The following is a 57,671-nucleotide window of genomic DNA, read 5'->3' on the forward strand; positions in this document are numbered from 1 at the left end:
AACCTATGCGCGACTGGCAAATCCAAATATTCAATGGGAAACTTCTTCTCAAACGGATTTGGGAATTGATTTTGCTCTTTTCAAAGGAGCATTGACCGGGTCGGTTGATTATTTTAGTAAAACATCAGGAAAAATTCTTTTGGAAGTAATTCCGGCAGACCCTGTTCAACCAGCTGGTACCTTCTGGACGAATGTCGATAATATGAAAATTGTCAATCAGGGGACAGAAATTGACCTGGCTTACCGTAAAAATCTAGGCAACGGAATTCGTTTTGGTCTGGGAGGAAACATTACTTTTATCAAAAACAAGGTTAAAAATTCTCCATACTCGGTAATTCCATCAGGTGCTGCCCAAGGTTCAGGTCTTACTTCTGCCACGATCAATGGTTACATCAGCGGAGAGCCAATTGGTACGTTTTACCTGAAAGAATTTATCGGCTTTGACGATAAAGGGATAAACAAGTTCAGAGACGTTGACGGCGACGGAATTATCACCGACAAAGATCGTGTTGCTGCCGGATCGGCTCTTCCAACGAAAATGTACAATTTCAGTGGAAACATTGGTTTCAAAGGATTTGACCTTGTGGCAAACTTTAACGGAGTTTCTGGTAACAAACTTTATGACAATACTGCAAACTCCAATTTTTATAAACTGAGATTGTCGAAAGGTCTTAACGTTACGCCGGAAGCAATCTCCAGACCAGAGGAATCGACAACCAACTCCGCACCGGTATCCACTCGTTTCCTTAAAAATGGTTCTTTTTTACGCCTGAACAACCTTGCGCTAGGGTACAACGTGAACACGACCGCTTTGGGAATAAATAACTGGATTCAGTCGATCCGTATTTCAGTAACAGGCCAGAATTTATTTGTCGCTACAAAATACAACGGTTACGACCCAGAAGTGAACAACGACAGATCGATCAACGGTATCACGTCATACGGAATTGATTATCTGAGCTATCCAAAAGCAAAATCGATAATCTTTGGTTTAAATATTGGTTTTTAATCTTACGACAATGAATAAGAAATTCCCTATACTGTTGACGGTTGCCGGTATGCTGATGTTTAACAGCGCCTGTACCGATTTGAAAGAAGAAGTGCTTGATGAAACACTCGGTTCGACATTGACCGATGAGCAGACAGCAAATGGGCTTATTGCTCCGGTTTATGCGCTTTTACCTGAATTGCATAAGCATACGAATTATTTTGCTTTACAGGAAATATCTACGGATGAAGCAATTTTGCCTTATCGTGGAGGTACAGACTGGGGTGATAATGGTATTTATCTGGCACTTCATGCACATAATTCGACTAGCACTGACCCTAACATAAAAAATACCTGGGACCAGCTCGTGCAGAGTATATCACGATCGATTACGGCAATAACAACTTTATCGACCGCGAAAGACGCTAACTCGGCCTTATATCTTGCTGAAGCGCGGGGTATGCGGGCATATTATTCGATGATGATGCTTGATCTATTCGGTATCGTATTCATTAAGGAAGACGCAGGAACAACTTCGACAATCGTTCGTGGCGCGGAAGCGGTTGCTTACATCGAGAAAGAGTTTCTTGCTGTTGAGCCGTTACTTCAAAACAAGGCAGCGGTTGGTCCCGGGCGTTTGACAAAAGGTGCAGTTTGGGGACTTTTGGCCAGACTATATCTGAACTCGGCGGTGTATAAGAATATTTATGCGCCTCAGTTTACATTCGCCAGCACTGATATGGATAAGGTGATCGAATATACAGACAAGATCATTAACTCGGGAGAATATAAATTATCAGCAGATTATTTCTCGATTTTCGGGAATACAAACCATGATAATACTGAGTTGATTTTTGCTGTTGACCAGCGTCCTGATTTGAATGGCCACAACAGACTCGCTTATTTTTCTTTGGCTGGTGATCAGTTTCCGCTTGCTGCTTTTCCGGCTGCAAATGGTACGGATGGTCCGGCGATCACATCTGATTTTTATCAGACTTGGGTTCAGGCGTATGGTTCCGAGGATCCAAAACGCGATCCGCGTTTTTACCAGGAAAACTTATCCAGATATAGCAATCCTGCGGATAGCTGTATAGCTGATGCGAGTTATAAAATTAACCGTGGAATTTTGCGGGGCCAGCAGTACGGAGCGATCCGTGTGAACGGTGTGTTTCTAAGATGTCCGGATGGAAAGTTGAAAGTAGGAAGGCTGACGAATTTAAGCCGTAACCGTGGTGACCTGCCAGTTAATTTTACAGAGAAAATTGACTTTACAACGGCCGGAAGCGGTTATAGTGCCGGATACCGCGTGGAGAAATATGAATTCAGCCGTGTATCAGATACAGGACGAAACAAAGGAGAAGCAGATATTTCAATTCTGCGTCTGGCAGATATTTATTTGATGCGTGCGGAAGCGAAGTTGCGCAAAAGCGCATCAGATGCAACGGCACTTACAGATGTGAACACGGTAAGAGCTGCGAGAACTTCTACTACGCCGCCACCGGCATTAACTTCTCTGACGCTTGATCTTTTGTATCGTGAAAGAGGATTTGAACTATACTGGGAAATGGTGCGCCGGACAGATATGATCCGTTTTGGGAAATACGAAGGAACCTGGACTGAAAAGACAAATACTGACGTTCACAAACGTATTTACCCTATACCTCAAACTGCTATTGACGGAGCTTCAAACTTGCCAGGGTATATGCAGCAGAATACGGGGTACTGATATAGAATGTTAGAATGATAGAATGGGTGAGTGAGTTTTACTCGTTCGAATGATGAGGGGTTTTGCAGGATTTTTTCTGCAAAACCCCTTTTTGTTTATCTCGATCTTATAATACTCCAGATTTTCATCAACCCGTTATATTTTCCTAGTAGTGGATCCTGATCGGGAAAGGGGACTTTTGAAATGTTTTCATCAGCCGTCGCTCGTTCGTTTGCTTTGCCTTTCATGAGATCATACTCCATACCGTTGGGGTAGGCACCTACAATTGCGAAGTCTTTTGAGGATTCAATACTTTTATGTCCAACACCTGCCGGAATTACAATGATATCGCCGACTTTAACACGAAGTTTTTCTCCGTTCTCACCACACAGATGAAGCAACGCAGTTCCAGAATAAACACCTAAAACTTCGTGTGTAATACTGTGGTAGTAATGATAGGGAAACACGCCATTACGCCAGGAATTTTTCCAATTGTTGGACTCGAACTTCTGTTCAAGCCACTTAGCGCCAGCGTTCCCGCTTTTAGAAAATGCCGCTTTGTAAATGATAAGCGGATATTGGCTATTGGGAATATTCCCGTCATCGTCAAAAAAATATGTGTCAGTTACGTTTTCCATTCTACCAGAATATTTTATCTAAATTATTTTTTTAACGGGCCTTTGCTCACTTCTTTGCCGTCTTTCCAAACAGATTCAATATTTCGGGTATTTCTGATTTCCTTTTCAGGACTTGCCGTCAACACAATAAAGTCTGCGGCTTTGCCCTTTTCCAGGGTGCCATATCGTTTGTCAATCTTCAAAACAGTTGCCGCGTTTTTGGTTGCAGCCTTAATGGCTTGCAAAGGAGTTAGTCCTGCCTGAACCAATAGTTCCAGTTCCAAATGCTCCGAAAATCCCTGCGCACGAATCGGAAATGCACCTGAATCGGTGCCGAGCGCAACTAAAATTCCTGCATCATGAATTTTTTTTACGTTCGTAAGTGCAATCTTGAAACCCTTCATATTTCTTTCAAAATCAGGCGAATTTTTAACCTGATTCTGATATTTCTCCGAAACGATCATCTCGTAGACTCCTGGTTCGAGCGACGCTTTAAAAAAAGGCTCTTCCACCCAGTCAGGTTTTCTGGAATAGATATAGGCGAATTCGTCAAGAGAAAGTGTCGGAATATAGGCGACGCCATGATCTTTCATTTTTTTCAAAAGATCATCATCGATTTCTTTGTCGCGAATACTGTGCGCCATAATATCCAGACCGGATTCTGTTAGTGAACGCGCGTCTTCTAAATTATACAAATGACTGGCTACCGGTATTCCCTTTTTATGCGCTTCTGCAATGATTGCTTTGTAAATCTCCGGCTTGAATTTCTCAGCTTTTCCACCGTGATCATCAACCCACATTTTAACGACGGTTGGTTTTACCTTGGCAAGATCAGCCAACAAGCCTGGTACCTGATCGGCCGCAGTTGGGCGAAGCAGCAGGTTCATCCAGGAAGCAGGTGAACTTTCAGGTGTATTAAATCCATAACCGGCAGAATATAACCTGGCACCTGGAAGAAGTCCGGCTTGCGTGGAATCGATAAATCCATTAAAAATTAACGGACGGTCGGTTCCCATGGTTAGTATCGTGTTTACGCCATAGTCCTGATACCTTTTCAAGTGTCTTAGAATATTTTCTCTGGTATAATTTTCGGCAGTTGATGTGTTTCCTTTTAACGTCCCGATATGCGTATGTGCACTGATGATCGCTGGAATTATTGTTTTTCCTTTCAAGTCGATCTGCGTTGCAGCTGGTTCTATCAGTCCACGCATAATGGATTCAAGAATTCCATTTTTGATTAATATATTAACATCAGAATTTGAAGGCGAACCGGTTCCATCAATGAGATTTACATTTTTTAAGAGAATCAAATCATTTTGCTGCGCTTGGGACCTAACTGTTAATAACAACAGCACGGTAAAAATGAAGTATTGAAAATGTTGTTTCATCGTGTTTTCAGTTTATAAATTCTGCATTATAATTATACCAAAGCTGAGAAATAAGTTGCTAATCAGTAAGGATTTTGTCACTTTTTTATATAGATTTTAGATTGAAAAGATTGCATTATTTTGCCTCAATTCTGAGTCAAATTGCCATATTTGTTATACTCTTAAATCTCGGGTAATTCAAGCAACATCGTGGCTCCCTGTTTATATAAAAGCTACAATACGCCCGAAATACGGCTCCATAGGTACCTCCTCATTTTGTGATAATCAATCATTCATTGGCAAAAATCAGATATCTTGAAGATGGATTTTTTGATTACATGCTTTGTTATAAACCATGACCAGATGTTTTATAACAAAACGCACCTTCGAAATTTCTCAGGCGACTCCTACGGAGTCTGAAACGCGGCGGGGAGCGACTTTGGGCTATAAACAGGGTGCTCCTATTGGAGCGGTGATGACCGGGTAACCACTGATTGCACCCTTAGCATCTTTGATGAAAAACGTTGGGCTATAAAAAGGATGTGCCTATTGGAGCGGTGATAACCAGACTAGTGTTTTGAATATGATTTTTGCTTTTATATTAAATTCATTTTAAACACTGAAAGATTTAATGAATATGATTAAATCATTTACTCTTGGTGCAAAATTAATAGACATATCCATCAGGGTATGTCGTTAAGCAAAGGAAAACCCTGAGCCGGCAAGTAGATGCTGATTCAGGGTTTTCCTTTTTTTAATTAATTTTTTTATTTAAAAAATAAGGACGCATTTTCCTTATCAATTTTAATCTGTTCGATCAAAGCATCGAGTCCGCTGAATTTTTGTTCAGGGCGTAGATAATGAAGCAATTCAACAGTCAGATCTTCGCCGTAGATTTCTTTGTCAAAGTCAAAAATGTTGGCCTCAATCGTTCTGAATGTTCCATCAACGGTCGGTCTGACACCAATATTCAGCATTCCTTTATACACAATGCCATCGTAAATGGCATTGATCACATATACGCCATTGGCAGGAATTAATTTGTAAGATTCGTTTAAATGGATGTTTGCAGTAGGAAAACCTATTGTTCTGCCAAGTTGTTTGCCTTTTACCACAACACCGGTAATAGCGTAGGGGCGACCCAACAGATGTTGTGCTTCATCTACATTTCCGGATAATAGGGATTGACGTATTCGCGAAGAACTGATGGCCAGGTCTTCTATATCCTGACGAAGAATTTCTTCCACCTCAAATCCGTAACTGGATGCATTTTTTTGTAAAAATTCGAAACTTCCCTCACGGTTTCTGCCAAAACGATGATCATACCCAATGACAAGTTTTTTTGTGCCAATTTTTTCAACCAGTATCTGGCGGATAAATTCGTCAGAAGAAAGTTCTGAAAAAGCCCTTGTAAATGGGATAATCGCCAGATGTTGAACACCCATCTCTGCGAAGAGCGCGATCTTTTCGTCAATTGTTGAAAGCAACTGTAAATCCTGGCTGTCTTCTGAAACCACCATTCGTGGATGAGGCCAAAAGGTAAGTACAACAGATTCGCCGCCAGACTGGATACTTATTTCTTTTAATCTGGCAAGTATTTTTTTATGGCCTATATGCAAGCCATCAAAAGTGCCACTGGTTACGACTGCGCATTCCAATCTATGAAAGGAATCAAGGCTGTGGTATATGTTCATTCGTCAACTGGTAACTTCAATTCAACACGTTTCTGGTAAATGAAATCGGTCAGGTTTTTGGCATCTTTCAATTCAAAATTACCAATTCTGGTACGACACAACACACTCAGATACGCGCCACTTCCTGCCGCAACACCAAAATCTCTTACAATACTACGGATGTAGGTTCCTTTGGAGCAAATGATCCTGAAATCAATGGCCGGAAAATTGGTGCTGTCAATTTCAAATAGTGAGATCTCCACACTGCGTTTTTTTATTTCGGCAGTTTCGCCACGACGCGCTTTTTTGTAAAGTCTTTCACCATCAACTTTTACAGCAGAATAAATTGGCGGGATCTGTTCGATTTGTCCGAGAAAGGTCTTTCTGGCAGTTTCCAGTATTTCCGAATTGATATGCCCGATGGGAAACTCTGCGTCAAATTCAGTTTCCAGATCAACAGAAGGTGTTGTTTTACCTAATACGAAAGTGCCGGTATATTCCTTTTCCTGCGCCTGATAGGTATCAATAATCTTTGTTTTCTTTCCCGTACATAAAATGAGCAAGCCGGTCGCCAGAGGATCCAGCGTGCCGGCATGACCGATTTTATTATATTTACAAGCTCTTTTTATCTTATTGACAACATCGAAGGATGTCCATTTGAGCGGTTTGTCAATCAACAGAACTTCCCCTTCTTCTGGTATGGTAGTATCGTTATTCAAGTTATTTTATCTAAATTAAATTCTCCCCGGTCTGCCCCGCTGGTTTTATACGATGTCCAGTTTATAACCTGATGCTAAAAGTCCTAAAAGAATAAGCCCCAAAATAATCCGGTAATACCCGAAAACCTTGAAACCATATTTTGTCAGAAAGTTAATAAAAAATTTGATAGCCAACATTGCAACAACGAATGCGACTAAATTGCCTATCAGCAAGGTTTTAATGTCAGATGCCTGAATAGTATCGTATGTTTTCAAAAGTTTGTAACCACCAGCCGCAGCCATTGTCGGTACCGCCAGGAAGAATGAGAATTCAGCAGCCTGTTTGCGGGAAAGTCCTTGCAACATGCCTCCGATGATCGTTGATGCTGAGCGGGAAACCCCCGGAATCATAGCGATACACTGGAAAAATCCGATTTTTAAAGCATCAAAGTATGATATTTCTCTTTCGCGTGTGTTGTCATTATTAATCCGGTCGATGAACAATAAGATAATACCACCAACCAAAAGTGAAATCGCAACAACGATTACGTTTTCAAGCATCGAATCGATAAGGTCGTTCAGCAGAAAACCTAGAACCGCAGCCGGTAGAAATGCGACAAAAAGCTTAAAGTAAAAATCTGTGGATTGGAAAAAACGTTTCCAGTATAATACAACAACGGAGAGAATAGCTCCAAATTGAATATTGACGGTAAACATTTTGGTGAATTCCAGGTGGCTGATCCCCATGAACGAGGATGCGATGATCATGTGTCCGGTGGAAGAAACGGGTAGGAATTCTGTAATTCCTTCAATGATGGCTAAAATAATTGCTTGCCAGATGGTCATGAATTAGCGGGTTTACGTAAAATAGCCCAAAACTCAATGATGAAACCCAGGATGACGATCACTGGTCCAACGGTTAATCCAAGCATACCGAAACCAAATTCCTCAGTATCAAGGCTCATAATTAAAAATCCGCCAAGAATTACGGCTAATCCGATCAGCATCATTTTGTAGTTTGATGCACCAAATGGAAGACTGCTTTTTGTGTTGCTCATAACTTTATGTTGTGGTAGTCAAAAATATTTATTTCGATCAATACAGGTCGTCCAAAGCCATACGCAGATAACGCGCAAGCGACTGGTATGTACTTGCAATGCCTATCAAAATGCCAAGCGCAAGAACGACGGCCACCAGGATTACAATTTTGTCATATTCCTGCAACATCGCCAAACCTTCGACATTTCTCACAGCTACCTGCTGCAAAGCGATCAGCAAAGCTCCTGCCAAAACGCCGCCGATAGTTCCCTGCATAGCCCCGCGGAGAATGTAGGGACGCTGAATAAATCCATTCGTAGCGCCAACGAGCTGCATACTCCTGATCAGGAAACGTTGCGAATAAATGGCAAGTTTGATCGTGTTATTGACAAGAAGCACGATTATGATCAGCATGATCAAGGCAAAACTGGCGAGCACAATATAAATTTTGGTAACATTACGATTGATATTATCAGCAAGGTCTTCCTGGTAAACCACTTCGTAAACACCTTTTATTTTTTCTATATCCTTTTTGATCAGCTGCAATTTAGATTCTTCAAAATAATCTTCTCCGATTTTTACCCGATAGCTGTCACGCAACGGATTTTCCCCTAAAAATGCTGTGAAATCTTCCTTGGTCCCTTCAATGAATTCTTTGGCGGCCTCCTCTTTCGACACAAAGCTGATCGGATCTGGCGTTTCTACGGTGGCTGATACATAAGGTTTCGACTTCAGCACAGTCAATATAGAATCTTGCCCGGCTTTGGTTTCAGCTTTGTCAATAAATACCCTCACTTCAATATTTTGACGGATGATAGAAACCAGCTTTTTAGACTGAATGACGAGAAGTCCGCAAAAACCTATCAGGAATAATGCAGCCGTCAGACTCATAACAATCATTGCATTGGGGTAACTTCCAATTTTTTTCTTTTTAGGCATAAAAAGGGATATTGTACAATCCGGTTCTACTCAAACTTTCGAATGAAGTAATGTTGGCAAAAATACTGATTAATATAAGAATGATACCTTCCAAGGCTCATTCTTAACTATTTTTAACGAATGGGAACTGCTGGGAATCAATTTCTGCGCCCCATTTCATCACGGATTTTCGCCGCTTTTTCGTAATCCTCTTTTGTGAGCGCATCGTCAAGCATCCGTTGAAGTTCATCGAAAGAAAGATCTCTCAACTGATCTGTCAAACTTCCGCGGGACTGCAAAGTTTCTTTTACTGTATCTTCTTCATCCTCATCTTCGTCCTCAGAAATTGAGCTCGAGATAATTCCGGCTTCTGAAAGAATTGCCTCATAAGTATATATAGGTATATCAAAACGTAAACCAATGGCGATGGCGTCAGAAGGACGGGCGTCAATTTCAACCTCTCTCAAACTATCCTTACAAACGATTTTGGCGTAAAAAATACCTTCCTTCAAATCGGAGATGACAATCTCTTTCAGGGTGTAGTTCATCCCTTCCGCAAATGATTTGAACAAATCATGGGTCATTGGACGGTTCGGAACAATGTTCTCGATCTGCACGGCAATTGCTTGTGCTTCGAACACGCCGATGATGATTGGAAGGCGACGGTTTCCTAATTCTTCACCCAAAACAAGAGCGAAGGAACCGGCCTGAGATTGGCTAGGGGAAAGCCCTAATATTTCTAACTTAATTTTTTTCACGTTTGGACTTTATTGGACTAACGCAACGTTTTTGCAAACAGTTCTGGTGATTTTGCGCAATGTGTACTATGATTCTCAAAACTTCATGCCAGGTTATGTCGAATGTCTTTTACGTCCGGGTTTTATGAAAGAGCACTGTAAATCAGATAGCTATCCCAATAAAATTACGGCTTATTTTACATTTCCCACAATGTGCCATCGTTTTAGTACGCAAAAATAAAAAACCCGCCCTGCATAAAAAAATGCGAGGCGGGGTATATGGCAAAACTATTCGTCATTTGAGGTCTTGAACTGCCTTTGTGAGCTTGGGTAACACGTCAAAAATATCGCCAACGATCCCATAATCCGCCGCCTTGAAAAATGGTGCTTCCGGATCTTTATTGATAACGACAATATATTTTGATCCATTAACCCCGGCCAGATGTTGGATCGCTCCGGAAATTCCACAGGCGATATACAGGTTTGGCGCAACTTTGATACCAGTTTGCCCGATGTGCTCATGATGAGGGCGCCAGTCAAGGTCTGAAACTGGCTTAGAGCAACCAGTCGCGGCGCCAAGTGACTTAGCGAAATCAAGCAATGGTTGCCAGTTTTCAGGGCCTTTCATACCGCGACCGCCCGAAACAATGATATCAGCTTCTGTTAATGAAAGTTCAGAATTTGACTTTTCAATTTGTCCGACAGAAGCCTGGAAATCTGAATCACGGAGTACCGGTGTGAAATTCTCAACAGTTGCGTTGCCTGAAACTTCCGTGGCTTCCATCGCGTTTTTTTTGACGACCAGAATTTTAATATCGGATTTTATCTCGACCATTGAAAAGGCCTTTCCTGTGTAAATACTTCTTTTTACACTAAATCCTCCATTGATGACGGGCAGATCGGTAACGCCAGATACGATTCCCGCTTTCAATTTTGCGGATGCACGGGCTGCAACTGCGTCTCCTAATCCTGACTTGGAAATAATAATGACCTTGCTATTTTCTTTTTCAACGGCCTGGGCCAAAACATCGGCATAGGCAAGGCTATTTTCATGAGACAACTTTTCGTCAGAAGCATGTAATACTTTTGTCGCACCGAAATTTCCGGTTCGTTCCAAATCAGTGGAATCAGCTTTTCCTAATGCCAAAACGGTAGCTGTTGTTCCCGTCAATCTGGCAACTTCTGCGCCATAGGCTACGGCTTCCAGTGAAGTTTTTTTCACCGAGCCATTATCCAGTTCAATAAATATGAGTACTGACATCTTGATCAAATTTTAGAATTATGACGGAGCGTAAATTTCTCTGTCAAAAAATTTTTTTGTTAAAGAACTTTCGCTTCTGTTCTCAGGAGTTTTATCAGCGTTTCCGCCTCTGCCGCCGGGATCATTTTACAGGCGCCCTTGGGAGCAGGAAGTGAAAACTTTTCAGGCGTTGTCATTTCTTCTACTGAAATTGGTTCCGCTACGATAAGCGGTTTTGTTCTGGCTGTCATAATTCCGCGCATATTCGGAATTTTCCATTCTGAAATGGGTTCCTGACATCCGAGAACGAGTGGTAACGAGGCGGTCAGTGTTTCTTTTCCGCCATCGATTTCTCTCGCAATCGTTGCATTTGTCCCGTCAATTTCGAGTTTCATGACGGGCGAATAGGAGGGGATACCAAGCATTTCTCCCACCAAACCATGCACAACGCCACTGTTAAAATCAATGGATTCGCGACCCATCAAAATAAGGTCATATTTATTTTCTGAGGCAATATGGGCAATTTGTACGGCCGTGTAATAGGAATCAACCGGGTCTGTATTGACACGAATTGCGTCATCTGCGCCGATTGCGAGCGCTTTACGTATTTGCGGATCTGCATCTGCCTCTCCGACATGAAGTACGGTTACCGAGGCGCCAAGCTGTTCTTTAAGTTCGACTGCACGTGCAAGTGCATAATCGTCATACGGGCCGATTATATATTGTACACCGGCTTTATTAAGTTTGGTGTCATTATCTGTAAATGTTATTTTGGCCGTCGTATCCGGTACATTGGTAATACATACGAGTATTTTCATGGTATGGCAAGAAGTTGATTATGTGTAACTTTTAATTTCGATCAGTAATGATACCTAAAATGCGGTACATCAATTGTTCGTTATAATTTTTTAAAGAATAAATTTATAGTGGCGAATATACAGAAAAACTTAAATAGTATGCAAGCATAACATTATTAAAAATGAAAAACTCATTGCTGGAAAATCTGATTATTTTTTATGAAAAGGATCCGAACGATCCTTTTAATATATATGCGCTGGCCCTGGAATATCAGAAGACGGATGTTTCTGAGGCGGAAGTGTATTTTAATATACTTCTTGACGAGCATCCTTCTTACCTGGCAACTTATTACAGCGCCGCGGCCTTTTTTGCAGCACTGGAAAAAAATGAAAAAGCAGAGCTTATTTATCAGAAAGGCATCGATCTGGCGTTAAATATAAAGAACACAAAGACGCATCAGGAGTTGCTTAGAGCCTATCGCTCATTCCTTGATGAGCTGGAAGAATAGTCGCGATTGGCCAGATTTTATTTTGTAGTCTGGCAAAAAAGTAGTAGTTTTCCCAATTGGTAAGAAATGCGGCTTGTTTGGCGACTGTTTCAGGTTACGACGCTTTCACTCTTCTCAGGTTTTAGTTTTAATATTTTATGTTGAGTTTCCTCGTCGGTCGGGGAGAAAATCATTCATTGTTATTTATGGAAAAGGAATCATTTATTCCCATTGTTGTAAAATGGGCACAAGCTCATGGATTCAAGGAAATTCAGGCCAATATGGAAGGCTTTGAAACACCTAAATCTTATGAAAGAGCTGCTGATAATGAGAAATTTACGCCGGACGTTACGGGTGTGAATATGTTTAACAGACATTATCTGGAAGTGTCCATGAAAACAGACCAACTTCGTGGAAGCGTTTCCAAATGGAAGCTTTTGAGCGAATTGGCAGGAATGAAAGGTGCTAAATTGTATTTGATGGCGCCACGTGGTCACGTCCGTTTTACACGTGAAATTATCACACAATATAACATTCCGGCAGAAGTTATCAAGATTGACTAATTGCCGTCAGGAAATTTAAAATCCGGCTTGATGTTCAGAATAAACATCAAGCCGGATTTTTTGTATAAATTATACTGTCGGGTACTTCCATTCACCCCTGTAGTCTCTTCTCAGTAATTTATTTGCATCATCGTCGCCGGGAATAATTTCTTTTTCTCCATCCCAGATAATACTTCTTCCTAATTTGTAAGATAACATACCAAGTAATGCCAGGTTTGTCGAACGCTGTCCAACTTCAATTTCACAAACCGGAGGCGTATTTGTTTTAATAGACGACAAAAAATTTACCCATAATTGCTGAATATTCTGGTCGTCAGGTTTGTTCAGCTGCGCATCCTGGTGTATGGTCGGTTTATTTGGATTGGATGGATAAAATGTCCAGCCATCAAGCCAACCCATGTGGAATGTTCCTTCGGTACCATAAAAATATACACCAACTGCCTGCTGCGGATGGGTCTTTTCTGCGTTGTTTGCTGCAAAATTCCGGTGCTCCCATTCCAGTGTAAAGCCATCAAAATCATATACGGCAACCTGATGATCTGGTGCATCCGTATTGTCCTGGCGGATAGCACGTCCTCCGGTTGAATAAACTTTTTTAGGATATTTTTGCTCCGACCACCAAAGTACCTGATCCAGCCAGTGGATTCCCCAGTCGCCAAGGGTACCGTTCGCAAAGTTCAGATAATTACGAAATCCCTTCGGATGTATCGTTTTATTGTAAGGAACAAGCTCGGCCGGACCGCAATACATATCCCAATCCAATCCTTTAGGTATTTCCGAATCCGGCGTTTTCTGACCAGGACCGCCACCATAATGTACAAATGCCCGTGCCATACCGATCTTCCCTGCTTTCCCCGACTTTAGAAAATCCATTCCGGAAATATTATGAGGAGAAATTCGGCGGTGCGTGCCCACCTGTACGATCCGGCCATGTTTCCTGGTTGCATTTACCATTGCCCGTCCTTCCTGAATGGTATGGCAAATCGGTTTTTCAACATAAACATGGGCGCCCGATTCTATCGCAGCGATGCAACACAGTGCGTGCCAGTGATCCGGCGTGGCGACAATCACGATTTCAGGTTTTTCTTTTTGCAGCATTTCCCTGAAATCCTTGTATAGTTTTGGTTTATCCGGTGTCAGTTTAGAAATTTCGCCGGACGTCACTTTCAGCTGATTTTCATCCACGTCACACAGTGCCACTACTTTGGATTCTCCGGCTTGTATCGCACAGCGGAGGATATTGGTTCCCCACCATCCGGAGCCGATCAAGGCAGTTTTATATTGCGTTGTTCTTTTGAGAGAGGTCAATAGTGGCAGAGAGGAAAATGCCGCTCCGGCTATTACAGATTGTTCGATAAATTTTCTACGATCCATAGGGAATGGGTGAATGATAGAATGAGTGAATGAAAGAATGGGGTGGACGGTTTAATGTTTTGAGTGCATTATTTTTCTGGTTTGAGTTTGCTGACCAGCCAGTTGTTCATCATTTCACGTTCTTCGGGATAAGTCCAATGGCCCGTTTCGAGATACAATTTTAATTCTTTTGGAGCTGTGGTGACGTTGTATGCAGCGTACATCGAAGTTGGCGGGCAGGTTTCGTCGTTATAGCCCCACATATAATATCCCGGAACTTTCACACGTCTGGCGAAATTGACCACGTCGTAGTAACCGATGGTTGCCAGTTTTTCTTTGGTGTTGTTAAATCTCAGATTTGTCTTATCAAAATAGTGAGGCCATCCGCCAGCTCTCCCATTCAAATAACCTGTCACGTCGCTTAATGCCGGATAAAATGCTCCAAGCCATTTAACGCGCGGATCAATTCCGGCCGTGATTATTGATAAGGCACCGCCCTGGCTTCCGCCTGTTACAGCCAGATTGGTGCCGTCGTACTGCGGAAGACTGGTCAGGAAATCATTTGCCCTGATACATCCCAGATAAACCTTTTTGTAATAAAACCGGTCCTTATCATCCAGATTATAGGCCGGATAGCCGTTTAGCGCACCTTGTCCCAAATCGATGTAAACAGATGGTTCCATAATTACGGACACCCCATGAATTCCGATTTCGAATGTAATAATATCTTTTTCTGCCATTGCAACGTCTCCATAATATGGACGAACGCCGGCACCTGGAACTTTTAACAAGGCCGGATATTTACCTTCTTTTTTAGGAATTGTTAAAATACCGTACAAACGAGCATTGGGTCTGAAATTTTGAAGATTTACGTGATACACATTTACCTTTTCCGTACAGCGTTCAGGTAATAATGTCATTTTTGCATCCATTGGAACGGCAGCCAGTTCTTTTTTTGCTGCATCCCAAAAAGCGTCAAAATCGGTTGGATTAGTTACCGTTGGCTGAATTTTTTCGGGCTCGAATCCAGCTGTGGCCAGTCCCTTATATTCTCCACCATCGACATTCGTAAATGCGATACATCTTAGGAAACCTGGTGTTTTCAAAGTGCCTGCATCTACGGTAAGCGTTCCGTTTGCCGCTGTTTTACTCTCCTTGATCACTGGTTCCATTTTTTCCAATCCGATCTCATAACGTACGGGAGCATTTTTGACAAGATTTCCGTTTTGGAAAACAGAGATTGTGAATTTTACTTTATCACCCGTTTTGTAAGTCCAGTCTTCCCGATCTGGTGCGACCAATATCTTAATGGCGCGCTCAATTGGTTGTGCAAAGGTTTGTCCCAGAGAAAGCCAGAAGAAACAAATCAATAGATAAAAGCGGCTGTCGGCAACCCGAAATTTTATAGTGTTTCGCATAAAAAATATTGAAAATTATGTACCATTGGTATAGAAAGAGCTAACACGACGGTTTCTTTGATTTCAATCCAATTTTTTTTGCAATCTTTATCTTACAAGAAAAAATCGATCATTAATCAGCAATTTTAGTATAAGTTGATCCGCATAAATAAATTTATTAGTGAGACAGGATTCTGCTCGCGCCGTGAGGCAGACAAGCTTGTAGAGCAAGGGCGTGTTGTTTTAAATGGGAAACAAGCCGTATTGGGTGATAAGGCAACTGACGGCGACCAGGTGTTGATAGATGGGAAACCGCTAAAAATTAAAAAAGCAGGCGTTTATATCGCTTTTAATAAACCGGTTGGCATAACCTGTACCACTGAGCGACAGATAAATGGGAATATTATCGACTATATCAGACATCCAGAACGTATATTTCCTATCGGGCGACTGGATAAGCCTTCGGAAGGCTTGATTTTTCTTACGAGTGATGGAGACATTGTTAATAAAATTCTACGTGCGGGAAATAACCATGAAAAGGAATATGTGGTTACGGTAGACAAACCAATTAAACCGGATTTTGTTCAAAGAATGAGTGATGGCGTTCCCATCCTTGATACTGTAACCAAAAAGTGTTTTGTCCGAAAGGATAGTACTTATGTGTTTACCATTATTTTAACACAAGGTTTAAATAGACAGATACGTCGAATGTGTGAATATCTTGGTTACAATGTTACAAAACTAAAACGGGTGCGGATCATGAATGTAACGCTGGAAAACCTTCCTGTTGGAAAATGGCGGGATTTGACGGTTGAGGAGTTAAGACAAATAAATGAATCGGTGCAAAATTCTGTTAAAACGGAGGATGGGTCTTATTTGGAAGATGAGGAATAAAAAGTCCTGTTATAAGATTTTTCCGGTGCGCTGCACCTGTTTCTGATTACTGCTATCATTCCTTCTACAATTATTTCGGCGCTCTGCCCCTGTTGCTGACGGTGTTGAATGATAAGTTGTGGAGAATTGGACACTTTTATGCAAGAAGGATATACAATGTCAGAGAGGTGCAGAGCACCGAAATATTTTTAGTGACATGAAGTCTACGAATCTCAAAAAGTGCAGCGTACCGCCCTATTTAAACCTCAAATTGGTGATTTTTATATTAATTACGCTGTAAACGTAGCATGATTTATCGCTGATATCATAATCAAAATATATTCGGAATGACGGGAAAAAGAGCTAATTCGTGTTTTTACCAGGACAATAGTTTTCTGTTAGAATAAGACTGGACAAGGAATAATCCCATTCCGACCATTATAGAAACATCAGCCATATTGAAAATTCCTGTTTGAAAGATACCGAGATTTATATGCAAAAAGTCCGTCACCGAACCGTGAACGACCCTGTCATAAATATTTCCGATACCACCACCAATGGCGAAACTTAAAGCCAGCATGCTCATTTTAGAGATATTTTTTCTCATGAACATATAGTAGACGCCAAACGCAAGAGCCAGCATTGGGATGCCTGCAAGTAGAATAAATTTCAACGTTTCAGGAAGTGCGCTCCCAATACTTAGCATTGCCCCCTCATTTTCCACGCGGGTCAGCGTCAGATAATCACTGATCAAACTAATATTTTCATAATAGCCGACTTTTTGCCGAACGATATTTTTAGAAATCTGGTCGCAGCCGATGTTAGCAACAAGAACTGCTAAAATGGAAATATTAGTAATTAATTTCTTCGTATTCATTTCGGGACTGATGACTTGCTACTATTTCAAATGCGTTTTCAGAAAAGCAGCGATTTTTGTTCTGTTAGATTCAACGTCAAACATTTCGCCATAGTGTGGCGCATTAGGAACAACAATTAATTCCGTTTTTACATTCACGTGGCGCAGGTAGGAATTCAACAACACCGATTGTGTGTACGGCACCGACTCATCTTTTTCGCCATGAAAAATTAAAAACGGCGGATCATTTGCGTCGACATAGGTAGTCGGACTCGCGAGCGTCGCGAGGTCCGGCCTTTCAAGCACGGTCCCTCCCAGGAGAGAAGTCAGGGCATCAGTAGGATCATTAATTTCCACTTTTGGTATCAGCGCCAGAAAATTCGAAGGTCCGTAAAAGTCGATTACGGCCTTAATTTTGAACGGAATGCTTTTTCCGTTTGCTGAAAATTGTTTGATATTGTTGTTATTCGACAAGGCTAAAAGTGAAGCCAAATGTCCGCCGGCGGAAAAACCGATGACTGCAATTTTGCTTTTATCAATGTGATACTTCTGGGCATTGGCATGAAGCCAGCTTATTGCCTGGTTGCAGTCCTGAACCTGAGCCGGGAAAATAGCGTCCGTGCTGTAACGATAATCAATGCTGGCAAAGGCATAACCTTGTTCAATAAAAGAACTGACGGTTTTTTTCATATACCCCATATCAGCAAATTTATCATTCAATTTCCAGGCTCCGCCATGGATCCAGACAATCAACGGAACGTTACCTTTAACGTTTTCAGGTAAATAAATATCCAGTTTATGACGTTTTAATGTGTCGCCGGCATAAGCCAGGTCGTTGTGCATCACAGTTCCGGCAGGGAAAATATTTTTAATCTTTTCCGGGATCTGGGCACCTGCATATCCGGTGATCATTAAAATCAGGATTATGATTCTGGCTGTTTTTATCATGTTAGATTAGAATATTTTGTAACAGTTTGCTTAGCGATTTATTTAAATTAATTCTGCGTCAGATAGAATCTCATTATAATCTGCCCAACGTTTAATAATCGCTTTAATATATCGTTTCAGATAAATTTCATTCAGAAAAACGTTCGCCCAATTATCAAAGCGTTGGCACTGAATACCGAGATAGAAGAAGTAAATTGATGTGCTGAGAAAAGGCAGGATTCGTTTTTCCTCATCGCTGATCTGTATTATCGATTCATATCCTTTCAGGAAACTTTCAAGTTTTAACTTATATTCTGATTCATCTCTTTCAAGATTGTAAAGTTGCATCACATAATACCCAATATCCAGAACCAACGGGCCATTTCCACAAAAATCGAAATCGAAAATAGTTACGTCCTGTTGGTCAGTAAAATGCATGTTGTCGAACCAAATATCCAGATGGACCGCTCCGTTACGAACTTTTGAAAAATCAGTTTCAATAAAAAATTGTTTTAACCTTTCTTTCAAATCTGCCATGTATATCATTTCGGGATGCTTAGGGTCTAGATATAATTTTAACCTTTCAAACGACTGTGTGAGCAGAATATCATAGGTATAGTCCACACGATCTAGCTTGAAATTTTCAGTGAGCCGATGAATCTGCGCCATAGACTGCCCGACGGCGAAATGTATTTCCGGTGAATAATTTATAAGTTTAGCTCCTTTGGCATGTGAAAATAGTACACCAAAACGCGTTCCTTCGGGTGCATTCAATTCTTTTATAAATTCGCCGTCGGCATCCGCAATCGGGTAGGATATGCGAACGTCATTTTCTTTGAGAAGATTAACGAGGCGAATTTCTTCCAGAATTTCAGCTTTCGTCCGCCAGTGAAAGGAATATATTCGAAAGACAAATTTTTCGGTATCCGTTGTAATCAGATACGTATGACTTATTCCTGTTTTTAATAATTTACAAGTAACAGGACTTGCGAGTTGATATTCTTTTTGTACAAAATCGGCCAGATGAATCGTTGATAGGGTGGAATTGGTAACTGGAAATGGAGTCATGATTTTAGTTTTGCGGATCGATAATGATGTGGTGCAGCCTAATTTTATTCAGATAATATAAAACCCAGATAAACTCAAAATCCTGTTTTCGATTTTCTATTTTGTCAGTGCTTTAATTGGTGTTAATTCAACCTTTTTAAACTCAACTTCTGCACCTTCTGCCTGAAATGCAATCTGTCCTTTTTGTGCTGTGGCGTTATATCCATAATTTACAAAGTCGCCGTTCAGCCAGACCTTAATAGAATTTTTTACACATTCAATGGTCATATTGTTCCACTCGCCAAGTGGTTTTTCAGAGCCCTCGGTCAGGTTTGGTATCCGACGAAGTTTGTCACCATTTACGCCCCAATTTGCTTTTGGGCCACGACGTTTTTCCATATCCGGCGTTGTTATGTCTTCCTGAATACACCAGAAATCACCTGCATTTTGATGCATCATCTGCACTTCTATTGATTTTGGAAACATATCGTAAAGCGCTCTTGGCGTTGAAACGAAAACCAGCGCGCCGCAATTCCCAGGTTTTCCAGCAAACCGATATTGGAAAGTCAACCGGAAATTTTCGTATTGCGCATCTGTGATCAAATGGCCACCCGGCGCACCAAGGCTGACCAATAGCCCATTTCTAATAATAAACGGGGTCTTCAATTTGGGATCTTTGTCCATATCCGGTACGTCAATGTGCCAGCCATTGAGATCTTTGCCGTTGAAAAGGCTTTTCGTTTTTTGAGCGAACGTGTCAAAAGGAGCCGCCAGGAAAAGGCAACTGATGATCAGGAAATGTTTTTTCATCTGAATTCTTGTTATCAATGCCAACGATTTTCTTCGATGTCACTTTTAATTATTATATTGATTGAAACTTTGGCACCAACCAGCTGATAAATACTTGCTCCGTATTCACGCGCATACTTATTCTCAACTTTACCAGTCAGCGAGATGTTTTCGAACAGTGGCTGTTCTTTTTTTCGTTCTTTATCGTCATCATCCGCATTCTGTACAAGGATAACATTCGTAATTTCTTCATCAAGCGGTACCCAATTAATATAATCAGCATTCATCGTAACAGCCTGAATACCATATTTTGAATAATAATTGATCGCACCGGCTTGTCCGTAATTGTCGCAAAGCACCAGTGTATGTGATTTGTCATCCAGTTTTTCGTAAGTCGCATCCACTTTCTCGGCTAATTCTTTCCATCCCAGCATGTCCGCAAAATCCTGTGGCAGCGCGTGGTCTTTTCCATCTTCCCACCGCAATAATCCAAGATCTTTATAACGTTGTGAGTTTTCGGACATCTCTTCCGGACTGATGGTCGGAAAGCCAACTCTGAAAAGGATTATAGACGAAAGCAAAATTATCGCCACAGTTACCGGACGAAGCCATTTAATTTTATAAGTTAATAATTTCCCGATGTAGACTGATCCGAAAGACAGAAAGATAGGATATAGTCCGATTGCATAATAACCTTTGGCTTTCAGGAAAATAAATAGTCCCATCGTAAATACAAATGCCCAAAAGAATACCTGATATTTTCTGAATTGCGGATATCGGAAAAATGATAAAAAGGCAGCGATCAGAACGAAAATTGAACCCATGAAAAACAATATCTGCTCTTTCAAAAAGTCACTGATTTTCACATTCACAAGCTGTGTTTTTGAGAGTAATTTCATGTGGTGAACAACAGGGAAATCGTTTTGGTACTGCCAAATCAGATTGGGCAAAACAATCAGGAATGCTGCCGCACCAGCGAAGTATAAATGTTTGTTTGTGAAAATTTTTTTATTCGTAATCAATAAAGCAGGAATAAGCCCGATGATCTGGAAAAGTATGTTGTACTTATTAAGAAACCCAAAACCGAGAACGATTCCCGTTGCGTAGAGCCAGGCATTGTTCTCTGATTTAATATATCTTAAAAGTGTATAATAAAGCAAGGTCCAGAAAAAGACGTCAACCGAGTTTGGTTGATACAACATGTTGATCCTGAGCAGTACAGAAAAAGTAATCGCTGTTGCTCCGAGAATTAAGGAAAACAAATCACCATCCAGGATCTCAATGGCTTTCCAGACGATCAGTAAAGTGAGTGCTCCGTAAAGAGCTGGAAAAAATTTCACCCAAAATTCTGAATTCCCCAAAGCCATTATCAGCCACGAATGCCACGAAGTAAAAGGAGGAACCGACAGATAGCCCCATGCAAGATGTTTTCCCTGGTCGAGATGCAGGTATTCATCCCGGTGCAAATCATATTCAGGACCGATAATTGCATATTGAATGGCAAATTTCAACACGATAAAAAATAGAAGTATATATGTTTTTTTCAAGGATAAGGAGTTTTAGGCATTAATTTATTTGAATTGCCGTGACGATAAATTTATATTTTATAATAATGACATAAACTTAACCGGGAGTTAACATCATTCCTATATCTTTGGTAAGAGTGGTATATAGTAAGTAAAAATAGTTGAGTAAATATGTTTTGGTACGAAGAGGAAGTTTTAAGGGTTGAAAAAGTTTTATCGAATTTAGAATATTTGCCTGAAACTGTCTTTTATGGCAGCTCTACTTTTACATTGTGGGAAAATTTATATGCTGATTTTGAAGATTTAAAGCCGGTTAACCTTGGTTTTGGAGGATCAACGCTCGCTGCGTGTGCCTGGTTTTTTGATCGTATTTTCGATCCCTTGACATCCATAAAATCAATACTTATTTATGCCGGTGACAATGATCTTGGCGATGGCAGACAGCCGGAAGAAGTTTGCCTTTTTTATCGTCAGCTCGTTTTCAATATCAGAGAAAAGTTTGGAGATATTCCATGCACGTTCATTTCGATAAAACCGAGCCTGCAACGCTGGAACATTATTGAGCAGATCAAATCAGCAAATGCGCTGATTAAAGCGGTGACGGAGGAAAACGAATTTCAACATTATATTGATATTTTTCCGGAAACCCTGAATGCAGAAGGATATCCTAAGAAGGTGCTTTTTGAGGATGATGGATTGCATTTAAGCAAAGAAGGATATGAGGTTTGGAAGGAAGTGATCAACAAAAATATTAGCCGGATTAAATAAATATTAACCAACAATTTTTGGGGCATAATGGAAAGAGCGTACCATAAGTGGTTCAGCAAGATGCTTGAAAGGGATATGGAGCTTTTGGTTTTTGGCCATATTGGAGAGCCGGTAATTTTTTTTCCGACCAGAGGAGCAAGGTTTTATGACTTTGAAAATTGGAGAGTGATTGAGGCTATGCGCGAAAAAATCGAGGCTGGCAAAGTGCAGATCTTTTGTGTGGATAGCATTGATAACGAGAGTTTTTATTCCGATGCAGAGCCGGAACACCGTATTTTACGTCACGGTCAATATGAAAAATATATCCTTAAAGAAGTTATCCCTTTTATCAGAAAACAAAATAAAGACAAGCGGTTGGTTTCTGCGGGATGTAGTTTAGGGGGATATCATGCCGTAAATATTGCGTTTCGCCACCCAACGCTTTTCACAAAAGTTGTCGGGATGAGCGCACGTTATGATCTGACTATATCCCTACCGTTTTTTGACGACTTGTTTGACGGCTATTTCAATGACACAATTTATTATAACATGCCGACCCGTTTCATCGCTATGTTATCAGATAAACGGATCGTCAGACAAATAAAGAAAATGGAGATTATTCTGGTGATTGGCCTGGACGATCAATTTCTGGAAAATAACCGTGAATTGAGCAATGCTTTAAAGAACCTGAAAATCCCGCATCAGTTTTACGAATGGAATGAAGAGGCGCACCGACCGAGATACTGGCGACAAATGGTGAAGCTTTATTTATAATTTTAATAAATCTGATATTTTACAGAATTTAAAACAGTTTTAGCCTATCGGTAAATTTTCCTCGTTCTACTGTTCTTGTTTCAAACTTCTTTTTTTCGATCTTCGGGTTATTCTTACAATTAAATAAGCCTGAAAAATGATCCGGTACCTAAGTTCTGCCTTTCTCTTTTTTACAATTTTCACTGTTTCTGCTCAAAAAATAAAGTACGACGTATCGTTTCCAAATATTGTCCATCACGAAGCATTGATTGAGGTTTCTGTTTCCGGTGTTTCTCAAAAACAATTGACCTTCCGCATGAGCAGGTCTTCACCCGGACGTTATGCCACGCATGAATTTGGGAAAAATATTTATGATGTCGCTGCCTCTGATCAGTCTGGAAAAGTTTTACCGGTAACGCGCATGGACGGCGATGTATACCAGGTTGTTACCTCGGATGGTTATGCCAAAGTACGCTACACATTGTATGCCAATCATCCGGACGGAACATACGCCGGTATCGATCAAAATAGCATCCAGTTAAATAATCCTGCGACTTTTATGTGGGTGAAAGAGTTACAAAATGCGCCGATTGAAGTGAATTTTAAACTACCAGACGGAAAAGACTGGACGATTGCCACGCAGTTAAAACCTACTGAAAAAACGAACACTTTCACCGCGCCGGATCTACAATATTTTATGGATTCTCCCATCAAAATTGGAAAATTATTTGTAAAAAAATGGTCGCTGAAAAATCCGGATAACAAAAATCTTGATTTCAGAATTGCGCTGGAAATCGATTCTGATGATGCCGGAGCAACTACATTTGCTGATAAAATTAAAAAGATCACAGAAGAAAGCGGGGCGGTTTTCGGTGAATTTCCTTCATTCGATTACGGTCAGTACACATTTCTGGCGAGTATCAACCCGTATGTCAAAGGTGATGGAATGGAACATCGCAACAGTACGATGATTGCTCTGCCTGTAAAATTTGACGGTTCGGATAACCTGTTGGGCGTTTTTGCACATGAATTTTTTCATGCCTGGAATGTTGAGCGCATCCGCCCAAAAAGTTTGGAACCGTTTAACTATGAGAAGAGTAATATGAGCCGTGAGCTTTGGTTTGCCGAAGGTTTCACCCAATATTATGGCGAACTGCTTTTGAAACGAGCTGGTTTTAGAAATCTGGATGATATGGCGGGAACGTTCAGTGCCTTGGCTAATACCAAGGAAAATACTCCGGGCGCAAAAAGACTTTCGCCAGCCGACGCAAGTTGCATGGCAGTTTTTGTTGATGCAGGTGTCGCCGTTGACAAGACCAATTACCCAAACACGTATATTTCCTATTACCCTTACGGAGCGTCGATTGCAATGGCGCTGGACCTGGAATTGCTGAGCCGAGACTTATCGTTGGATCAGTACATGAAAGCAGTATGGCTGAAATTTGGAAAAACTGAAAAGCCTTACGTAGTCCCGGATTTGCAGGAAGTTTTGGAAACAGTGACAGGAGACAAAGTTTTTGCGGCTGACTTTTTTAGAAAATATGTATTAGGACATGAGTCTTTTGATTATGCGCCATTGTTCAAAAAAGGCGGTATGACTCTAAAAAAGGAATTTGAGGGACAAGCCTGGATTGGAAATACCCGCTTCAAGGAGAAGTCGGAATTGGTAATCGCTGCGAACACCATCGTCAACACGCCCCTGTATGATGCGGGCGTTGACATCGACGACCAGATTTTAAAGTTGGATGGGAAATATGTAAAATCGGATGACGACATTAAAACAATCTTGTCTTCACACCGGCCTGGGGACGAAATCAGTATAGAATTTGTTCACCGCGATGCAACGAAGATGGGCATGTTGAAATTGATCGAAAATCCCAGACTTGTGGTTCTGCCAAATGAAAAACTAAATCTGCCTGTGATGGAAGAAATGTTTTCTTTTCGAAAAAAATGGCTGGATCGTGAAAGTGAAAAATTAACTTTTCACTTTCACGATCCCACTGGTATATAATAATATTGCAGCATCCAGAATATCATGAATAACTGCAAGCGGAAGATCCTCAGTCGGATCAAACTTTATAATTTTCATTCTGGATCGATCATCCTGGACAAGTCCAGGGTAATCGATCCTTTTTCCTTCCACAATCCCCAAATAGGGAAAGTTGGTTTTCTTATCAATCCACAGGTAACAAAACATTTTTCCCTTAAAGCAGAAAAACGGCATCCTGTATTTCCACGCTTCGGTGATATTCGAATTCCTATCCAGAATAATCTGCCGCAGCGCAGAAAGGCAGCTTTTTACAGGTTCGTCCTTTTGCAGGAAATAATTATCCGTCTCTTTCATTTATTTTACAATTTCCTTCACGTCCAGTTGCTGAACAAGTGCAGGATTTTCCGGCGTGAGTGTAAAGAATATTTCCACAGTTCCTTTTTCTCCGTCTATATTAAACTTACCGCGCAGTTGATTTTCCGGAATGAGCTCACCTACTTTTTTGATCTTACCAATTTTTGCAAAAATTTCCTGGCTGGTTCTTCGTCTGATTGCAATTGATTTGTCAGGGAAAAAGTTAACAGCAAAAATCTTCGAATTTTCAGCACCCGACCAATCCGGCAAAAGCTTGACCAGTTCATCTTTTCGTTGTTTCAAAATAGGGGAGACGGGCAACTGGCGCGGTTTTAGGCCTGCAATAGAAATCAACGTGTCCATGACCGCGAAGTTTACCGTATTCATGCCTGCATAAGTGAGGTTCCCATTCGCGATGATGCCGATACCATACTCAGGCATAATCCACCACTGGCTCCCAAAACCAGGCAAACCGCCAGTATGACCCGCAAATAATTTGTTGTCACAATCTCTGCTGATTCTCAGACCGTAACCATAACTGCTCACCATGGCGCAGGTACGACCATCCGGGTATTTGAACTTTGTATTTAAATTGTTAAATGCCCAAGGCTGCTGCATCTCACGGACGGAACTGCGGTTTACCGGTCCGGTTTCTTTATCATTTTTCGGCGGCCAGGCAGTTAGATGAAACGCCATGTATTTTCCAAAATCTTCAATGGAAGTGATAATTCCTCCCATGGCACCATACGTTCCGTCATGCAGTAATTCTTCCTCTTTCCATTTCTCATCTTCCCAGCGGTATCCATGCGCCAGCAAATCTGACGGAGCTTTGGTATATTCCCAAACTGTGCTGTTCATGCCGAGCGGTTTGAAAATATTGTCGGTAATGTATTGCTGATAAGAAATGCCGGTAATATTCCCAATAATTTTCCCAAGCATCGCGAAGCCGAGATTGCTGTATTCATACTGGACACCGGGAACATTAGAGTTCGAAAGATGTTCCTTGATCAGTTGCAGCAACGCTTCATCTTTTGTGTCCAGCTGCCGATCGCCCCAGGGATTATCCTCCGGAAATCCTGCTGTATGCGTCATAAGATTCCTGATCGTGATCGGAGGAGAATCTGCTGTTAACAAAGGCATTGACTTTAATTCCGGAATGTACAGGTAAGCCGGATCGTCCAGGCGAAGCTTTCCTTCATCCCGCAATTTAAGAATTGCCATCGTTGTGACACTTTTGCTCATCGAAGCAATGCGGAAAAGCGATTTGTCTGATGTTTTTATTTTTTTATCAAGGTCGGTATAACCATATCCGTCAGCGTAGATAATCTGGTCATCAACAACCAAACCAAAGGCTAATCCCGGGAAATTGTTCTTCCGGGCGTAATCCTTATACATTTTTTCTACAACCGGAATCGCCGCTTTAATTTTTTCGAGACGGTTTTTGTCATCAAAAACGGGTGGCTCGTACGTTTGAGAATGGGTTGATGTTGCATTTTTTTGCTTGACCTGCGCCTGTTGGGCGTGGGCGCCATACAAAATAAGGAAGGTCAAAGGGAGCGTAAACCTTTTCATGGTGTAGTAATTGAGGATAAAATTATTAGTGAAGGTAACAGAATCCACAATCTATGCTATCCGTTACCTCACAAAATTTCCTCAATTTGCAGCTACATCATCCTTTTGAAGCGACATGAAAATCTGATTGCCTTCCGGATCAAGACTGATCTCGTAAGTGTATTTTCCATTTTCCAAACGATTCAGACCGGCATAATCGATTGGTTCAATGATATAAGGTTCTCCATTGATCTGTAATTTTACAAAGCTGTATGGATAAGCAAAATTAAATGTTTTGTATTCAGACAATTGACTGTCAGGCAGGTTGCCAAAATTGTTTATTCCTCCGCTTGTATTCACTTCGATGTTCTGAAATGGGAGCAAACTGGCATTTTTAATTCTGATCTGCACCTCATTATTTGCTTCCACGTCGCTGTCCATGGCCTTCTCCCGCGAACAGCTGAAATGTAGGAAAGCCATTAAGGCAATCATGCAAAATAATAGTTTCTTCATAACGATCGGTTGGTTTACATTTCCTTTAAAAATATCATACCCGATATCCCTGGCACGCCGACATTTTCATAATTTCTGGTTTATGATAACGTATCAAAATGCTTTTTTGTTTTTGAAAACTTGTATTAATTCCGGACAAAATGAGATATTTTACCCTAACATTTTGGTTTAAAACATTTTAGATTTTTAGTTTAAAAACAAAGTCACCATAGCCGGATTCGATTTCAACACGCTGTAAAATTCCTGATTGATATGTGTATGTCATAACATCCCCATCAGGAAGCGTAGTTTTGTAAACAGATGCTGCGATTTGTTTAAATTTCAAAAACGTTAAAAAAGTCTCAGAGTAAATCTCTGTTTTTTGAATAGGTTCATTAAAGTATAACCAAGTTACCGTTGCCGGAATGTTGCTCTTCAACTTAACAACATCGTCTTTATCTTTTTTTAACTCGTAATGGGTTTGATTGAAATGTGTAGTACTTGTCAATTTTTTCTTTTTATTCACAAACCTCTGTACCTGAGCCTCTTTCAGCTGAGAGTTTGAAAATAAATTTGTGATATTCGACTGAATATGAAATGATAGAAGCATCTGAATATTCATTTCACTGTTTGTTGAATACATCTGTCCCTGCGGGTGGTTCTGGGATGTTGCCTTCAACGAGCCCACCTCTTTTCCGCGCCAAATCACAGAATAATTTCTATGCTGTTGTGCATAACCGTTCGATACAGCAAGGAAAAGTAAAACGACGCAAGCTAGTTTAATCGCGTTTTGAATATATGTTTGATTCTTTTTTCGCTTCATAACGCTGGAAATTGGATACTAAGGTTTTATAACGACGTTGCGTCACTGGAATACATAGCCGTTGCAATTAGTATGCCAATATAAATTGGTATTGCTGGGTAATAACAAAATTAAAGATCTGTTTTCTAAATTAATAAAGTTTTGAGCAAACGGAAAAGCAGAAATTCGAAGATGAAAAAAATTGATATTAACGAAAAAGAGGAGATTGATCCTAAAACCAAACTCCTCTTTTTTTAGATAACGTCTTGTGGTTTACTACAAGCGTTTTCCTTGAATTCTGAAAGCGTTGAGAATGGCTAGTAGTGCAACGCCCACATCCGCGAAAACAGCTTCCCATAGGGTCGCAATTCCACCGGCACCTAGCGCCATTACAAGAATTTTGACGCCCATGGCAAGTGTGATATTTTGATAAACAACCGATTTTGTAATTTTCCCAACTTTAATTGCCCAAACGATTTTGGAAGGCTGGTCGTTTTGAATCACAATATCGGCAGTTTCAATTGCAGCATCGGAGCCTAGGCCGCCCATCGCAATTCCCACATCTGCGAGGGCTATAACGGGCGCGTCATTTACACCATCACCTACGAAAGCTATTCTTTTTCCCTGATCCTTCAATTCCTGAACGATCCTGACTTTATCTTCCGGCAGCAAATCGCCGTAACTTGTTTCTATCGCCAGCTGTTTCGCAATGCTGGAAGTTACCGCTTGCTTGTCCCCGGAAAGCATAATCGTTTTAATACCAAGCGCTTTCAGTTCTTTTATTGCCTGTGCAGAATCATCTTTTATTTCGTCAGCAATTGTCAGATATCCTGCATAAGCATTGTCAACAGCTACAAGAACAACCGTTTCTGCAATACTTCCAAGTTCAGCAGGAAAACTGACTGAAAACTTCTGCATCAGCTTTGCGTTTCCGCAAAGCACAACATTGTCTTCAATTTTACCTTTAAGTCCAAGTCCGACAAATTCCTCCACATCAATCGCTTTTGCGAGGGTCATATTTCCGGCATATTGTACAACTGCTTTGGCAACCGGGTGAGTAGAATACTGTTCCAGAGACGCTGCAAAGTTTAGAAATTTCTCACGTTCCATGACGGTTTCAACTTTCTGTACTTTGAAAACTCCTTTCGTAAGTGTTCCTGTTTTATCTGAAACCAGCGTGTCAATTCCGGTAACAACATCCAGAAAATTTGACCCCTTAACAAGGATACCATTTCTGGAAGCTAAGCCAATTCCACCAAAATAACCAAGCGGAATAGATATGGTCAAAGCACAGGGACAGGCAATTACAAGAAAAACCATCCCGCGGTATAACCACTGCTGGAACTCATAATTCTGTACAAAAAAATACGGAACGAGAATGATCAGTAAGGCAAGACCAAATACAATGGGCGTATAAATTTTGGCTAATTTACTGACCAGCAATTGTGTAGGCGCCTTTCTTGCCGTCGCATCCTGAACCATTTCAAGTATACGCGAAAGTTTTGAATCTTTGAATAAGGCGTTGACTTCTATCTCAACTGCCTTTTCAGCATTAATCATACCAGCAAAAACACTCTCGCCTTTTGTTTTTGTGCTTGGCTTTGACTCACCAGTCAAAGCGGCTGTATTAAAAACGCCAGAACCAGAAATCAGAATTCCGTCTAACGCTACTTTTTCACCTGCTTTCACCAGAATCTTTTCTCCCGGTTTGACTTCAAGCGGAGACATTACCAGATTCTGTTCGTTTCTGATAACAGTTACAGCATCCGGGCGAATGTCAAGAAGTGCCTTGATCGAACGTTTGGATTTGCTTACGGCAAGGTCCTGAATTAATTCTCCAATTTCGTAAAATATCATTACCGCAACGCCTTCGCTAAATTCGCCAATATAAAAGGCTCCAAATGTTGCGATGGTCATCAGGGAAAACTCGTTGAAAAAATCTCCGCGTCCAACTTTTTTGAACGCCCTGATCACCGTTTTGTATCCTGCCAGCAAGTAGGCCGACAGCATCAACCCGATTTCGAAGTATCTGTTGACTTCAATATTGAAAATAAAGGTAGCAACCAGGAAAGCAGCCAGTATGGCTAAGCTAAGCCAAAGTGTCCATCTGCTGAGCAAAAGGCTTGCGTTTTCATCTCCTCCGTGATCATGGTCATGGTCACCGTGATCGTGATCACTATGGTCGTGCGGTTGATGCGTATGGCCTGATGTCTTTTCTGCACCGCAGCAGTCATCTTCAATGTGTACATGTTTTGTGCTGGTTTCCTCTTTCATGTAATAGAATTAAAAACTGAGTATGCAGCCAGCTCAGTTTGGTTATGTATCAAATAACGTTGTTATCAAACTTAGCACAAAGATAGCCAGATATAGCGTGCAACAGGGTTACATGTGCTGTAAATCAGATAGTTGCACTATTGTTGCATGCTTTTTTAATCTATCAATATTATGTAAAAAATTAATTTAGAGGAACTTATCTTTACTCGCTGTAAACTTTGATGTTAGATTTTTTTTCTATTTTTGTTGTATTTTCAAAATCGGCTCAAAGACTCCACGAGTTTGCCAAGTTTTTTCAGACTTTTATCAATCGAATCATTGTATGGCGCGCCAAAACTTATTCGAATATAATTTGTGAACCGTGCATCAGTACTAAATATCTGCCCCGGTGCGATGCTGATATTTTCTTTTAAAGCTTTTTCAAATAGTTCAAATGCGTTCACCTGCTCGTTCATTTCAATCCATAAAACATATCCTCCCTGCGGACGGCTGACTTTTGTGTCTTTTGGAAAATAATCAGAGATTGCTTGGGTATAACGCAAACATTGGGTGTGAAGCGATTTTCTCATTTTTCGCATGTGCAGATCATACCGACCGGTTTCAAAAAATAGCCCTACGGCTGCCTGTGTTGGCGTTGCAGACGAGACAGTACTGTTGAGTTTTATGCTGATTATTTTATCCATAAACTTTCCCGGGATGCACCAGCCGACACGATAACCTGGTGCGAGGGTTTTTGAAATCGACGAGCATAACATCACCATTCCTTCCTTATCATAACTTTTGCAGGTTTTCGGGCGGGTTTTTCCAAAATACATTTCGCCATAAATATCATCTTCAATTAACGGGATCTTATGTTTCGCCAGAAGTTCTACCAACTGTTTTTTTCGATGGTCAGGCATCAGGCCGCCCGAAGGATTCCCAAAGTTGGGGACAAAAAGACAAGCTTTCACAGTATTGCTTTGCAAAGCGGTTTCAAGGTATTCAATATTTACACCGGTTTCGGCATCAGTCGGAATTTCTAAAACCTTCAACCCCAGACTGATCATCACATTAAATATTCCAAAATAGGTCGGGCTTTCCATAGCAACCGTATCGCCGGGCTGTGTCACAGCTTTCAGACAAAACCCAAGTGCTTCCATGCAGCCCTGGGAAGTCACGATATCGTCCGGCCGGATATTTCCGTTCCAGTTGAAGGCATGTTTCGCGATCTGTTTTCTCAGTGTTAGATTTCCCTGGACGTCTTCATAAGCGGTACAGCTATGTGGACTCCGGCGGATTGCTTCCATCATCGCCTTGTTCAGCTTTGCTTCCGGAATCAGCTCACTTGAAGGCGTAGCTGTTGCCAGCTTCACGATCCCATCTTTACTGATCGTTTTGTATACAATTCTCAACATTTCTTCAACATTCACTTTCACCAAACCCGAAGCAGGTTTTGGCGATTCCGGTGTTTTTAAATACTGCGAAGGGCTGAAACGTACAAAATATCCGGACTTGGGACGGGCCTCGATAAAACCTTTATTTTCCAACTCAATATAGGCTTTATAGGCAGTGCTGATACTAATGCCCTGTTCTTTGCTCAGTGCACGAAGCGACATTAATTTATCACCCGTTTTGAGTATGTTATTTTCTATTTGATTTTCAAAACGTTCCGCAACCGCTGAGTAAAGAAAATCTTCTTTGACGATCGTATCCTGCATATTTGTCTTACACTTTCCATAACAGACTGGTTTATCTGTTATGCTGCTAATTTAAAAAAGTGAATCTGTTTTCAGAAATTAAAATGTGGAATTTTTGCAAAATCATTTATCGACTATATTGACTTTTTAAAAATGAAGCCCAACTTTAAGGCTTACGCCGCCCTCGTATTGGTTTGCTTTTTCTGGGGAACAACTTATCTCGTAGCCAGAATTGGTGTAGCAGGTTTCCCTGCATTTATGTTCATGGGTATCCGTAACACAATCGCGGGATGTTTATTACTGGCATTTTTATTTATTTCCGGAAATGAAAAACAATGGGACTGGCGCAATGCCCGATTGCAGATAATTCCGGGATTGTGCATGATCACATTCGGGACAGGAATTGTGGGTTGGGCGGTTAAATATATTCCCAGCAGTCTTGCTGCATTGATCTGTTCACTGATTCCGATTTTTACAATCATTCTCAATCTCACACTGACGAAGAATGAAAAAGTGAACTGGCAGATTCTGGCAGGTATGTTGCTCGGCTTCATCGGCGTGGTCCTGACTTTTGGTGATAACCTTGAATTTGTTCACGACAAAAACGGACTCAAAGGCATACTCGTGGCACTTTTTTCTTGTATTTCCTGGTGTTTCGGCGGGTTGTATACTCAGAAATATAAATCAGATTCCAGTTCATTTTTTAACGCAGGCGTTCAAATGCTAACAGGCGGTATCGGCTTATTTACTTTGAGCGGATTAAATGAGGACTGGAACCATATCCCGGTTATGAACAATACATCTCTGCTGGCTTTGCTTTATCTGATCTGTTTTGGATCGATCCTGGCTTTTGGAGCGTATCTGTATGCAATGTCCAAACTTCCGGCGGGTCTTGTTTCTGTGTATGCTTATGTCAATCCGCTCGTTGCAATTTTACTAGGTTTTATGATTTTGCAGGAAAAGCTGACTTGGTATACTGTTGTCGCTTTTGCAATTACTATGAGCGGTGTATTTCTCGTAAAATCAGGTTATGGCCTTCAACAACGTAAATTTTAAATAATTATAAAATGGAATTACAAGAATATATAATCCTCTACGAACGCGATCTGAACAGGTTGAAGAAAGAAATATCCGCTTATGCCACGCAAGAATCACTTTGGTTGAAATTACCCGGGACGATTAATTCTGGTGGTCATATCTGTCAGCATATTATTGGGAATTTAAGAACTTACATAGGATTGCAGATAGGTCAGTTTCCTTACACCAGAGATCGGGAAGCTGAATTTGGCTTGCGCCTTTTTACAAAGGAACAGCTGTTGTTGGAAATCAATTTCCTGCTTGAAATTATTCCGGAATCAATTCTTAAAATGAATGAAAAAACGATGGCGGACGAGTATCCGCATGATGTTGTCGAGATCCATAACCAGCAAAGTTATTCTTTCATATTAACGCATTTGTATCAGCACCTGGCCTGGCACACCGGACAAATCAATTACCATAGAAGAATCGTTGATCATGAAATATAAGTTGAACTGGTAAGCATCAGTAACTGGAAAATTTCCCTAGGTCGTCTGTTGGAATGTCAAGAAAATTAAATTTCGAAGTAAAAAGGGTTGAAATGAATAACGTAATTAAAAGCGATCTGGAAAATTATTCACTGATCCTGGATGAAATAAAAAAATACAGCACGGAATATCTGGCTACAATTGACAAAGTTAAGACCTCGCAGAGAGATCAAAATGTGGATCTTGAACCACTCGGAAAAGCGGGTTTAGGTACATCAAAGACACTTGAATATTTTAACGAAAAGTTTCGAAAACTGATCGTTTCGAGCGCCGGTCCGCGTTACTGGGGATATGTGGTAGGAGGGGTTACCCCGGCCGCGCTGGCTGGCGATTGGCTGACATCTGTTTTTGATCAAAATACACAGGCGATGCAGGGGCATGGCGACATTTCAGCAATTTTGGAAAAACAAACCATTCGCCTGATCACGGAATTGTTTGAGCTTCCGGATACGTTCAACGGCGGTTTCGTTTCCGGTGCGACGATGTCGAATTTTACCGGACTCGCAGTGGGCAGACAATGGGCCGGTGCGCAAATTGGAAGAGATATTGCCAGGGAAGGTATGAATAATGAAATCGTTGTCTTAGCGGCAACGCCGCATTCTTCGGTAATTAAGTCGCTGTCGATGCTGGGTTTCGGTAGTAATAATGTTATCACGGTTCAAACACTTCCTGAGCGTGAAGCCATGGATTTGAATATTCTTGAACAGAAATTAATGGAATTCAAAGGAAGGCCAATTATTATCAATTGCAGTGCCGGAACAGTTAATACAGTTGATTTTGACGACCTGAACGCAATTGTAAATCTTAAAGAAAAATATAAGTTCTGGATGCATGTGGACGCAGCTTTTGGTGGTTTTGCAGCATGTTCAGCCGATCATAAACATTTGATAAAAGGTTGGGAGCACGCAGATAGTATCACCATCGATTGCCACAAATGGATGAATGTGCCTTATGATAGTGCCGTTTTTCTCACACGAAAGGAGCATTCTAAATTGCAAGTGCAGACTTTCCAGAATTCTAACGCCCCTTATCTGGGAGATCCGTTGGAAAATTTTTCGTATCTGAATTTTCTGCCGGAAAATTCACGCAGATTTAGAGCGCTGCCGGCGTGGTTTAGCCTGGTTGCGTATGGTAAGGAAGGTTTTAGTTCAATTGTTGAAAATAGTATCGACTGTGCCAATTTTTTTGGTGCTTGTCTCGCTGCCCATGAATCGTTCGAATTGACGGCACCTGTCCGCTTAAATGTGGTGTGTTTTAGATTGAAGGAACAGGAGAAAACACCACGGTTTTTGGATGTTCTGAACAAAACGGGGAAAGTATTTATGACGCAAACCGTTTTGTGTAACGAATTATGTATCAGAGCTGCGTTTGTTAATTACCTGACAACGAGGGAAGATGTAAGTTCCGTTTTTGAAGAAATGAAAATGGTTTTAGAAATTTTGTAACCGATTGTTATTTTTTTGTAAAAATAATGATGCCCGTCGCAACGCTTTTCTGTATTTTAGTGTCTGTATTTTTAGACCCCTAAAAAGCGATATACATGCTGAGACGCTCTGCTTTATTTCTTATTATTCTGAGTTTGCAAATGGTCAATTGCAGACAGGCAAAGTCTTTTGTGAGTATAAGTAAGCTTCCGAATTACGACAGTCAAGCAACAGATCACATGCTCTTTCTGGATTTTCTGATCACACAGGCAGGTGAAAAAGAACCGGTTAGGGCAAATCTTGTCAACGCAATCGCTGGCAACGGTAAAATGAAGGATCTGGGATCGGCCAGGATTCAGCAGAATCAAATTAAAGCAGTTCATAATTTTAGTGATAAAAGACAGCCAATAGAAATATTTTACGAACATCCTTTATTTCGTTCGGTTGAAGTATTTAGTAAAGAGGGAACTTTGAGCCAGCATGCCCAAACAGCGAGGGAAGGAACTTTGTCGTTTCGCATTCAGGACGACCCGGCGAGGGAGAAAATTGACTTATATAGTGTAACTCCAAACGGAGAAATAAAAATATATAGTCTTCTGGTAAAGAAATGAGACTACATCTTGCCTTACTCGCTTTTCTGATCTTTTTCAGCTTTAATTCAAGCGCTCAGAAATTTTCTGTCGATACAATTTATCAAGCTGGCCGGATTGATAATAGGGTCAATATCGTCATTCTGGGGGATGGATTTACGCAGGAAGAGCTGCCGAGATTTGCTTCTGAGGCAAAAAAGTTTGCTGATTTTTTTCTGAGCTATTCACCGTACGATCGGTACAAGAATTATTTCAACATTTTTTCAATTGGCACACCGTCCAAAGATAGCGGTATCACAAACCCCGGCTCTGCAATTGATGCTTATACGGATCAGCCGGTTGAAAAAAAGGATACCTATTTCGGTTCCTCATTTGGACAGCGGATTCACCGTCTTGTTACTATTTCTAATTATTCGGCCATGTCAAAAGTTCTGGCGACCAATTTTCCATCCTACGATCTTGTCGTGATTCTTGCGAATTCGCCCTGGTACGGTGGCTCTGGTGGTTCATTCGCTGTGCATACACTCGACAGCCAGGCCAATAAAATTGGTGTTCACGAAATAGGGCATACACTTACACATTTGAACGATGAGTATTGGGCAGGTTCGGGCTATGGCTGGGAAGCTTCAAACATGACCGAAAATAATGATCCTGCCTCGATCAAGTGGCGAAACTGGCTCGGCGCAAATAATGTAGGAGTTTTCAGACATGGCGAGGGCGAGGCATCACATTGGTATAAACCTACCTCAGCCAATTGTCTGATGGAATTATTGAATAAAGAGTTTTGTAACGTTTGCCGGGAAGCCACCGTTGAGAGAATTTTGGACTTAGTTGATCCGGTTGAAACGTTTTCTCCTGCTAACAGCGCACCTGTCGTGATAAATCAGCAGGGGCAGTCCTTTGCCCTGGATCTGTTAAAGCCAAATCCTAACTCGTTAGCTATCACCTGGGCGCTGGACGGGCGCGTGCTCAGAACCAAAGCAGAAAAGATAACAGTTTCCTATAACTTTTTGAGGAATCGTATCACGACGCTTACCGCAACAATTTTTGACTCAACCTTTACCAGTAAACAGGATGAGCGCCAGTTTAAGCGGTCGAAAATTGTCAGCTGGAAAATTGAAAAGAAAGAGGCACCGCTGAGATTTCGCATTTTAGCTTCGAAGGATTCTGTTTGTGCCGGGCAGGCTTCTTTTCTCACGGCACTCGGTTGTCCTGGTAACATCGTTTGGTCCACCGGGGAGCGGACTGAAATGATCTCGGTTCGCCCGTCGGGTACCACTTCCTACAACGCGACTTGCCAGGATGCGGCCTTAGTTTCTTACGAGGCTTTTATAAAAATAAACGTAAATCCAAATCCGGTGGTAGTCGCTTCAAACAGCGGGCCATACTTCCAGGGAGCGACGATCCGTTTGACATCCTCCGAGAATGACAGCTATAAATGGACCGGGCCCAACGATTTTAAGTCAGACCAACAAAATCCGTTGATTGCAAATGCCAAGATTACTGATTCCGGATTGTATGAGGTAGAAGTAATAAGCAAAAACGGGTGCTCGGCAAAATCGCAGACAAAAGTTCTGGTCGATCCGGTGCTGGCTGTTGATGATGATATGAGAAATGGGGTTCAGGTTTTTCCTAATCCGACAAAAGAAATGGTTTATATCAAAGTGAGGCTTGAAGGTTTGTCAGCATTTACGCTTTTTGATATGAGCGGTCGGGAGATTCTTCAAAAGTTTTTCCGACAGACAACAGAAATCAATCTTAAGAATCTGGGAGCGGGTAATTATGTTTACCGCCTTTCAAACGGCAATAACAAGACTTCCGGCAAACTATTGCTGGAGTAACTTCCAGCAATAGTTTGCCAAATCTTAATTAACCAAAGACTTCGGCTTTCTGCCAACTTTTGTTTTATTCCGGATTTTTTCTGGGCGTGGACGAATCTCCGCTGAGTCGAAATAGCGTGTCAGTGCTTCAAGAATAATGTCTTTCTGAGTAAGTCCCTCCCAGTAGCCATAGTCCTTCATTTTTTCAAGGAGCACATAGTCGCAGTCAAATGTAACTTTTGTAGGAGCAGAATTCTCAGTTGTTGATGAATTTACTTCAAAATCGTCGTTGATGTCAGAGACAATGGGTAGAGGTGCGAAATCAAATTTCTTGTCCTTTGCCATATTTTAATTGTTTATACGTTCCAGAATTTCCTTCGTTAGCTTGTAATAATCTTCCGCTCCGTTGCTATTTGGGGCATAATCGAAGATATTAGTTCCGCCTGCCTGCGCTTCAGACAAAGCAATATTATCACGAATATAGCTATTCATAAATACGTCACCAAGTTGCTCTTTGGTTGCGCTGATAAGTTCGTGACTTATTTTCTTTCTGATTTTAGGATTATACCGTGTTGCGAAGACGCCACCCAGGTTGGTTGTCGGGCTTATTTTTTTGATTTCTGCGGAATAAACCAGGAAGTTGCGCAGACCTTCATAACTCAAAAATTCAGCTTGCAGCGGTACATAATATTGGTGACAGGAAACAAGCGCCATTCTTGTATTTCCGTTCAGCGCTGGAGGACAGTCGATGATTACAAAGTCATAACGATCTTTGATCTTTTCCAGCGCGATTTTCAGGTTGAAAGGAAAAATAGGAGCCGATTTGATCGTATCTTCTTTATGGCTCATTTCTGCCGAACCAGGCAAAATATCAACATCGCCGACGCGTTTTACAATCTCGTCAAATTCAAATTCTCCGGTAATGAAAGAACCACTGTCTTTCTTCAAACCGCTATGAACAATTCCAAAACTTTTTGTCAAACTGGCCTGAGCATCCAGGTCAATTACCAGCACACGTGCATTAGCAAACTTAGCAAGACCCGCTGCAATACTCTGTGCGGAAGTTGTCTTTCCAACACCACCTTTGTTGTTAACAATACTGATGATCTTCATTTAAAAGTATTATATGTATAAAAAGTTAAGATTTGATTCAAAGTTTCGTTTGTAAATAAAGGTAAAATATAGGTAGAACTAATGATATCAAATAGAAAGTTTTTAAAGAAATAATATTTTAATAAGTAATATAAGTATAGAAAGTATTAAAAGTAAAATTTGAATAAGATTGATAGTCAAATAGTTAGGTTTGTTTCCCCAAGCTGAATTCTCAAAAAAAACAAAAATTTTTACTCGTGAGGTTATTGCTTACTAATCACCTGGCGACAATACTAATTCCCCACCAGTGAATAAGGCAAAATGGCAAAAGTAAAAGAGCCAGGAGAAATGGAAGAATATGATTAATTAGACTCGCAAACACACATACCTGCGGGGAGCTCTTTGTTTAAACTTAGGCTGAATTGTTAAACCTTCTCTCGCTCTAATTGCACTATTAGAATAATTGGAAAGGCGGTTCCTGATAAAGCTTAACGTTGTTGTATAGCGTTTTTGGAATGTAAATGATTTCTATCAATCAATCAATTCTTCGCAATAGAATCCCTGGTTGATCAGGATAGCGATGACATGTTCTGTATGCGGTACGCTCGATTCAATTCGAAGAACATTATCGATGTCCGTAAGGTCCACATTCCACCTGATGATTTTGCTTTCCGCATTTAATACCGGCTCTATTGTTTTCATATCTCTGTGGTGAAGATTGGTTTTGAAAACCAGCACATGTTTGTTTTCCGGAAATTGCGCTTGCATGACTAATAAGTTTGAATTTAACATTTAAGCAGATGACGTTTGAGAATCAGATTTACTTTAATTTGACGTGACTTTTTTTTAAGGTTTCAAAGCTTTTAGAACCAAAGACAGGGTTAGGTCAATCTGCTCGTCACCGAGGATAAAAGGCGGCTGGCCTGGCATGCTGGTACCGGAAATATGAAACTTTACCAGTTGATAAAGCGGCGCAAAGGCAACCGACCAATATATCTCAATCGGAAGCTGAATCAATTCTTTTCGACTGATCGCTGTTTGAACAAATTGGGTCATTGCGTCAATAAATCTTCGATCCATTATTGATCGGTCTATGAGCGGCGAGTGTTTCATTTGCTCCATAAATGTCATACTCAATGGATTTTCCAGGCAGTATTTCAAACGATTCATCCACTGAACACGCAAACCTTCATCGAAATGGCTAGCGGGATCAAAGTTTACTAATGTTGCGACTGTCATTTTTTCAAATTCTTCGGTGTAAAGCTGCTGGATTAAATCTTCCCGGTCTTTGAAATAAATGTAAATGGTCGCAACTGATACTGACGCAGCTTTCGCTAGTTTGTGCATACTAAGCCCGTCAAAGCCATGGCTGACAATCATTTCAATTGCCTTTTCCCGTATTAATATTTCCTTATTGGTGTCTCTTGTCCTCATATTTGCACAAATATAAATGAACGTTCGTTTATTTATAAATTATTTGGAATAAAAATACTCGAATTTTTAGCTTTAAGTCTGTGATTTCTGATGTAAATGGATTAGATCAGATTATAAAATTGAACCGATCATCACGACGAAATTTCGGTTATGATAAAGTTTTCAACTACTTTTTTATTATAGCCCTTGTATCCGCCTTGAAAATCACGGCCGGCAATCGCAATAAAATCTGCCATACGCTGCGAGTTTAGCTGCGAGAGCAATTGCTCATATTCTCCTTCGTATTTGATGAAATATCCGGAGTAGACCGTGCAATCAGGATTGTCGTAGAGAACGAAATTTGGGAATCGGTTCATTGGTGAGAAAATAATTTTTTTTCCAAATGACGAGTCCAAACCCTGGGCACGGCCAAAGGCATACCAAGCCACTGGATTGACTTTTCCGTTGTCTCGTTTTAAAAGCTGACGCTTGTATCTTTTTAAGTACTGGTAAGCATTTGGGAATTCTGCTTTTAAAATGTCTTCCGGAATAATTTTATGTTTACCGGTGTCGTCTTTTTCGTATGGGAAAATGATGTGCTCGGTGATTGGTTCAGAGGAGTTTTTAAGTTTAGAGCCTTTAACAATTGGTTTTAAGATTGCTTTTTCAAATTTACTAACGATTCCATTTTTACTGATTGCCGTGATCAGACCGTCACTTTCATCCAATACTTTGAAAAGGAAAATATTGTCAGCCAGGGTTGTTAAACCGACTGAAATCTGACAGATATCTCCCAAGGTGATACCCTGTAAATCCGTCTTTTCATCAGTAGATAAATGCCACTGGGAATCTGAACTTAGTTCGGTAAAAGCAATGTTTCTTACGCCGTATTGAAAATCATAATCACTCAATTCATATCGGAAAGTTTCGGAAGGTAACTGGCCAAAAATCGTGATGGCTGCATAAGTACCCGTAGTACCGAATATTCTTACAGAACGATAATTCGTTATCTGTTTTAGGTTTTGATTTTCGACGAAATGTTTTCGAAGAATTTTACCCGTCTCTGAGCTTAAAAAAGAATTTGGTGTGATCAATCCACAAGTGCCGGAGTCTTTTACCAAGTGACAAGCGAGCTGGAAAAACGCGACGTACGTATCGGTTGATCCTGAACGGCAAAATGAATAATTTTGCTGAACATAAAATCGCTGATCCTGATCCAGATTTTGAATCCTGATATATGGTGGATTTCCAATAATCAGATCAAATTTTTCATAACTATCAATTTGTTGCAGAGCATCAAGGTTTTTCAGATTCCAATTGATATCCAGCGAATAAGGTTTGACCAGCGAATCTAAATTGAACCGGCACGCAGCGATTGCATCTGCATCGATATCCCAGCCGTGTACATTTTCCAGATTTTGTTTTAATTGTTCCGCCGGTGAATTTTCAATAATATATTGGGCGATGGAAATTAGAAAACGCCCATCTCCGCAGGCTGGATCCAGAATGGTCTGAGCACCAAAATCCAGTTCATAAAAGCCGGTATCTTTTAGAATTTTTTCTACGATATGTATAGGCGTATAAATTTGCCCCAGCAATTTTTTCTTATCGTATGTGCGTGTCTGTGATGCCATTAATTTTCAATAATCAATTCCTTTTTTCTTCCCGAGAATTTGAGTAACAAAATCCAAGGGCGTGATTGGCTTGATCTTATGTTTTTTATTCGACTTAAAATCTGAAATGTTTGAGGTGATCAGATAGTCACATTTTTCCTGAACGGCAGTCATATATTGGTAAGAATCTTCCAGATCACGGAACGAGGAATTCAGGCCTTGCAACAAAGTCTCTTTGTCTGTGTTGGCAACATCCAGAAAGGATAGATAAGCACGAAGTTTAATTTTCAATTCTTCTCCTAAAACGCCACTTCTTCTAAGCAAATAAGTGAAAGTATAAAAGCTTCCCTGAGATATAAGCAAAGGAATTTTATTGTCGTAGGCCCAGGATATAATAATTTTGGCTTCCATAGGTTGTCCTGTGCTTCGAGCGAGCGCGTGATCTACAATAACGTTTGTATCCAGAAACAACTTCATAAGTTAAATTTATCCTTCACCCACAAAGCTCTGATTTCTTCATCCGTTTTACTACTCAAAGGAGAGTCTTTCGCAAAACCAAACAGCTGGTCTGGTAGATTTTTAGCCTCATTTCCGGTTTTTCTTTTTGTTAAATATTCAGATAGATAGTCTTCAACCAAGCTAGATAATGAAATCTCATCCAAAGTAGCATATTCTTTCGCTGCTTGAATAATAGACTTTCTTACTGTTAAGGTCAATTTTACTTTTGGTTCTTTTAATGTTTTCATTTTCAAAACAAAGTTTTAGTAGACGTGGCATTCTATGATACTCAAATCTTGGCAGGCCTATGATTTATCACCTTTGTGCTCATTTGTTTTATAAGTCAAAATTTATACGTATGTGTTTAGTAAATATTATTTCAAATATACGTATACTTATTATTCTTTCAAATGGCAAATCTTAAATCCTTTTATACTTCGAACAAAGTCAGTCAACACCGGAGAATCGATATCGCCTAACAATATTTCATAGGTATTTTCATGAAAAGTAAATGAAGTTGAGTCTTGTCGCAAACGAATTGAACCTGCTTTGTAGAAAGTCCCAATTTCGCCTTTTTCCAAAGCTTCTTTATCAATAAAACCGACAAGCGAAGCGATGGTTCCGCGAGATTCGGATTGGTGAAATGATATGCAGAAATAGTGCGAGGTTTTTGATCCGGGTTTGTGAAGCTGATGCGCGGGGATGTTTAAAACAAAATTAGACGACAAATCTCCCGAACGTCTTTTCATCGACTTGATATCCACAGAGAAATTTTGATCATCGGATTGAATAAGAAAATCCTGTCCCCAATCCTGTCCGTTACTGTCGCCAAAAGATTTTGACGGGCGGGGGAAGTGGTAAAGGTCTGCAAAGACAATTTCTCCCAAAGTCCCGGTATACCTTAACATTCTGGTTTTCGATAGTCGCTCGTCATGATGATCCCAAATGTTGGAGATTTTATGAAAACGGAGGGAATATTCAACCAGCTGGCGTGCAAATTGCTTCTGCTCGTCACTGACTGAGATTTGTATGTAAAAGGTATTTCTCAAAACAGTTTGCTCCACGCAAATCTAATAAGCAGCAATGCACCAACAAATCCGACCACGATATATACAAAAGGCACATAAGTAAAGGCGACCAAATGAATTCTGTCAACAAACCACATCACGCCAATCAACGCCGTGATCAACGTCAGAAATCCGGAAAGTTTGCCGAAACCTGGAATAAGCGAGAATGGGATTTTTTGTTTGATCAGCATCAGCGTTAATACCATCGAAATTACAGGTAAAAACTGCATAATGATATTTGCCTGCCAGATACTTTGTCTCTCAAACAGAAACAGGTAAATATTTAGTGTTACCGCAAAAATTCCCGGGATACAGACAGCATATACGAGGATCGCATAAATAATTCCCCAAAATTTAACGTCCCGACTGCCCGTCGCAAGCTGCCCGACAACCCAGGCAATAAGCGGGAGCGCAATAAAATAGCTGGCTAACGGCCAATAATTGGAAGAAACCTGATCAAATAAATCTCTAAGCGTCATTTTGTCTAATATATAAAAAGGGAGAAATGGGGCAGGGGGCAACCCTCTCTCCATTCCTCCCTCCACAGAAATTTCAAATTTTTATAAAGTTAACAAGAAACCGATTGTAAAGTTGGCATCCCAGTCGAAAACAAATTGCTGACAACCTGTTGCATCTGCGATAGCTTTATAGATATTAATTCCAGCTTTTGACTTTGCATTTGATAATTTGGAATAGTCAGATGGAGCGCTTAAAACTGTAAAACGTTCTTTGTCTTTACGAACTTCTTTTGCCATTTCAAAAGGCACACCGCCGATGATGAAAGCAGTTTTACGAAGTTCAGAAGGGATCTGTTTCGCTTTTGAACTTACTTCATCATACACTTTTTTATCGTCCGTACCATCCTGAAAATATTTTGCACCATAACTTTCAATTGCTTTAATTCCGCCGCCTGAAATCCAGGAGATTTTTGTATTTCCTGAACCAATATCAGCCACAAAAGCTTTTGTCGCGTAGTCAGCAGGTAATACCGATTTCAAGGCTAACTGTCCTTCCTGTTCCGCAGTTACCTGGTTTACCACATAACCCAAAGATTTTAAAGCTGCTGTGATTTTTTTTGTAACATCTGCTTTTGCTGCACCAGAGCTCACTACGAAATGGATGTCTTTTTTGCCAACGCCAAAATCCAGCATCGTTCCAATATACTTTTTAAGTCCGATACGGATATCTTCGTCCGTCGCCATATTTTCTGTTACAAGGCTGTTACCAAATTCCGATTTTTCCAGCTTCCAGCGTTTTTCACTGTCAACTTTGATGATGAACGAATTAAACCCACTGGCTCCAAGTTCAACGACGCCCTTCAATTTCCCGTCGACAGGTTCGGGGGCAGTGTAATTAAATGCTTCCCGGGAACTTGCAACTGCGGAATTTTCATTTGATGACTCCTCCGAACTTTCAGTGCTTTCTGAGTTTGAAGATACTGAATCAACTGTTGAATTTTGTTTTTGGGCCACTTTTTCAAGGGCCTGCTGGCCGCCAAAATATTTATAGCCAACAAAAATGGCTCCTATAACCAGGGCTGTAATTAATAATCTTCCGGCAACGGTTAGTCTTTTCATTGTTTGTTTAAAGTAAATTGAAAAATATTATTGTAATAAATCGCGTTAGTCCAGTAAGCCTTTATAACTGGAACTTTTTGGAGGGTCAATCGAGCGGGACGGCGGATTAGGCGCATCGAGTTGGATCAGTTTAAATTCTCCTTTATTATAAGCTTCCAGCATAGCCTGACCTTTGTCTGACAAAAGTCCGTTCTGAACGTCGACGCCATTGATGAAATCAAGAGAAAGGTCCATGGCGCGTTTCATTTCGCCAAGTTTCATGCTCATATCGTCCTGGATATACTCCATCGATTCGTCGAAATAAAACTTTTTGTCAGGATTCCCCTTGAAGATACTAACCGCAGTACGCAGGGCATTCGAACTTTCTTTGACAATTCTATATTCTGCCTCTTTCAGTTTTACCTTAATCTCCGTTTCCTTGATGATATAATCTGCGCTTTTGTTCACCTTTTCCATGAATTCAAGAATGGTCTTCATGTTGCGCTGTAATGGAAATAATTTCTCATTCATTTCCTGCAAACCGGCACCTTCGATGGTTGCAAGCGAAGCAGTTTCTTTCATTCCCGGGCGATCCGTCATTTGGCTGGCCTTATTGGCTTCTGCAAATTTCTGCTTGATCTCCTCATTATTCTCGCTGATCTTCTTGTTTAGTTTAACTAGCTGTCCTGCAAGAATGTTGATCTGACCTTGCATTTTTTCCCTTTTTTCTTTTAGATCGTCAATGTAGATCTTCATGATGGCAATCGGATCAAGCTTGATAATCAGACCTGTAATCTTACGCATCAGTGTTTTGAACAGGAAGAAAACTGCGGTCCGTACATCTTTGCTCGTAAACAGAAAAACCAACACAGCCAATACTGCAAGCAAAAAGCCCAGGTAAAGTGTATTCTGCGTTACGTCAATCAGAAAAGCTGCCAGTTTATTCCAATAATACAAGCCAAAGGCGCCAAGTCCGCCGAGAAAAAGCAATGAGGTAATTCCTTCCGGCTTGCTCCAATAGGATCGCTTGGAAATATCATCCTGCGGGCCGCCGATTTGAGTGAAGTCTGGTGATGCCATAGTTGAAGGTTTTATTTAATGTATTGGTTAATTTTATTAAGATCTGAATTTATTTGTTCAACAAAACTTTGATAGGTTATTTCAAAGCTGTCCCGATTTGCATTTAGTTTAGAGCTTTGTTCTGCCACTTCTCCCGAAATCTGGCCCAGGCGGTTTTTGTTATCATCAATTTTCTTTTGAAGATTCGCGATTTCTTGCGCGTAAGCAACGTTATTGTCTTCAAGTTTTTTCACTTCGTCCGTCAACGATCCAACGCGCTCCCTGATTGCTTTTTCAACATCTTTCAAAAATGACTCCCGATCCTTGCTTAAAATGGAAAGATATTGATCGGCCGATGTCTTCAAAATTGCATGATCCTTGATTCCACCCATGGCTTTGAAACTTGCCCATGCTGCCTGAAACTGTTTTTCTTCACCCAATCCCAGGCTATCCATACTCTGCAAAGCTTGCTTGAATTCGAAATAATCCGGACCTGGGAGGTTCGCTTTTTCAAGTAAATCCACAAAATGCTCTACAAATTTCCGGTCAACATTCGCAGTTCCGGCAACATTGGGCACAGTAGCGGCGGGGGCAGGTTTTGGCTGCTCCATTGTTGTTTCAGGAACTGGTTTAACTTGTGTAGGTTCTGTACTTTCATTAATAAAAAAGCTCAGTATCTTTTTGCCGATACCAGGTTCAGAATCTGCCATTTTTCAGTTGATCTAGATTGTTTAATAATCATAACGAAAACAGCCATAATGTCGAATTTTTAGCCGATTTGCTGCTTTCTTGTATCAATATTACTAAAATTCGAGTGATTTATTGGTGCAGTATAGTTACAAATGGCTGCCTGAATTGATGAAGGTCATAATTCCTTGATGAAATATGCAGCTTAAAAAAATCCTGAACTCCCGGACTTAAATTTATTGGGATATGGAAAGGATTAATAAACAAAAGCAACCAAGGACAATTCCGATGTATTTGATATACTTTTTAACAAAATAATAGTTACGAATAAGTACACAATAATTCAAATAGGAAAAATGCAAGCATCAGCCAATATGACATTAGGTTGGTGTGTTCGTGCGCATTTTTCTGTAATTCGTCAAAAGATGGAGAACCTGTCGGTGCGAAAATATAGGGCAGGGCCAAAAAAGGCGAAAACGAAAAAAATATGACTTAAAACCTGAATGATCCTGATCTTTATATGGGGCAATTTTCTGAAATGTACGAAGGTCGAAGCTGTGTAAAAAACCTTTACGGTAATTGGCTTGAATGTGTCGGTAGACTATTCGATTATCCGGCGATATTGTTAATTTCACCATCGGGAATCTGATCATTAACAAACCAATCTTACCTATTAATCCCTTTCATTATGCTTAAATTAGGTTTCAACAGTGCCATATTAGCTGATTTTAGTTTTGAGCACGTTGTGAAATTTGCAGGGAACAACGGATTTTCCTGTATCGAAATGATGTGCTGGCCATCGGATAACGCTGATAGCCGCCGTTATGCAGGCGTTACACATATTGATGTAAATAATTTGACCACCCAAAGAATTTCTGAGATTCATTATGCTTTGAGAGAAGCGCATGTTAACATTTCCGCTTTGGGATATTATCCGAATCCGTTAGACCCGGATCCTGTTAAATCTGAATTTTATATTGAACATATCAAACAGGTCATTCGTGGTGCGGCAAAATTAAATATTCCTGTGGTTACTACTTTTATCGGTCGGGATCCTTCTAAAAGTATAAAGGACAATTTGAAAACTTTTGCGGACGTTTGGCCGGCGATCGTGAAAGTTGCCGAAGAAAATAATATCAAAATTGGAATTGAAAACTGTCCGATGTTTTTTACCGATGATGAATGGCCCGGCGGTAAAAATCTGGCGATAAGTCCTGCCGTATGGGACAAAATGTTTGAAATTATTCCAAGTCGAATTTTCGGCCTGAATTACGATCCTTCGCACATGATCTGGCAAATGATGGATGAAGTGAAACCGATTTATCAATACAAAGAACGGCTTCATCATATTCATTTGAAGGATGTAAAATTATATAAAGATAAACTCGATCAAGTAGGGATCATGGCAAATCCGCTGGAATATCACTCGCCAAAATTACCAGGATTGGGTGACGTAAACTGGCGGGGAGTTTTTGGCGCCCTGACGGATGTCCGTTACCGGGGACCAGTTGTGATTGAAGTTGAGGATAAGGCTTATGAATCAAATATCACAGATGTGCAAACCGCGATCCTAACCAGTAGAAACTATTTGAGACAGTTTTTAGCTTAAAATCATTAATTAAATCCGGTGGGTAACTTTTTATATACCTTCCGGATTTTCAACGAATTCGTTTAAAAATACGTGTTCCCCTTACTTTGCTAATCAGTGTGTAATGACTTTTTACATATTCGTTTATCACAGGCACTTTTTCGTAGGGTATCAACATCTTGCTGAAAATTGAGTAGTCTTCTGGCTGGGTGGCGTCTATAAATAGGGAAGGTTTGTTCATTTCCATGTCTTCAATAAAATCTTTGGTCCAGTACGGAATCAACTTAGATTTTAAGGAAAAATGAAAAGTATGCGCGTCTCTGAATCCCATCGGCCTGTTTGCCAGGACATATAATCGGTCGCGCCATCCCCAGACTACGATTGGCTCGCCGGCATCGGTCTCTTTTTCAATGAATTTGACAACAATTGAATCTAAACCTTGGAAAGATTTGTCGGCAGTGTCAGGGCGTATGTAAAGATTAAAACCCGCCATAATCGTGCAACAAACTAAAAACGAAATCAAAAGGTTTTTTCTTTGTTCCTGGCCGGACAAAGCGATCAAAACTCCCATAAGTAATGTGAGCGGTACGAAAAGATACAGTCTGTAATGCTGGAATGAATTTCCGGATTGTAGCACGGAATAGAGACTGATTAAGAGAAAAAGAAAACAGAAGATGATTGTTTTTTTATTTCTGAGTGTCCAGAAGCTGGAAGTTTTCAAACAGGAAATTATCGCCGCAATGATTAAAAATGTAGCGGAAAACATATATATGCGGGAATTAGCCGAATAGTAGATAAAATTCAATATCCGGATTGGGTTAAATCTTTCAGTGATCGGGACATTCGAAAATTGTGTGGTGTAGGAGTAATAGAAATAATTCCAAAAGTAATTATTCCAAAAAACCATCAGTTTGTCCACTGACAGATAATAAATATTGATGAGCAGTGTTGGCAATATACCTCCGATAATGAAAAGAATAATGTTTCTCCATTCCTTTCGTAAAATAATTTCGATCAAAAAAGCTGCCGCTATTAAAATTCCCATTGGAACATTCTGGAATTTTACAAAAGGAAGACTTCCCAGTATCAGTCCGGTAAAGCCTATTGTAATGTAGTGGGATTTTGTTTTGTTCAGATAACGAATGTAACCATAGGTACACCCTGTCAGCATTAAAATTCCTGGTTGTTCCGAGTTATAGGAGGTATAGTCTGGAAGAAACATCGTGCCGACAAAAAGACACAGGCCCCAGGAAATGATCAGACTTGCTGATTTTTCAAGGTAAAGATTTAGCGTTTTATAGAAAAAAAATAAGCTTCCCAGCCATAATATTATTCCAAGACATTCGGAAGTGTAATAATTTACAGGAACTCCCAGCCAGGAAATGAGGATTAAAGGAAAGACCGTCAGCGGGCGCGAATCTGTGAAATTGAAAAATGTCCAGAGCCAGTCCGGATAGTAATTAATGGCGATCAACGAGCTAAGCCAGGTGCTGGTATCAACATTGACTTCCATATTTAAAACATAAGGAAGTCTAAATAGGAAGGTAAGAATTAATAAAAAAATGAAATATTTATCAGCCTTTTGCGCATACTGCTTATTCTTTTCAGATTTTTTATTAAGCAAATACAGCCCAATTCCAGCGAATATTATGACAAGAAAAATAAACAGCTTGAAGTAAAAGTGATACGTCATAGGCGTTACTACTGACTATTTCTTAGTTGAGGGTCAAATTTATATTTTTTCATTGATCAGACTTTTTTTGAAAATCAAGAAAATATTAAATTTTTGAGAGTTAAATTTTCATTTTTGGAAAATTTAAAAGTATACTTTTCAAAAAAGACCTGAATGAACTAAAAATAGCTCAAATCTAACAAAGTGTCAAAAAATCTTATCCAACGTATTTTTGCAACAAAATGGGATGATGCTTGGCTATACAAAATCATGGACTATAACTAATTCAAGTCATAGTCCGGATTTTCTATTTGAGGAAATTCAACAGAGGTTTTATAAAACGGTCAAAATCTTCAATATGTGGAAGATGGCCAATGTTTTCAAGTTCAACCAATTGACTGTTTTTAATCAGGTTATGCGTTCTCTTTCCTAGTTCCGGATAGTTTCCCATGGTTTTCTGGTCTTCCGGCGTCGCATAATTTTTCCCTACGGCGCTGCGGTCGCGCTGGCCGATTATTAAAAGTGTTGGCGTTTTTATGTTCTGAAATTCATATACAACAGGCTGCGTCATGATCAGATCGTATGTCAACGCATTATTCCAGGCAACCTTTGGATAATCTTTATTGAGCGTCCATCCTGCGGAAAGGTTCACCCAGCGTGTATAATGATCTTTCCATTTTCCATCGTAGTAGCTATTGAGCTGATACTTTTTTATTGACTCAAAATTGCTTTTCAGCTCGCTCTGATACCATTTATCTACGGTTTGATATGGCACTTTCAACTTATAGTCTTCAAGTCCGATAGGATTTTCCAGGATCAGTTTCTCAACTATTTCCGGGTACATGAGCGCGAAGCGAGACGCAACCATTCCACCCATGGAATGGCCAAGCACAATTACTTTTGAGATTTTCAGCGTATCCAGGATTTGTTTTGTATTGGAAGCAAGCTGGTGAAATGAATATTGAAAGTGATCCGGTTTTGATGATTTTCCAAAACCGATTTGATCTGGAATAATGACACGAAATCCTGATTCAGTCAGGGCTTTGGCAGTCTGTTCCCAATAGGCACCATTGAAATTTTTTCCATGTAATAGAATAATGCTTTTTCCATTCGGTTTTTGCGGTTGTACGTCCATAAAGGCCATTCGCAGTTTTTCGTTCTGAATGGTCAATGAGAGAAACTTAACCGGGAAAGGATACTGGTAATTTTCCAGATTGATATCCAGATTTCGAAGTGAATCGTTTTGCGCGTGTGTTTTGAAGGAGAATGCAAGGCAAAGAAATGCCAGGAATATTTTGATTTTCATAAGTTGGGAAATTAAGTAGCCTGAATGATTTCAGAATCACTCAGGCTACTAAAAATATACCAATATATTCCCCAGACAGGGCTCAGCGAGAAATTATTGAATCAATTTTGCTCTTGAAGAAAGAAGTGTGGTACAGAATGCAAGCACACCAACCACGGCAAATGAGAAGCGCAGGTCAGCCATTTGTGCGACAATCCCGATCAATGGTGGTCCGATAAGAAAACCAATAAAACTGATTGAAGAAACGGCAGCTAATGCCATCCCTGCTGACATTGTTGTCGATTTTCCTGCTGCGCTGTATACCAAAGGCACGACAGACGAAACGCCGAAACCAACCAACAACAATCCAAACGTCGCTGACGCCATATAAGGGAAGAGAACAGCCAATGCCATTCCTGACGCCATGAATAAGCCACTCACCTGAAGCATTTTTTTTCTGCCAATTTTGTTTGCCAGCCAGTCGCCAGCAAAACGTCCGCCAGTCATAGTTCCCATAAAAGCAACATATCCCATTGTTTTCATTGAAGCGGGCACTTTAACGACTTCCATAAAATAGACGCCGGACCAGTCAAACATGGCACCTTCACAAACCATTGCACAAAACCCAATCAGCCCAAGCATCAGCAGGTCGCGGTCGGGTTTCACGAACATAGGTTGTTCTTCTCCCGCAGTCTTTTCACTGTCGGGCATGGTGTGTTTGTATGCAGTAAATATGATCGCGAAAGCAGCTACGGCAATTACCATAAAATGGATATGCGGAGGAATATTGACGGAGATAAAAAACGTCCCGATCATCGCACTGACAAAACCTGCCAAACTCCATAGTCCGTGAAACGAAGCCATGATTGATTTTCCATAAACCTGTTCTACGGCAACTGCCTGGGTATTTACGGCGATGTTACAAAGGTTTCCCCAAAGCCCAAACGCAAAAAGAACGATTACGAGTTGTTCTGTTCTTGTGGCAAAACCGATAAATGTTAAGGTGATCGCATATAATATCGCTCCGAAAAGCACCATTTTTTTGCTGCCATATTTTGTTACCATCCATCCGGATATCGGCAAACTTGCCATAAGTCCGAGGGGCAGCGCTAGCAATACTGTTCCTAAGCCCCCTTCTGTAAGGTGCAGCATATTCTTGATATCTGGAATACGGCTGGCCCATGCAGCAAAACTTAATCCTTGAACAAAGAAAAATGCAGCTACTGCAAGTCGCAGATACTTTTTGGATTGGGGTGGTGCTAAAATTGTATATGACATGTGTATAAAAGTTGCTCTGCGCCTTATTCTAATTGTTATTTTAAAAACTAAAATATAATATTTCGCAGAAGTTTAAATTTTCTCTTTTGGTGTTAATCTAATCAGTGTTTGAATATATAATTACCTGATGTTGGAATAATAACGATGAAGCGTATAATTTAATTTCATCAATTTGCATTATTTCAATAATATAAAAAGGTACTTATTGTATTATTTTAAGAAGTTTTGATTTGAAGCAGTCGTCTGCGATTTATGCGTAACTAAATGGCAGAGCAACAAAAAAACCGGAACCTTGCGGCTCCGGTTTTAATACTATTAATTCGTTTTATTAGTCTACGAAGGCAACAGAATCAGATTTTGATTGAATTCTCGCAACTTCTAACTTCTGAGCTCTTTCTGCATTGGCAGGAGTCTTGTAGTTTCTAGGAGAGATTAACGGATTAATGTCAACCCCTTCTTTCTGATACGTTCTCTCAAAAACCAGAGGTGTAGCACGCGGCGCATACTTTGGCGTTGTGCTCACATAACGGGTGTTCTGTTGTTTACTGTATGTCTCGATTGTGCTGATGTTCGAAACGACTATTTCGTCCTTACGTTCTGCCCTTGCTTTGGCAGCTTTGTTTGGATGTTTATAATTATGAGTCGAGATACCAGGATCTACCTGATTCGACTGTGCGTTAGCCGCGATTGAGATTCCTGCTGCAAATATAACGGCTATGATGAAGGCTGACTTGTTCATATGATTAGATATTTATCTGTTATTGAAAACAACAATCCCGAAGGATCATATGCAAGAAACAAATTAATATGAAAAGTGCCTAATTCGGCTAAAAACGATGATTTTGTGAGATTTTAGATAATAGAATATAAAATTATGGCATAAAAGTTGGAAAATTGTAAAACTTCTTAAAATGCGTTTAAAATTTACGCCTAGCGGCTATAAAACTTAAAATTTTCGTTAAAACAGGTTAAAAGTGATCATTGAAAAAATATTTGAAATTGTTTAAATTTTAATCAGATTCTAATGATTGAGGCAAAAAACATGTGATTTCTTCTGATTTTACTACTTCAAAAGTGCCTGTGCAGAAGTTTGTATGCCTGCGCATATCCGATCAATAGGCAAGTCATTTGCGTCTATTCCAAATGGATCTTCAATTTCTTCTGCGATCACTTCGAGGCTGGCAAGGATGTAGAAGACGAACATGACAAAAGGTATTACCAGAAAATGCAGACTAAAAACATAACCGATGGGCAAGGTGAGACAATAAATAAAGATAAACTTTTTAATAAACGAGCTGTATGATAAAGGTATCGGGGTATTCTTTATTCTTTCGCAGGCGCCGCATATATTGGTAAATGCTTCAAGTTCGTGATTTAACAGAATAAGATTTTCAGGAAGAATTAATCCCGACTTTTGCAAAGTGATTGTTTTGCTGAAAAGTGCGGCAGCAATCTGGTTGGGGATATGGTCGTCCAAGTGCAGATCCGATTGTTTAAAAGTAGAAGTTTCTGTAAAATCGTTTGCGACAAAACGGCCGCGTAAATGATTCTTGAAAGCGAAAGCATAGTTTGGGATCATTATTCTGAAAAATTCCCGAACTTCGGTATGTTCCGGACCAATCAATCCGCTTATTTTTAAGGCTAAATTTCGGCTGCAATTCATGAGCGAACCCCATTGTTTCCGGCCTTCCCACCAACGGTCATACGCCGTATTCGTTCTGAAAACGAGAAGCATGGATATTACAAAACCCAGCAGGGAATGCATAAGTGATATATTTTTCAGATCCGTATTCTCTCCGATCCGCCAAACGACCACAATAAGATAAGCAAGGACGGTCGTGTAGACGCCAATGGAAATGATCAGAGGCATCAGTTTTCTGACTGTATCTGCCTTTTGAAAGTAGAAAATATACTTAAACCAATCCTTCGGGTTGTAATCGATCATATAAGTTTGACTTTGTCGATCAGTTTGAAAAACTCCTTGAAACAGCGCGCCGTTAATTGTGCATCTTCCAATGCATTATGTGTTTCTTCTTCTCTTTCAAAACCGAAAAAGCTGGAAACTGAGCCAAGACTAAGCGATCTGGGAACGGACTGTCCATTCTTTTCCAGGATCATAAAGAAAAGATAAGAAACGGTATGCAGATCAATTTGTTTGTTGGAGAATGGCCAGTTCATCTTTTCGTTCTTGTAAGCATAACGAAGGAAATTTATATCATATATAACGCTTTGGCCGCAAATGATGACGTTGGACAAATTTGGCTTTCCTGCATTCAGCTTTTTTACCCATTTTTCAAATTCCGGCAGAACGTCATAGATCATGGGAGCATCTTCCAGATCATCAATCGATAAGCCATGCACTTCCTCCGATTTGGCAGTGAACGCTTCCTCATTTTCAGGATACACATTTTGCAGGTATGTCCCCAACGAACGCCACTGATCATCAAAGAATTCGGCTCCGATTTGTATAATTTCATTCCAGCCTGGCTCGGGGCCGGTCATTTCAATATCAAGCACGAGGAAGGACATATTTCTGTATTATTAATTTGAAATGAAAATTGTAAAATGCGTTTTTCGCGATTCTATCTTTTACTTTTGTGTGCAAATGTAAATAAACATTGCTTTTACCTCATTGATTCATCGTTCATTTGTCTATAAAAATGCCAATTGATTACACAAATATCCCGTCTCCCTGTTTTGTTTTAGAAGAGTCACTACTTCGTAAAAACCTTTCCCTGATCGATCATGTACAGAAATCTGCCGGCTGCAAGATTATTCTTGCCTTGAAAGGTTTTTCAATGTACAGTGCTTTTCCAATCGTAAAGGAATATTTGACCGGAGCAACCGCCAGCTCGCTGAACGAAGTTAAACTAATTAATGACTTTATGGGATATCAGGCGCATACGTACATGCCCGCATATCTTGATCAGGAGTTTTCAGAGATTATGGAACGCAGCAGCCACATAACCTTTAATTCTTTCAGTCAATGGGAGCGTTTTCAAACGCGTGTTGAAGAATTTAAAGCGGCAAATCCTGAACATGCTCTATCTTGTGGTATACGCGTGAATCCGCAGTATTCCGAAGTAGAAACAGATATGTATAATCCCTGTGTACCCGGTTCACGTCTTGGGGTAACCCGTGACAAATTACCAGATACACTGCCAGCAGGGATCGATGGCATTCATTTTCATTCCCTATGCGAAAATGATTCATCTACATTAGAAAGGACCCTTGAAGCATTGGAATTTCGTTTTGCAGATCTGTTGCATCAGGCGAAATGGCTCAACATGGGTGGTGGACATTTGATGACCAGAGAAGGATATGATATTGACAAACTCATCAGTCTTGTTCAAAAAATCCGCGAAAAATATAATATAGAAGTTATTCTTGAACCCGGTTCGGCGATAGCCTGGCGGACTGGTGAGCTGGTAACCACTGTGCTGGATGTTATGGATAGTCAAGGAATAGACGTCGCGATTTTGGATACTTCATTCGCCGCGCATATGCCTGATACTCTGGAAATGCCTTACAAACCTGTGATCAGGGGCTCATACCATGAAGCACAACCGGGGAAACCAACTTACAGAATGGGCGGGATGACCTGTCTTGCAGGAGACTTTATTGGTGATTATTCATTTGATAAACCTTTGCAGATCGGTGATCAGATTATCTTTGAAGACATGATCCATTACACAATGGTAAAAACAACAACTTTTAACGGTGTTAATCTTCCTTCCATTGGTATCTGGCAAAAAAATGACACTTTCCGACTGATCCGGTCATTTGGTTATGAGAGTTTCAAAGACCGCTTATCGTAATTTTCAAGGATCTTACAGATGTTAATTTCATCTGTAAGATCCTTGATTTTTAGGGAAGCATTGGAAATAATTTCCTGATCTCTTCCGTGTTCGGTTGTTTTCCATATTCACAGATTTCAAATACTTCTGCCTGTTTCACCAAATCTGCTCTTTCTTTTCCGTACCACTTATCCAGAGAAATTTTTATTTCTGGCGTCACAGCTGATCTTTTTTCCGTGGCTGCCAGGAGCCATTTTTTTCGCTCTTCCAAATCTTTTGGAACATTATCCAGATCCTGGTTTGTCCACGGCAGCCATTCATAAAATTGCGAAACGTGCGCGTCTAAACCATGAACTTTCCCTGGCATTACCGCGGTGATATCAACGGCAATATCGGGCCGGAACGGATTTGGCTTTTGGAAACGATCACGGAAGTAAAGAAATACAGGGTTTTTTCTTAGTGGAGGAACGTTACTTGCTATGCTCGGAACGATGACCAGATAGGCGGCATCCTGTACAATGACGCCGGTATTCCTATGGTCAGGATGATAATCGTTGGTTCTTGGCGCAATGACAATGTCTGCATTCCACTTTCTGATCTGCCTGATCACTTCCAGGCGATTTTCCAGCGTCGGCATCAATTCGCCGTCATTATTTTTCAAAACTTCATATTCAATTCCGAAACGTTTTGCAGCTTCCTTCGCTTCTTTCAGCCGGCGATAATAAATTTGACCCTCATTCATGGTCTGATGGCCTTTATCTCCGTTTGTCAGCGACACGAATTTTACTTTGTGGCCCATCGAAGAATAAAGCAGAGCAATGCCACCGGCTCCGAGGTCGCAATCGTCGGGATGAGCGCCGAATACAATGACGCGTATAGGGGAGGATGGTTCAGTTTTCAAATTTTGTGCCCTTCCTGTAAAAGCAGCACAAATGATGCCAAAGAGTAAAATATACTTTTTCATAAATCAGATTTTAGTAAAAAGAGGTTTAGTGTTTGCTAAAAATAATCAAATTTCCTGAATCCTGTCTGGGTCATCAAATATAACCTGAGATACGAAAAATTGTATTTTTATGTCGAATTGATAGCATACGTGTAATCCCGGAAATGTTCAAATAAATTTTTTTACGAGGTTATTACCTAGACTTACAATCTCTTACGCAGGGTTATAGAAATATTTCACGCCCAAGTCATGAAAATCTGTCTTTTTTGCTGTACTTTTGTATCCCGTAATCATAGAAAAAAAGCAAAGTCTTATGGCTTCCAAAGCACGAAAGACCGCTAAGTACATTTTCGTTACGGGCGGTGTTACATCATCATTAGGTAAAGGGATTATAGCTTCATCTCTCGCTAAATTACTGCAAGCCAGAGGGCTGTCAGTCACAATTCAAAAATTTGATCCGTATATAAATATTGATCCGGGTACCATGA

At 40.4% G+C, this 57,671-nt stretch carries 59 protein-coding genes (2 of these 59 running past the window's edge); 17 read left to right on the forward strand and 42 right to left on the reverse strand.

Going from position 1 to position 57,671, the window contains the following annotated elements; genetic code table 11:
- Positions 1-1,009, forward strand: partial view of a SusC/RagA family TonB-linked outer membrane protein gene (locus AC1XUO_RS07370; RefSeq protein ID WP_483329125.1) — the 3' end only. Its footprint begins 2,060 nt before the window's first position; the window shows 1,009 of its 3,069 coding nt (coding positions 2,061-3,069); its start codon lies beyond the left edge, outside the window; the stop codon is at positions 1,007-1,009.
- Positions 1,010-1,019: 10 nt separating this feature from the next.
- Complete coding sequence (locus AC1XUO_RS07375) at positions 1,020-2,714, forward strand: RagB/SusD family nutrient uptake outer membrane protein (protein ID WP_483329126.1); 1,695 nt, start codon at positions 1,020-1,022, stop codon at positions 2,712-2,714.
- Positions 2,715-2,809: 95 nt separating this feature from the next.
- On the opposite strand, the gene AC1XUO_RS07380 is transcribed toward AC1XUO_RS07375, so the two are convergent.
- Together AC1XUO_RS07380 and AC1XUO_RS07385 are read right to left on the reverse strand one after the other, a co-directional pair.
- Positions 2,810-3,331 (reverse strand): cupin, encoded by a 522-nt coding sequence (locus AC1XUO_RS07380; protein ID WP_483329127.1) that lies wholly within the window; start codon positions 3,329-3,331, stop codon positions 2,810-2,812.
- 23 nt (positions 3,332-3,354) lie between these two features.
- A complete protein-coding gene (locus tag AC1XUO_RS07385; protein WP_483329128.1) occupies positions 3,355-4,698 on the reverse strand; it encodes an amidohydrolase family protein in 1,344 nt (447 codons plus the stop codon).
- A 334-nt stretch (positions 4,699-5,032) separates the two neighbouring features.
- On the opposite strand from AC1XUO_RS07385, the gene AC1XUO_RS07390 reads away from it, so the two are divergent.
- Complete coding sequence (locus AC1XUO_RS07390; RefSeq protein ID WP_483329129.1) at positions 5,033-5,164, forward strand: hypothetical protein; 132 nt, start codon at positions 5,033-5,035, stop codon at positions 5,162-5,164.
- Between the two features lie 280 nt (positions 5,165-5,444).
- On the opposite strand, the gene AC1XUO_RS07395 is transcribed toward AC1XUO_RS07390, so the two are convergent.
- The 8 genes from AC1XUO_RS07395 to AC1XUO_RS07430 all read right to left on the reverse strand — a co-directional run bounded on the left by AC1XUO_RS07395 (position 5,445) and on the right by AC1XUO_RS07430 (position 11,799).
- Complete coding sequence (locus AC1XUO_RS07395) at positions 5,445-6,371, reverse strand: bifunctional riboflavin kinase/FAD synthetase (RefSeq protein ID WP_483329130.1); 927 nt, start codon at positions 6,369-6,371, stop codon at positions 5,445-5,447.
- On the reverse strand, positions 6,368-7,069 hold the full coding sequence (gene truB / locus AC1XUO_RS07400) for a tRNA pseudouridine(55) synthase TruB (RefSeq protein ID WP_483329131.1): 702 nt from the start codon (positions 7,067-7,069) through the stop codon (positions 6,368-6,370). Before truB ends, AC1XUO_RS07395 begins: the two co-directional genes overlap by 4 nt.
- Positions 7,070-7,114: 45 nt before the next feature.
- Positions 7,115-7,894 (reverse strand): undecaprenyl-diphosphate phosphatase, encoded by a 780-nt coding sequence (locus AC1XUO_RS07405; RefSeq protein ID WP_483329132.1) that lies wholly within the window; start codon positions 7,892-7,894, stop codon positions 7,115-7,117.
- Positions 7,891-8,106: a DUF3098 domain-containing protein gene (locus tag AC1XUO_RS07410; protein ID WP_483329133.1), complete on the reverse strand. Its 216-nt coding sequence runs from the start codon at positions 8,104-8,106 to the stop codon at positions 7,891-7,893. Before AC1XUO_RS07410 ends, AC1XUO_RS07405 begins: the two co-directional genes overlap by 4 nt.
- Before the next feature lie 37 nt (positions 8,107-8,143).
- Entirely contained in the window at positions 8,144-9,025 is an 882-nt protein-coding gene (locus tag AC1XUO_RS07415; RefSeq protein WP_483329134.1) for a cell division protein FtsX, read from the reverse strand.
- A gap of 137 nt (positions 9,026-9,162) precedes the next feature.
- On the reverse strand, positions 9,163-9,762 hold the full coding sequence (locus AC1XUO_RS07420) for a bifunctional nuclease family protein (RefSeq protein ID WP_483329135.1): 600 nt from the start codon (positions 9,760-9,762) through the stop codon (positions 9,163-9,165).
- Positions 9,763-10,036: 274 nt separating this feature from the next.
- Positions 10,037-11,002 carry an electron transfer flavoprotein subunit alpha/FixB family protein gene (locus AC1XUO_RS07425; protein ID WP_483329136.1) on the reverse strand — a complete coding sequence of 322 codons (966 nt, stop codon included), beginning with the start codon at positions 11,000-11,002 and terminating at the stop codon, positions 10,037-10,039.
- A 59-nt stretch (positions 11,003-11,061) separates the two neighbouring features.
- Positions 11,062-11,799, reverse strand: a complete 738-nt coding sequence (locus AC1XUO_RS07430; protein ID WP_483329137.1) for an electron transfer flavoprotein subunit beta/FixA family protein — start codon at positions 11,797-11,799, stop codon at positions 11,062-11,064.
- Between the two features lie 161 nt (positions 11,800-11,960).
- On the opposite strand from AC1XUO_RS07430, the gene AC1XUO_RS07435 reads away from it, so the two are divergent.
- Positions 11,961-12,287 carry a tetratricopeptide repeat protein gene (locus AC1XUO_RS07435; RefSeq protein ID WP_483329138.1) on the forward strand — a complete coding sequence of 109 codons (327 nt, stop codon included), beginning with the start codon at positions 11,961-11,963 and terminating at the stop codon, positions 12,285-12,287.
- A 185-nt stretch (positions 12,288-12,472) separates the two neighbouring features.
- On the forward strand, positions 12,473-12,829 hold the full coding sequence (locus AC1XUO_RS07440) for a hypothetical protein (RefSeq protein ID WP_090335811.1): 357 nt from the start codon (positions 12,473-12,475) through the stop codon (positions 12,827-12,829).
- A 69-nt stretch (positions 12,830-12,898) separates the two neighbouring features.
- Here AC1XUO_RS07440 and AC1XUO_RS07445 read toward each other — a convergent pair whose 3' ends face one another.
- Both AC1XUO_RS07445 and AC1XUO_RS07450 read right to left on the reverse strand, forming a co-directional pair.
- Positions 12,899-14,203 (reverse strand): Gfo/Idh/MocA family protein, encoded by a 1,305-nt coding sequence (locus AC1XUO_RS07445; protein WP_483329139.1) that lies wholly within the window; start codon positions 14,201-14,203, stop codon positions 12,899-12,901.
- Positions 14,204-14,271: 68 nt separating this feature from the next.
- A complete protein-coding gene (locus tag AC1XUO_RS07450) occupies positions 14,272-15,600 on the reverse strand; it encodes an acetylxylan esterase (protein WP_483329140.1) in 1,329 nt (442 codons plus the stop codon).
- Positions 15,601-15,735: 135 nt separating this feature from the next.
- Between AC1XUO_RS07450 and rluF the strand changes: the two genes are divergently transcribed.
- On the forward strand, positions 15,736-16,473 hold the full coding sequence (gene rluF / locus AC1XUO_RS07455; protein ID WP_483329141.1) for a 23S rRNA pseudouridine(2604) synthase RluF: 738 nt from the start codon (positions 15,736-15,738) through the stop codon (positions 16,471-16,473).
- Between the two features lie 355 nt (positions 16,474-16,828).
- Here rluF and lspA read toward each other — a convergent pair whose 3' ends face one another.
- The 5 genes from lspA to AC1XUO_RS07480 all read right to left on the reverse strand — a co-directional run bounded on the left by lspA (position 16,829) and on the right by AC1XUO_RS07480 (position 21,618).
- Entirely contained in the window at positions 16,829-17,329 is a 501-nt protein-coding gene (gene lspA / locus AC1XUO_RS07460; RefSeq protein ID WP_483329142.1) for a signal peptidase II, read from the reverse strand.
- A 21-nt stretch (positions 17,330-17,350) separates the two neighbouring features.
- Positions 17,351-18,256, reverse strand: a complete 906-nt coding sequence (locus tag AC1XUO_RS07465) for an alpha/beta hydrolase fold domain-containing protein (protein ID WP_483329143.1) — start codon at positions 18,254-18,256, stop codon at positions 17,351-17,353.
- A gap of 42 nt (positions 18,257-18,298) precedes the next feature.
- Positions 18,299-19,303, reverse strand: a complete 1,005-nt coding sequence (locus AC1XUO_RS07470; protein WP_483329144.1) for a phosphotransferase — start codon at positions 19,301-19,303, stop codon at positions 18,299-18,301.
- A 96-nt stretch (positions 19,304-19,399) separates the two neighbouring features.
- Positions 19,400-20,092, reverse strand: coding sequence for a 3-keto-disaccharide hydrolase (locus tag AC1XUO_RS07475; protein ID WP_483329145.1), 693 nt, complete (start codon positions 20,090-20,092; stop codon positions 19,400-19,402).
- 14 nt (positions 20,093-20,106) lie between these two features.
- Positions 20,107-21,618, reverse strand: a complete 1,512-nt coding sequence (locus AC1XUO_RS07480) for a glycosyltransferase family 39 protein (RefSeq protein WP_483329146.1) — start codon at positions 21,616-21,618, stop codon at positions 20,107-20,109.
- 150 nt (positions 21,619-21,768) lie between these two features.
- Here AC1XUO_RS07480 and AC1XUO_RS07485 point away from each other — a divergent pair, with 150 nt between their 5' ends.
- The 3 genes from AC1XUO_RS07485 to AC1XUO_RS07495 all read left to right on the forward strand — a co-directional run bounded on the left by AC1XUO_RS07485 (position 21,769) and on the right by AC1XUO_RS07495 (position 25,108).
- Complete coding sequence (locus AC1XUO_RS07485) at positions 21,769-22,365, forward strand: GDSL-type esterase/lipase family protein (protein ID WP_483329147.1); 597 nt, start codon at positions 21,769-21,771, stop codon at positions 22,363-22,365.
- 27 nt (positions 22,366-22,392) lie between these two features.
- Entirely contained in the window at positions 22,393-23,118 is a 726-nt protein-coding gene (locus tag AC1XUO_RS07490; RefSeq protein ID WP_483329148.1) for an esterase family protein, read from the forward strand.
- 136 nt (positions 23,119-23,254) lie between these two features.
- Positions 23,255-25,108, forward strand: a complete 1,854-nt coding sequence (locus AC1XUO_RS07495; RefSeq protein WP_483329149.1) for a M61 family metallopeptidase — start codon at positions 23,255-23,257, stop codon at positions 25,106-25,108.
- Here AC1XUO_RS07495 and AC1XUO_RS07500 read toward each other — a convergent pair.
- From AC1XUO_RS07500 to AC1XUO_RS07525, 6 genes are all read right to left on the reverse strand, one after another.
- On the reverse strand, positions 25,073-25,441 hold the full coding sequence (locus tag AC1XUO_RS07500; RefSeq protein ID WP_483329150.1) for a DUF1801 domain-containing protein: 369 nt from the start codon (positions 25,439-25,441) through the stop codon (positions 25,073-25,075). The genes AC1XUO_RS07495 and AC1XUO_RS07500 overlap by 36 nt on opposite strands.
- Positions 25,442-27,013: a serine hydrolase domain-containing protein gene (locus AC1XUO_RS07505; protein ID WP_483329151.1), complete on the reverse strand. Its 1,572-nt coding sequence runs from the start codon at positions 27,011-27,013 to the stop codon at positions 25,442-25,444.
- An 81-nt stretch (positions 27,014-27,094) separates the two neighbouring features.
- Positions 27,095-27,505, reverse strand: a complete 411-nt coding sequence (locus AC1XUO_RS07510; RefSeq protein ID WP_483329152.1) for a hypothetical protein — start codon at positions 27,503-27,505, stop codon at positions 27,095-27,097.
- 178 nt (positions 27,506-27,683) lie between these two features.
- On the reverse strand, positions 27,684-28,307 hold the full coding sequence (locus tag AC1XUO_RS07515; RefSeq protein WP_483329153.1) for a DUF6134 family protein: 624 nt from the start codon (positions 28,305-28,307) through the stop codon (positions 27,684-27,686).
- A 255-nt stretch (positions 28,308-28,562) separates the two neighbouring features.
- Positions 28,563-30,560, reverse strand: coding sequence for a heavy metal translocating P-type ATPase (locus tag AC1XUO_RS07520; protein ID WP_483329154.1), 1,998 nt, complete (start codon positions 30,558-30,560; stop codon positions 28,563-28,565).
- Between the two features lie 254 nt (positions 30,561-30,814).
- The gene (locus tag AC1XUO_RS07525; RefSeq protein WP_483329155.1) at positions 30,815-32,257 is read right to left on the reverse strand and encodes an aminotransferase-like domain-containing protein; all 1,443 of its coding nucleotides are present in this window, start codon (positions 32,255-32,257) and stop codon (positions 30,815-30,817) included.
- A gap of 132 nt (positions 32,258-32,389) precedes the next feature.
- Here AC1XUO_RS07525 and AC1XUO_RS07530 point away from each other — a divergent pair, with 132 nt between their 5' ends.
- The 5 genes from AC1XUO_RS07530 to AC1XUO_RS07550 all read left to right on the forward strand — a co-directional run bounded on the left by AC1XUO_RS07530 (position 32,390) and on the right by AC1XUO_RS07550 (position 37,656).
- Positions 32,390-33,292, forward strand: a complete 903-nt coding sequence (locus AC1XUO_RS07530) for a DMT family transporter (protein ID WP_483329156.1) — start codon at positions 32,390-32,392, stop codon at positions 33,290-33,292.
- Between the two features lie 11 nt (positions 33,293-33,303).
- Positions 33,304-33,762 (forward strand): DUF1572 family protein, encoded by a 459-nt coding sequence (locus AC1XUO_RS07535; RefSeq protein ID WP_483329157.1) that lies wholly within the window; start codon positions 33,304-33,306, stop codon positions 33,760-33,762.
- A gap of 92 nt (positions 33,763-33,854) precedes the next feature.
- Entirely contained in the window at positions 33,855-35,246 is a 1,392-nt protein-coding gene (locus AC1XUO_RS07540; RefSeq protein ID WP_483329158.1) for a pyridoxal phosphate-dependent decarboxylase family protein, read from the forward strand.
- Between the two features lie 95 nt (positions 35,247-35,341).
- Complete coding sequence (locus tag AC1XUO_RS07545; RefSeq protein WP_483329159.1) at positions 35,342-35,836, forward strand: hypothetical protein; 495 nt, start codon at positions 35,342-35,344, stop codon at positions 35,834-35,836.
- Complete coding sequence (locus tag AC1XUO_RS07550; RefSeq protein WP_483329160.1) at positions 35,833-37,656, forward strand: M64 family metallopeptidase; 1,824 nt, start codon at positions 35,833-35,835, stop codon at positions 37,654-37,656. Before AC1XUO_RS07545 ends, AC1XUO_RS07550 begins: the two co-directional genes overlap by 4 nt.
- 24 nt (positions 37,657-37,680) lie before the next feature.
- Here the strand turns inward: AC1XUO_RS07550 and AC1XUO_RS07555 are convergent, their stop codons facing one another.
- The 12 genes from AC1XUO_RS07555 to AC1XUO_RS07610 form a co-directional block, all read right to left on the reverse strand.
- Positions 37,681-37,980 (reverse strand): hypothetical protein, encoded by a 300-nt coding sequence (locus tag AC1XUO_RS07555; protein WP_483329161.1) that lies wholly within the window; start codon positions 37,978-37,980, stop codon positions 37,681-37,683.
- A gap of 3 nt (positions 37,981-37,983) precedes the next feature.
- Positions 37,984-38,748, reverse strand: a complete 765-nt coding sequence (locus AC1XUO_RS07560; RefSeq protein ID WP_483329162.1) for a ParA family protein — start codon at positions 38,746-38,748, stop codon at positions 37,984-37,986.
- A 510-nt stretch (positions 38,749-39,258) separates the two neighbouring features.
- Positions 39,259-39,495 (reverse strand): hypothetical protein, encoded by a 237-nt coding sequence (locus AC1XUO_RS07565; RefSeq protein ID WP_483329163.1) that lies wholly within the window; start codon positions 39,493-39,495, stop codon positions 39,259-39,261.
- A 78-nt stretch (positions 39,496-39,573) separates the two neighbouring features.
- Positions 39,574-40,161 carry a TetR/AcrR family transcriptional regulator gene (locus tag AC1XUO_RS07570; RefSeq protein ID WP_483329164.1) on the reverse strand — a complete coding sequence of 196 codons (588 nt, stop codon included), beginning with the start codon at positions 40,159-40,161 and terminating at the stop codon, positions 39,574-39,576.
- A gap of 131 nt (positions 40,162-40,292) precedes the next feature.
- Complete coding sequence (locus AC1XUO_RS07575; protein WP_483329165.1) at positions 40,293-41,774, reverse strand: Eco57I restriction-modification methylase domain-containing protein; 1,482 nt, start codon at positions 41,772-41,774, stop codon at positions 40,293-40,295.
- A gap of 6 nt (positions 41,775-41,780) precedes the next feature.
- Positions 41,781-42,230, reverse strand: a complete 450-nt coding sequence (locus AC1XUO_RS07580; protein WP_483329166.1) for a type II toxin-antitoxin system VapC family toxin — start codon at positions 42,228-42,230, stop codon at positions 41,781-41,783.
- Complete coding sequence (locus AC1XUO_RS07585; RefSeq protein WP_483329167.1) at positions 42,227-42,499, reverse strand: DUF6364 family protein; 273 nt, start codon at positions 42,497-42,499, stop codon at positions 42,227-42,229. The genes AC1XUO_RS07580 and AC1XUO_RS07585 overlap by 4 nt, the downstream gene beginning before the upstream one ends.
- A 150-nt stretch (positions 42,500-42,649) precedes the next feature.
- Positions 42,650-43,315: a hypothetical protein gene (locus AC1XUO_RS07590; RefSeq protein WP_483329168.1), complete on the reverse strand. Its 666-nt coding sequence runs from the start codon at positions 43,313-43,315 to the stop codon at positions 42,650-42,652.
- Positions 43,297-43,797: a hypothetical protein gene (locus tag AC1XUO_RS07595; protein WP_483329169.1), complete on the reverse strand. Its 501-nt coding sequence runs from the start codon at positions 43,795-43,797 to the stop codon at positions 43,297-43,299. Before AC1XUO_RS07595 ends, AC1XUO_RS07590 begins: the two co-directional genes overlap by 19 nt.
- A gap of 81 nt (positions 43,798-43,878) precedes the next feature.
- Entirely contained in the window at positions 43,879-44,895 is a 1,017-nt protein-coding gene (locus tag AC1XUO_RS07600) for a hypothetical protein (RefSeq protein ID WP_483329170.1), read from the reverse strand.
- A gap of 45 nt (positions 44,896-44,940) precedes the next feature.
- Positions 44,941-45,954: a hypothetical protein gene (locus tag AC1XUO_RS07605; protein ID WP_483329171.1), complete on the reverse strand. Its 1,014-nt coding sequence runs from the start codon at positions 45,952-45,954 to the stop codon at positions 44,941-44,943.
- An 11-nt stretch (positions 45,955-45,965) separates the two neighbouring features.
- Positions 45,966-46,643 carry a hypothetical protein gene (locus tag AC1XUO_RS07610; protein ID WP_483329172.1) on the reverse strand — a complete coding sequence of 226 codons (678 nt, stop codon included), beginning with the start codon at positions 46,641-46,643 and terminating at the stop codon, positions 45,966-45,968.
- Between the two features lie 665 nt (positions 46,644-47,308).
- Between AC1XUO_RS07610 and AC1XUO_RS07615 the strand changes: the two genes are divergently transcribed.
- Positions 47,309-48,229 (forward strand): sugar phosphate isomerase/epimerase family protein, encoded by a 921-nt coding sequence (locus AC1XUO_RS07615; protein ID WP_483329173.1) that lies wholly within the window; start codon positions 47,309-47,311, stop codon positions 48,227-48,229.
- Positions 48,230-48,278: 49 nt separating this feature from the next.
- Here the strand turns inward: AC1XUO_RS07615 and AC1XUO_RS07620 are convergent, their stop codons facing one another.
- The 6 genes from AC1XUO_RS07620 to AC1XUO_RS07645 all read right to left on the reverse strand — a co-directional run bounded on the left by AC1XUO_RS07620 (position 48,279) and on the right by AC1XUO_RS07645 (position 54,972).
- Positions 48,279-49,721 (reverse strand): hypothetical protein, encoded by a 1,443-nt coding sequence (locus AC1XUO_RS07620; protein ID WP_483329174.1) that lies wholly within the window; start codon positions 49,719-49,721, stop codon positions 48,279-48,281.
- Positions 49,722-50,187: 466 nt separating this feature from the next.
- Complete coding sequence (locus AC1XUO_RS07625; RefSeq protein ID WP_483329175.1) at positions 50,188-51,186, reverse strand: alpha/beta fold hydrolase; 999 nt, start codon at positions 51,184-51,186, stop codon at positions 50,188-50,190.
- A 93-nt stretch (positions 51,187-51,279) separates the two neighbouring features.
- Positions 51,280-52,443: an MFS transporter gene (locus AC1XUO_RS07630; RefSeq protein WP_483329176.1), complete on the reverse strand. Its 1,164-nt coding sequence runs from the start codon at positions 52,441-52,443 to the stop codon at positions 51,280-51,282.
- Between the two features lie 328 nt (positions 52,444-52,771).
- Positions 52,772-53,182, reverse strand: a complete 411-nt coding sequence (locus AC1XUO_RS07635; RefSeq protein WP_483329177.1) for a hypothetical protein — start codon at positions 53,180-53,182, stop codon at positions 52,772-52,774.
- Between the two features lie 324 nt (positions 53,183-53,506).
- Positions 53,507-54,388 carry a bestrophin family protein gene (locus tag AC1XUO_RS07640; RefSeq protein WP_483329178.1) on the reverse strand — a complete coding sequence of 294 codons (882 nt, stop codon included), beginning with the start codon at positions 54,386-54,388 and terminating at the stop codon, positions 53,507-53,509.
- A complete protein-coding gene (locus tag AC1XUO_RS07645; protein WP_483329179.1) occupies positions 54,385-54,972 on the reverse strand; it encodes a 3'-5' exonuclease in 588 nt (195 codons plus the stop codon). The genes AC1XUO_RS07640 and AC1XUO_RS07645 overlap by 4 nt, the downstream gene beginning before the upstream one ends.
- 131 nt (positions 54,973-55,103) lie before the next feature.
- Between AC1XUO_RS07645 and nspC the strand changes: the two genes are divergently transcribed.
- Positions 55,104-56,261, forward strand: coding sequence for a carboxynorspermidine decarboxylase (gene nspC, locus AC1XUO_RS07650; protein WP_483329180.1), 1,158 nt, complete (start codon positions 55,104-55,106; stop codon positions 56,259-56,261).
- Between the two features lie 49 nt (positions 56,262-56,310).
- Here nspC and AC1XUO_RS07655 read toward each other — a convergent pair whose 3' ends face one another.
- A complete protein-coding gene (locus AC1XUO_RS07655) occupies positions 56,311-57,204 on the reverse strand; it encodes a PIG-L deacetylase family protein (protein ID WP_483329181.1) in 894 nt (297 codons plus the stop codon).
- Positions 57,205-57,496: 292 nt separating this feature from the next.
- Between AC1XUO_RS07655 and AC1XUO_RS07660 the strand changes: the two genes are divergently transcribed.
- Positions 57,497-57,671: the 5' end (the start) of a CTP synthase gene (locus AC1XUO_RS07660; RefSeq protein ID WP_483329182.1), read on the forward strand. Its footprint extends 1,472 nt past the window's final position; the window shows 175 of its 1,647 coding nt (coding positions 1-175); its start codon is at positions 57,497-57,499; its stop codon lies off the right edge, out of view.

It is taken from the genome of Dyadobacter sp. HNCC25DJ186, from assembly GCF_056895235.1.

Bases quoted from the DNA above. Each gene is read 5' to 3' on its own strand.
- AC1XUO_RS07485 (WP_483329147.1), top strand. From the start codon at position 21,769: ATGTTTTGGTACGAAGAGGAAGTTTTAAGGGTTGAAAAAGTTTTATCG.
- AC1XUO_RS07390 (WP_483329129.1), top strand. From the start codon at position 5,033: ATGACCAGATGTTTTATAACAAAACGCACCTTCGAAATTTCTCAGGCG.
- AC1XUO_RS07540 (WP_483329158.1), top strand. From the start codon at position 33,855: ATGAATAACGTAATTAAAAGCGATCTGGAAAATTATTCACTGATCCTG.
- AC1XUO_RS07620 (WP_483329174.1), bottom strand. From the start codon at position 49,721: ATGGAAGTCAATGTTGATACCAGCACCTGGCTTAGCTCGTTGATCGCC.
- AC1XUO_RS07495 (WP_483329149.1), top strand. From the start codon at position 23,255: ATGATCCGGTACCTAAGTTCTGCCTTTCTCTTTTTTACAATTTTCACT.
- AC1XUO_RS07605 (WP_483329171.1), bottom strand. From the start codon at position 45,954: ATGGCATCACCAGACTTCACTCAAATCGGCGGCCCGCAGGATGATATT.
- AC1XUO_RS07515 (WP_483329153.1), bottom strand. From the start codon at position 28,307: ATGAAGCGAAAAAAGAATCAAACATATATTCAAAACGCGATTAAACTA.
- AC1XUO_RS07535 (WP_483329157.1), top strand. From the start codon at position 33,304: ATGGAATTACAAGAATATATAATCCTCTACGAACGCGATCTGAACAGG.
- AC1XUO_RS07565 (WP_483329163.1), bottom strand. From the start codon at position 39,495: ATGCAAGCGCAATTTCCGGAAAACAAACATGTGCTGGTTTTCAAAACC.
- AC1XUO_RS07635 (WP_483329177.1), bottom strand. From the start codon at position 53,182: ATGAACAAGTCAGCCTTCATCATAGCCGTTATATTTGCAGCAGGAATC.
- AC1XUO_RS07435 (WP_483329138.1), top strand. From the start codon at position 11,961: ATGAAAAACTCATTGCTGGAAAATCTGATTATTTTTTATGAAAAGGAT.
- AC1XUO_RS07585 (WP_483329167.1), bottom strand. From the start codon at position 42,499: ATGAAAACATTAAAAGAACCAAAAGTAAAATTGACCTTAACAGTAAGA.
- AC1XUO_RS07525 (WP_483329155.1), bottom strand. From the start codon at position 32,257: ATGCAGGATACGATCGTCAAAGAAGATTTTCTTTACTCAGCGGTTGCG.
- AC1XUO_RS07475 (WP_483329145.1), bottom strand. From the start codon at position 20,092: ATGAAAAAACATTTCCTGATCATCAGTTGCCTTTTCCTGGCGGCTCCT.
- AC1XUO_RS07450 (WP_483329140.1), bottom strand. From the start codon at position 15,600: ATGCGAAACACTATAAAATTTCGGGTTGCCGACAGCCGCTTTTATCTA.
- AC1XUO_RS07645 (WP_483329179.1), bottom strand. From the start codon at position 54,972: ATGTCCTTCCTCGTGCTTGATATTGAAATGACCGGCCCCGAGCCAGGC.
- lspA (WP_483329142.1), bottom strand. From the start codon at position 17,329: ATGAATACGAAGAAATTAATTACTAATATTTCCATTTTAGCAGTTCTT.
- AC1XUO_RS07465 (WP_483329143.1), bottom strand. From the start codon at position 18,256: ATGATAAAAACAGCCAGAATCATAATCCTGATTTTAATGATCACCGGA.
- AC1XUO_RS07615 (WP_483329173.1), top strand. From the start codon at position 47,309: ATGCTTAAATTAGGTTTCAACAGTGCCATATTAGCTGATTTTAGTTTT.
- AC1XUO_RS07510 (WP_483329152.1), bottom strand. From the start codon at position 27,505: ATGAAGAAACTATTATTTTGCATGATTGCCTTAATGGCTTTCCTACAT.
- AC1XUO_RS07415 (WP_483329134.1), bottom strand. From the start codon at position 9,025: ATGCCTAAAAAGAAAAAAATTGGAAGTTACCCCAATGCAATGATTGTT.
- AC1XUO_RS07445 (WP_483329139.1), bottom strand. From the start codon at position 14,203: ATGGATCGTAGAAAATTTATCGAACAATCTGTAATAGCCGGAGCGGCA.
- AC1XUO_RS07430 (WP_483329137.1), bottom strand. From the start codon at position 11,799: ATGAAAATACTCGTATGTATTACCAATGTACCGGATACGACGGCCAAA.
- AC1XUO_RS07505 (WP_483329151.1), bottom strand. From the start codon at position 27,013: ATGAAAAGGTTTACGCTCCCTTTGACCTTCCTTATTTTGTATGGCGCC.
- AC1XUO_RS07470 (WP_483329144.1), bottom strand. From the start codon at position 19,303: ATGACTCCATTTCCAGTTACCAATTCCACCCTATCAACGATTCATCTG.
- AC1XUO_RS07395 (WP_483329130.1), bottom strand. From the start codon at position 6,371: ATGAACATATACCACAGCCTTGATTCCTTTCATAGATTGGAATGCGCA.
- AC1XUO_RS07610 (WP_483329172.1), bottom strand. From the start codon at position 46,643: ATGGCAGATTCTGAACCTGGTATCGGCAAAAAGATACTGAGCTTTTTT.
- AC1XUO_RS07410 (WP_483329133.1), bottom strand. From the start codon at position 8,106: ATGAGCAACACAAAAAGCAGTCTTCCATTTGGTGCATCAAACTACAAA.
- AC1XUO_RS07500 (WP_483329150.1), bottom strand. From the start codon at position 25,441: ATGAAAGAGACGGATAATTATTTCCTGCAAAAGGACGAACCTGTAAAA.
- AC1XUO_RS07575 (WP_483329165.1), bottom strand. From the start codon at position 41,774: ATGGCATCACAGACACGCACATACGATAAGAAAAAATTGCTGGGGCAA.
- AC1XUO_RS07405 (WP_483329132.1), bottom strand. From the start codon at position 7,894: ATGACCATCTGGCAAGCAATTATTTTAGCCATCATTGAAGGAATTACA.
- AC1XUO_RS07625 (WP_483329175.1), bottom strand. From the start codon at position 51,186: ATGAAAATCAAAATATTCCTGGCATTTCTTTGCCTTGCATTCTCCTTC.
- AC1XUO_RS07545 (WP_483329159.1), top strand. From the start codon at position 35,342: ATGCTGAGACGCTCTGCTTTATTTCTTATTATTCTGAGTTTGCAAATG.
- nspC (WP_483329180.1), top strand. From the start codon at position 55,104: ATGCCAATTGATTACACAAATATCCCGTCTCCCTGTTTTGTTTTAGAA.
- AC1XUO_RS07520 (WP_483329154.1), bottom strand. From the start codon at position 30,560: ATGAAAGAGGAAACCAGCACAAAACATGTACACATTGAAGATGACTGC.
- AC1XUO_RS07385 (WP_483329128.1), bottom strand. From the start codon at position 4,698: ATGAAACAACATTTTCAATACTTCATTTTTACCGTGCTGTTGTTATTA.
- AC1XUO_RS07530 (WP_483329156.1), top strand. From the start codon at position 32,390: ATGAAGCCCAACTTTAAGGCTTACGCCGCCCTCGTATTGGTTTGCTTT.
- AC1XUO_RS07425 (WP_483329136.1), bottom strand. From the start codon at position 11,002: ATGTCAGTACTCATATTTATTGAACTGGATAATGGCTCGGTGAAAAAA.
- AC1XUO_RS07570 (WP_483329164.1), bottom strand. From the start codon at position 40,161: ATGAGGACAAGAGACACCAATAAGGAAATATTAATACGGGAAAAGGCA.
- AC1XUO_RS07440 (WP_090335811.1), top strand. From the start codon at position 12,473: ATGGAAAAGGAATCATTTATTCCCATTGTTGTAAAATGGGCACAAGCT.
- AC1XUO_RS07580 (WP_483329166.1), bottom strand. From the start codon at position 42,230: ATGAAGTTGTTTCTGGATACAAACGTTATTGTAGATCACGCGCTCGCT.
- AC1XUO_RS07380 (WP_483329127.1), bottom strand. From the start codon at position 3,331: ATGGAAAACGTAACTGACACATATTTTTTTGACGATGACGGGAATATT.
- AC1XUO_RS07630 (WP_483329176.1), bottom strand. From the start codon at position 52,443: ATGTCATATACAATTTTAGCACCACCCCAATCCAAAAAGTATCTGCGA.
- AC1XUO_RS07640 (WP_483329178.1), bottom strand. From the start codon at position 54,388: ATGATCGATTACAACCCGAAGGATTGGTTTAAGTATATTTTCTACTTT.
- AC1XUO_RS07550 (WP_483329160.1), top strand. From the start codon at position 35,833: ATGAGACTACATCTTGCCTTACTCGCTTTTCTGATCTTTTTCAGCTTT.
- AC1XUO_RS07490 (WP_483329148.1), top strand. From the start codon at position 22,393: ATGGAAAGAGCGTACCATAAGTGGTTCAGCAAGATGCTTGAAAGGGAT.
- AC1XUO_RS07560 (WP_483329162.1), bottom strand. From the start codon at position 38,748: ATGAAGATCATCAGTATTGTTAACAACAAAGGTGGTGTTGGAAAGACA.
- AC1XUO_RS07595 (WP_483329169.1), bottom strand. From the start codon at position 43,797: ATGACGCTTAGAGATTTATTTGATCAGGTTTCTTCCAATTATTGGCCG.
- AC1XUO_RS07555 (WP_483329161.1), bottom strand. From the start codon at position 37,980: ATGGCAAAGGACAAGAAATTTGATTTCGCACCTCTACCCATTGTCTCT.
- AC1XUO_RS07655 (WP_483329181.1), bottom strand. From the start codon at position 57,204: ATGAAAAAGTATATTTTACTCTTTGGCATCATTTGTGCTGCTTTTACA.
- AC1XUO_RS07375 (WP_483329126.1), top strand. From the start codon at position 1,020: ATGAATAAGAAATTCCCTATACTGTTGACGGTTGCCGGTATGCTGATG.
- AC1XUO_RS07600 (WP_483329170.1), bottom strand. From the start codon at position 44,895: ATGAAAAGACTAACCGTTGCCGGAAGATTATTAATTACAGCCCTGGTT.